This is a genomic window from Rhizorhapis sp. SPR117 (assembly GCF_021742065.1).
In genome coordinates, this window is sequence record NZ_JAKKIE010000021.1 from 1 (window position 1) to 56,744 (window position 56,744).

Below are 56,744 nucleotides of genomic sequence, written 5' to 3' on the forward strand. Positions count from 1 at the left end.
CCTCGGAAAAAAGGGAACTTTCGCCCTTCGGGCTGTTCCCTTTTTTCCGAGGTTACAGGCTACTGGCCGAGTCTAAGGCTAAAGCCAGTATCCGACTGAAGTCGGAGGGGTTCCTCCTCCAAGAGGACTCTAAAGGTCATGGGGCCGTCTAGTCACGGTTACTAACTCCCCGATCACCAGGTCAGAGGGGCCATTTGCGGGGGCGCACCGCAAGCAAGGCTCTTCCGGGATGAAAGGGAGTGGCCATGCGGGTTCCCGTCGAACTCGATCCCGATGTGGATGATGAAGCGCCAGCCGGAGACACCATAACCGTCTATGACGAGCGGCATTTCGTAACTTATCTGCGCCTTCTCGACGCTAAGGCGGAAGGCGCGGATTGGAAGGAAGTCGCGCAAATCGTGCTACACCGCGATCCGGCGGCCGAGGAACTTCGGACCTATCGTTGCTGGCAAAGCCATCTCGAACGCGCGCAATGGCTTTCGCGTGAGGGCTATCGGAAGATTCTGGAACAGGCGGCAGCCAATAGGGCGTGAGGGCAACGCCCGCGCGATCAACGCTTGCCGGGCTTGATCGGATAGTGGAGCAGCAGGCGGTAGCCGCCGCGCATCATCCTGATACCGTGCGCCACCAGCCGGCGGGATTTGTTCTTGCTCGGATCGCTCTCGAAGTCCTCCTTAGTGCCGCGAAAGCCGAGCAGGACTTCGGCGATGGTGCGATAGCTTTCACCGCGCAGTCGGGCGTCGAGCGCGCGCAGGGACAGGATATGCCATTGCCGGAGTTGGGCGGGGACCGCCCGGAAATCTGGACCGGGTGCGCGACCATTGATGGATCGCCAGAAGCGGCGCGCGGCGTGAGCGCGCAGCTCCAGAAAAGCATCCATCAGCAGCGTGACGGCATAAAACGCGGCGGCGTCTGGCATCGTCTCGGGTAGCCAGAATTGATGCGCGACGCCATCCACCTGCCATATGCCGTGCCAGCCATCGGCGGCGCGTCGCAGGTCGAGGCCATCGAGATGGGCAAGCGTCAGTATCGGTTCGGTATCACTGTCGTTGTTGGCAACCGGCGACAGCATCACGGCTTGCGGTTGAAGGCTCGGACTCCAGATTGGTGGCGGCCGATCATGCGGCGTGTCGGGATCGCACGGGAAATCGCAACCCCCAGCGATCCGCGAACGCTTTTAGGTCGCGGCCGGTCGGTCGTCCGGTCAGGGCGATGGTGCGGAAGTCCTGACGATAATCGTCATTCCGGCGCAAGTATTCCCAAGCGAAACCGGCGGTCGGAATGTGTTTCGCGTACCTATATGCCGCCGGCAAGCGCCAGTCGATGCTAAGCATGGCGTCACCTCCCAAATCCGGGGCGTGCGAGGCAACGCCCGGATCAGAGAGATTCAAATATTTCTGGAAATATAGAAGCCGCTCAAAGCAGATACCTTGAGCGGATAACCCGATCATTATTAGTTGTTTTCTTCTTAACATCAGCTCCGTGATTCTACGATACGCCCGCCCGCAAGAGTGCGGGCAAGGCGATGTGGCTTTCACCTGTTGGAAAACACATGCACCTCGCCGTGCGCCGTCTCGATGGTGAACAGGTCGCCGCCCATCTCGGCGTCGCAGGCCATCGCATCCCAATCGACATAGCTGCGCAGGGCCTCGGGGATCGTGACGCTCTCGGTGGTCAGTTCCTCCATGTAGTCGGCAAGGCTGGCGAACTGACCATGATAGCAGTCCTGCAAGGTGGTTTCGGCTTGGTCCATGTCGCCACCGAATTGCTCCAGCAGGCCCGCACCTAGTGCGCCGTGCTCAGCGATGAAAGCGCCCATCCGCGCCACGTTGTCGATGCCGGCATATTCGCTGATGGTGACGCCCTCGAAACCCTCATAGTCATGGACGGCGTATTCCTCCGCGTTCTCGATGGGGGACCGCGCGAGCATCGCCGCTATCTCGTCCCTGATCGCGTCGGCGTCCTGATCCGCCTCGATCCAAACACCATGCAGATAGCCGTTATTGTAGGCGGCAAGGCAGGCGATATAGATGCGGGGATTGCTATCGGATACGTTGGTCATGTCTCTGATCCTTGGGTCTGAAGGTCAGCGAAGCGGAACGCCGCGCCTGACCTTCTGGCCGTCGCCGAGACTGGGGTAGCAAACAGCAAGGGCGGTCGGGGTGGAGGGGGATCACCCGGCCTGCACAAGCCCCTTGGGGCGCGGAAGGCTGGGGATACCGCCCCGGACGGTTCCACTTACCTTGCTGGCGCGAGGGCAACGCCCTTAGCAATACATACTCTATCAGCCGCCGGAAAATCGCTGTTCTCGCGAGTCAAAGTGATGCAGTATGTTGCATTTAGAATCACATCTCGCTAAAGTGAACAATAGGGGAACATTAGCAGGTCTGCCATGAGTGATCGATCAAAAAAACTCGGCCCCCGTGTCACCGTCAGCGTCACGTCCGGAGACTATGACATGCTGAACACGCTCGCCGAAAAGGACGACGTATCCGTGTCCTGGGTCGTGCGGCGTGCCATCCATGAATATTTGCGGCGACACGAGCAGCCCGCACGGGCTGTGCGGCGGCCGGCTCTGGACAAGCGGGCAGCGGCACCGGAGCGGACATGAAACAAATGAGAATGCCGGGGGAAAACGAACAGATGCTTCACACCGCGACCAGGCCGCTCAAGGCAGCGCCGGCGATGCCCGCCAAATCTCTGGATGCCCTCTACCGCCAGCCGCTGGCGGCAAAGCGCACCGGTGCCCTGTACGGGGCCTTTCCGTACCCGACAAAGATTTCCCCGGAGGCGATTGCCCTATATATCGCCGCCCATACCAAACCTGGCGACACCGTGTTTGACGGGTTCGGAGGCAGCGGGATGACCGGCCTCGCCGCGCTGCTTTGTGAACGGCCAACCGAGGAATTGCGCGCCGAAGCGATCCGCCTTGGTCTTGACGTGCAGTGGGGTGCCCGCAATGCCGTTCTCTACGAGCTGGGCGCGCTCGGCTCGTTTGTCGGCCGGACCCTGACCAATCCGCCCGATCCTGCCGCGTTCAGGAAGGCCGCCGAAGATGTCCTGGCGGCCGGGGAGAGCGAAGACGGCTGGATGTATGAGGCGCGCGATCCCTCCGGCGCGAAAGGCTCCCTTCGTCACCTGATCTGGAGCGATAAGCTGCGCTGCCCCGGTTGCCGCAGCTCTGTCACCTTGTGGGATGCTTGCGTTTCGCTCGATCCGGCGGAGATTTCCTCCACCTTCTCCTGCCCGAAATGCCGCCATGAAGCGCCGCTGGATCATGCGCAGCGGGTGACGGTGCAGGAACAGGATGATGTGCTGGGCGAGCAGCGCGCATTGCGCGGACGCGCGATGGCCCGCGTCTATGGTTCGACCGGGAAAAAACGCTGGTCGCGCCCGGCAACGGCCGCCGACCTGACGCTTATCAAGAAGATTGAGGCGGAGCCGATCCCGTCATGCGTCCCGCAGACGTTGATCCCCTGGGGCGATCTCTACCGAAAAGGCTACCATCAGGGCATTACGCACGTTCACCACTTCTACACGCGGCGCAATCTCATCGTCTTCGCCCGCATGTGGGAGCGTGTGGAATCCTATCGCGGCGCGCTCCGCGAAGGGCTGCGCTTCTGGCTGCTCAGCTATAACGCGGCGCACGGCACGATCATGACACGCGTCGTGGCGAAGTCCGGCCAGAAAGACCTAGTCGTCACCAGCGCACAGCCCGGCGTGCTCTATGTCAGCGGCCTTCCCGTCGAAAAGAATTTTTTTGCAGGATTGCGGCGCAAGCTGACAACGATTGCGCAGGCGTTTGAGACAATCCACGGCGGCAGCGGCAAGGTCGAAGTCGTCCACGGCTCCAGCTGCGCTGTCGCGCTGCCGTCCGGCAGTATCGACTACGTGTTCACGGACCCGCCCTTCGGAGCCAACATACCCTATGCCGAACTCAGTTTTATAAACGAGGCTTGGCTCAAGACCTTCACCGACCGCACGGATGAAGCCATCGTTAGCCCGGACCAAGGCAAGGCCATTGACGAGTACCGGGATCTGCTAACCCGGTCGTTCAGCGAGGCCCGCCGGATATTGAAGCCGTCCGGCAAAGCCACGATGGTGTTTCATTCCGCATCTGCCGAAGTCTGGAACGCCTTGCAGCGCGCCTACCAGGATGCGGGTTTTGACGTGGAGTATGCGGGGGTTCTCGACAAGAAGCAGGGCAGCTTCAAACAGGTAACAACGGAAGGAGCCGTGCGCGGCGATCCCGTGCTCCTGTTGGGGCCCCGTCGCAATGCCGAGGCCCGGATCGAAAGCAAGACCGGAGCGGACGAATGTATATGGACGGTCGCAACGGCCCTTCACCGCGCGGCGACCGCCGCGCATGACCCGGCCGAAGCGACGGCGCAGAGGCTTTACTCCCGCCTCGTGACGCATTTCCTCAGCCATCATCAGCAAGTCCCGCTCGACGCGGACGTCTTCTATCGCTGGTATGCAGAACAGCCGCTGCCCGGAGTTCTATGCAGTGCCGGCGACTGACGCAGTTGGCGCGATCAGGTCCTCGGCGCGGTCCTTTGAGGAAAGCCTGCCGTCGGCTCAACGCAAACGGTTGGGGCAGTTCTTTACCGGGTTGCCGCTGGGGGCGCTTCTCGCGCACCTAGCGCTCGACTCCGGCGCGCGCACGGTGATCGATCCGATGGCCGGGCACGGCGACCTGCTTGATGCGGCCGCATTGACGGCGCAGGCGCGGGGAGCTCGGCTCAGCCGACTGGACGGCATAGAGCTTGATTCCGAAACAGCCGCCTTCTGCGGTCGCAGGATGGCGGCTTTGCAGGCGGACGAAGCTGCGGAGAGCAGCCATATTCTCACGGGAAGTGCTTTTGACCCTGCCGCCATCGCGGCGCTGGATACGCCCTGCTACGATCTCGTCATCACCAATCCTCCCTATGTGAGATACCAATCGCAAAACGGGAACGGTGCCGGTGTCGGTGACGTGCGCCGAGGCCTGTCCGCGATTGTTGATGCGCGCATGATCGGTGGCGAGCGCGCGCTCTGGCAGGCGCTGGTTGACGGCTATTCGGGCCTTGCCGATCTTTCCGTACCGGCCTGGCTCCTGTCCGCCCTGTTGACACGGCCGGGCGGCCGCCTGGCCCTTGTCGTTCCCGCCACCTGGCGTTCGCGCGACTATGCCGATGTCGTCCGCTACCTGCTGCTGCGCGCGTTTCGCCTTGAATATATCGTTGCCGATACCCAGCCAGGCTGGTTTTCCGATGCGCTGGTGCGCACGCATCTTGTCATCGCGCGGCGGCTTTCATGGGACGAGGCGCAAGCGCCTGTGTCAGCCCGGTCGCCCCTGCCGACCGCAACCTGGCTGCAAGTTGCACCGGCGGCTGCGGACGGAGAGTCGCTTGTGGGCGGTGCCTTTCCCGGTTCGGAACCGGAGCGGGACTTTGCGGCATGGGCCGGCGCGGTGAACGGGGACGTGCCGGGCATTGAGCGCCGCCCCTTTGCGCTGGATGAGGAATGGCGCACGCTGGAGCAGCGCCTTGAACGCAAGGGCTGGTTTCAGAAGGCCGAAAACAGGGGCGATGCGCTGCCGCTATTTTCCGCCGGGGGCGTAAGGCCTGCGGTGATGCCAGAAGGACTGCGCGACATGCTGCCGCCCGGCGCGGCACCGGCGCACCTCCAGACACTTGAACAGGCGGGTATCCGGGTCAGCCAGGGGCTGCGTTCGGGCTGTAACCGCTTCTTCTATGTGACCATGGCCGGTGACGAAGAGGGCCAAACCGTCACCGTCGAAGCGTCGGACAGCTTTCAGAACATGCAAGTCCGCGTTCCTGTGGCGGCGCTGCGCCCCGTTCTTCACCGTCAGGCGGATATGCAAGCCTTTGCGAATGGGCGCGTTCCGGCCACGCGCGCGCTTGATTTGTCTGATTGGGTTCTGCCGGAAGATCAGAGGCTCGTCGCAAAAGCGGTGGAGGCTTATCGTAAGAGGCGCGTGTCTACGCCCGGCGTCATGCCGCCCGAGCTCGCTTCGTTCGTACGTCTGGCAGCCCGGACTGCGCCGGACCCGAAAGAGCCGGCACGGTTCATTCCCGATCTCACGGCCGTGCGTACCAATGTCCGCCAGCCCGCCAACGGCCGCGACGTGCCGCGCTTCTGGTACATGCTGCCGGCCTTCACCGCGCGCCATCTGCCCGCGATTTTTACGCCGCGCATCAATCACGGCACACCGGCCGTTGCGCTGAACACGCAGCCGCCGGTCCTGATTGATGCCAACTTCTCAACGCTGTGGGCGGAGCAAAGGCAGTGGACAGCACATGCGCTCTATGCCCTGTTCCACAGCAGTTGGTGCAGGGCGGCAATGGAAGCCGCCGGCACGCCGCTTGGCGGCGGCGCGCTCAAACTCGAAGCGACGCACATCCGTCAGGTGCCGATTCCCGTTTTATCGCACCGCGACTGCGAGAGACTTGCCGCGCTCGGACAGCAGCTGGCTACGGGCGTGCCGTCAGCCCGGCACCAGATCGATATGTTCATCCTGGCCGCTTCGTTGCCTGGTATGAATGAAAACGACCTCAAGAAAGTAGCGCGCCATATCGACTCTCGCCTTGAGGCTGCGTGCGCCGCCCGTCAAAGGACAGTCCATGACAGCTGATATTGCCCGCATTCGTGAAACTATCGCGCGCAGCCGCATGCTGCGGGATGCCGGTCATGTCGAGGCGGTGCTGCGCAGCGAGTTCCAGGGGCGATTGCGGCTTATGTTCCCGGACACCGCGCACGAGACTTGGATCAACAACTACACCGAAGGAACGGAAGCCCATACCAAGGTGGGCACGGGATCAGGCAAGGCCGCATCCCGGTTCATCGACAATCTGGTGGGTTCGACTACGATTGAGTACGAATCCGACCTGCGCAACACCGCCAAGCGCGATACCGGCTACGCGCAGGTGCAGGAGCAGGCGGCGGGACTTGTCCGTGCGGGCACGCCGGTTTCAACGGTCCGGGGCGTATTGTCAGATACGGTCGAATGGTACGCCTATGATGCCGTACTTGCAGCGGGGGTCGATCCATCGTCCTGCACCGCTGCCGACATCGCGCTCGTTGTTATCGACGAACTCAAGCTGCCCGATGACAGCGTACTGTCCGCTGAGCAGCTCGGCGGCTTTATCAAAAAGCATCTGGCGCGCGAACAGTCGCGGCCATTGCGGTCCGAATTCCTCGCCTCCGACCTTGGCATGGACTCTGCCGCATATAAGAGCAGCGCGGGGCCTTTGTCGCTGCTGGTGGACGAGGAACGCAAGGCCGATCCGTCGGCGGACCTTGCCACCGATCTCTGGTCGCAGTTCGTCGATCATCTGGAGGGGCCGGCAGGAACTTTCCGCACCGCCGCGTATGTCGATGAAGCTTACGTGACCCTTCTCGCGCGGCTTCTGAGCGCGAACGTGCTGACAGGCAAGGCGGTGCTGAGCACGGACGACGAACTGAAGGCAATCTTGAACGGCGAATTCTTCCGCAACAATTTCCAGTTGGAGAACGTGGTTGAGCAGGATTATTTCGGCTGGCTTCTCAGCCCGTCATACATTGACCGGCTTGTTGCAGTGGCCCGCGACCTCCAGCGCGATCTCTATGCTTACGATTTCAGATGGTATCCCGAAGAGGATTTGTTCGGCCGCTTTATGGCGCAGCTCGCGCGCCGCAGCCAGCGCAAGCTGCTCGCCAGGAATGGACCCCGCACTGGCTCGCCCGTCTGCTTGCCGACCGTTGCATCGACGGCCTCCCGAACGGGGAAAGCCCCCGGATCGTCGATATGTGCTGCGGATCCGGTACGATGCTCGCGGAAATCATAAAGGCCACACGGATCCGGTTCGGCTTTTCCACCATCGAACAGCTTGAAGACGTAGCAACCGGCTTCGACATCGACCCGCTGGCCGTCAGTCTCGCCAAGACAACTTGGGTCGTCAGCCTCTCGGCTGAGATCAAGGCGGCGACAAAGCCCATCGTCATCCCGGTCTATCATGCGGACTCGCTGTTCGCCGTCACGCCGGTTTCCGCGTCAGTTCCGCTGGTCGGCGAAAGCGATACCATTCCGGTATCGCTTGACGGCACGACCGTACATTTACCGACAGCGTTGGTGCAGCCAACGTACCGGGAGTTTTTCGACCGGATCGTGGACTGGGCCTATGACGAGGCGCGTGATGCGCAGCGGCGCGGAACCGTCGCGGATTTTACAAAGGCGGACGCAGACAGTTTTCTCGACGGCACGATCGCGGCGTTCGGGATCACGTTGTCGCCGGAGCTTTACAAACAGCTTTCCGATGCGCTGTTCCCGCTGGCGCATCGCATGGCTGAACTGGCTGTTGCCGAGCGCAACGGCATCTGGGCGTTCATCCTGCGCAATACCTACAGGCCGGGCCTTCTTACCGGCCACTTCAACGGGCTTGTGTCCAATCCGCCATGGCTTGCCATGAGCGGGCTGGCCGACAATCCGTACCGGGACTTGCTGAAAGGCCGGGCGAAACTCTACGGCATCCAGCCCGCAGGACAGTCCTTTCTCCATCTTGAGCTGGGCACGATGCACCTGCTTCATGCCATCGACCGTTATTTGGGACCGGATGCCTGCGTCGCCTGCCTTGTACCCGGCACGGTGCTGAACGGCACCCACCACGAAAGGCTTAGGCAGCATGATTTCCTGACAAGCGACCGTCCGGTGCCGTTCGACATCGCCGAAATCTGGCAGGTCGCGCCCGGAACATTCAAATATCCCGGCGCGGCGCTGGTCGGTCACAAAAGAGCGAATACGACCGGGCTTCCACAAAGCACGTTTAGCGGCTTTGTGGCGACCGACGCGGGATTGGATGCCGCAGGTTTTTCGGTTCGCACTATCGGTTCGACGCGCAGCGCCTGGGTGCTCGAAACGGGCGGCGGTTCAGCCGTGGCCGGCGGTGGCGGCGATCTGCCGCAGCAGGGGGCCGACCTTATGCCGCGCACGGCCGTCTGCGTGGACATCGTCCAGAACGCGAGCGGGGAGTTTCGCGTCGATACGCCGACCCGCGCTTCCGCATGGGGGTTTACGATCAAGTCAGCCAAGGAAATGGCGACGGACCGCTTCCCCGGCCATGTCGCACCGCGTTTTATTTTCCGCATGGCCCAGTCGGAAAACCTGCTGCCGTTCGTGCTCGGTGTCCATCGCGCGCCGCTGGCTCTGCCGGCGCTGCGCGCTGCGGGCGGACCTTGGAGCATTCTCGACGAGGCCGAAATCCGCCGGCAGGGTTTCACCCAGACCGCGCGGCGCTTCGCCGCGATCAACCAGAAGCTCAAAACGGTGGGGAAAGGTAAATCGCTCCAGCAGCGCATCGATGAACGGGGCAAGCTCTCCAAGCAAGTCTTTGGGACGACGGGGTACCTCATTCTGGCCGGTGCCGGCGGCAAGATCATATGCGCGGCGTGCGTTCCGGTCGCGCAGGCTCAGGACCTTGTCGTTGATCAAACCCTCTACTGGAAGGTCGTGGCGGACGCAGACGAGGCTTGGTATCAGGTCGGCATGCTCAACAGCATGGCCCTTACCAACGCCACCCTCGCGTTCAACCCGAAGGGAGATTTCGGCGAACGGCATCTCCACACGCTGCCATACAGAATGATGCCCGCATACGATGCCGGAAACGGCGATCATCAGAAGATCGCGGCCCTTGCCAAGGATATTGCCATACTAGCAGATGGCCACTGCACGACGGACCCTTATCTGGCCGATCCCGTCAAGGCACTGACGGCGCGCCGCCGCAAATTGCGCACGCTGCTTGAAGCATCGCCGCTTCTGGCGCAGCTTGAAACACTGGCGCAGTCGGCGCTGGCCGGTGCATCCACCGCGCCATCCGGCGGGAGCGGCAGCGCGATGCAGGCCCCGCCATGCTGATCGTCCAGAACGCCGCAGAACCGGCGCGCCTGCGCAATGCTCTCGTTGATATGGTCGCGGCGGGAGCCATCGATATCCGCGCAGCGTCCGCATATGTCACGCTCGGCGGCGCGAATATATTGCTGTCTGCCGTCGCAAATGCCATTGGGCCGGCCGCGTTCGCGGCGATGCCCAAAACCCTTGTGACATCTTTTGATTTCGGCCTTACCGAACCTCAAGCCTTACAGCATTGGCGCGGGCTGGCGAACGCCACCGTTCTGATGTCCGGCGCGCAGAGGCTGGCGCAGGGCTCGCTCATGCCGCAGCGCGCCTTTCATCCCAAGCTCTACGTATTTGGCACCGATCCCCAGACATGCAGCATGCTGGTCGGCTCGGCGAACCTGACCAGCCGCGGGTTTAGCGTCAATACAGAGGCGGCATGGGCACAGCAGGGTATTGCGCGCGCCGATGCCGATGAAGCCTTCGACAAGGCCCGCTTCGAAACGACTGCTCTCACCGACGACTTGCTGGCGGCCTATACCGCCCTGCGCCAGGCCCAGCCGCCGCCGCCCGAAATCGAGCAGGAAGTGCAGCCTGTCGCAGCACCGGCACCGGTGGCGGGTGCCGCGCTGCCCTTGTTCCGCGTCGCAATTGAAACAGGCGCGATCAATCCCGCCGACTATGCCGCCATGTGGGTCCATGGCGAGGCCCTACAGGGCGGATCGAGCAACCAGCTGGAGCTGCCGCGCGGCGGACACCGGTTCTTCGGCTTCGTGTTCGACCAATACGACTATCCGCATAACCTGACGATCGGTGAGCCCGTCCTTCGCAGCGGGGCGCGCGTGTGGAACGACCGGCGACTGACCTGGCATGGCAATAACAAGATGGAGCGGATGAACCTGCCGACTGCCGCACAGGGCGGGTTCGATTATGCCGACACAGCGGTCATGTTCCGCCGCCTGACCAACGGTTCCTTCGAGCTGATCGTGACTCCTTGGGAATCCGACTTGGCCCGTTCATGGCGGCAGGCGTCGGCGCAGCGTCAGACGCTTTTTCGCCTCGGTACGGTGGCGACCAACAGGGTCGTCGGACTGCTGTGAAGCATCTGATTTCGCTGACACATGCTGCTGCCCGGATCGTGGTGCCTCCGCTTCGCGGACCGGGCTCTACGCCGCCGGATGAAACGGCTCTAGGGAGCCAGCCAAGCCGTCTCCACCCATGCGGGGTCACGATCCCTGGCAAAAAGCATTCAGGGCGAGCGAGCTTGGTCACGGCAAGGCGTTCTGCCGGACCCGGATCGATTCCGCCCAATCCGCAAGGGTCTTGATGTCGGCAAGGATGTCATCGGGCGGCGGCACTACGCCGTCTCGTGCGCGCGACGGGTCGTGCGCGTCCACAAGGTCGCTGCACTTCTTGAAGTTCTTGCGGAACGTTTCGACATCCGCGTCTTCAATGACCGTCACCCGTTTGAGGTTCTTGGTGTCGATATAGTCCCGGTGGCGGTGGATGACCCCGGCAAAGGCAACATCTTCCAGCCCGCGCTCCCACGTCGCCCGCAGCCGGTCATAGATTTTCACCGCCGCGTCCCGGTATCCTTCTTCATCGTTCGCGTCATAAAGTTTGCGCGCCTCTCGCGCCGCCTTTTCCAGCTTGTCGATCCGGTCGCGAATACCGGCGTGCTGCCAAGGCAGGCCGTCCGTGACCATGCCCGTCCCGGCAGGCCCGCGCGACAGGCTGACAAGCTTCATGGGCACACCTTCGCGGACCGCTTTGTCGTTAAGGTCGTTCACGAACACCATGTCATGGGTGAAGACGATAATCTGGCGCGTTGCGGATTCTTCGACGAGCCGCTCCGCCACCTTTTCGCGCCAGCGATGATCGAGCGATGTCACCGGGTCGTCAAACACTAGCGCAGATTTATGATGGGCCGTCGCCAGTTCGGTGAGGAACGCAGCGAGTGCCACACAGGTTTGCTCGCCCTCGCTCAGGACCATATGGACTTTGGCTTTTGGGTTGGCGAAGAGGCGCACCTGGTAGTTAGGGGAGCCGTACTGCCCGCCCGAGCGCACAATTTCCACCCGCACTTTCTCCGCTGCGAGGCGAACGATCTCGGACTGGAACTGGTCACGCATTTTCGGGGTGATGACGTTGTCGGCGATATCGTTGCCGAGCTTGGTGATGGCGTTGGTTGCCGTGTCCGCTATGCAGGCGCGGACAGTGCGCAGGTCATCAAGGCGCTTGACCTCTTTCTTTGCGATTTCAAGCAAGTCCGAAACCGCCGCCCGGTCCCTCAATGAGTCGCGTTCGAGGATCAGCCGGTCGCGGCCCTCAGCGTCGGCGGCTTCGTCAAGTTCCGCAGCGTAGGCTTCCAGCGTGGCCGCCAACGCCTCCAACTCCGCTTTTGGGGATGGCGAGAACGGCGGCAAGACCAGCGCATCGGCCGTCGAAAGGGCGCGAAGGCATTTCAGGCGACGCAAATCCGCGCTGGCGACAAAGCGCAAAACCTTACGGGCAAGGCCGGGGTTCTGAAGTGCGATGCGCTGCCGTGCCTGCGCAATCACGCGCACGTCCGGCTGCCGTGCGGTGAACGCGGCAAGGGCCTCAGAATAGTCCTGCTCGGCGTGCGCCGTTTGTGATTCCGCGTCAGCACGAACGAATGCCTCGAAGCTCCCCAGCCGATCCCTGGCATCCGCGTCTAGCACCTGATGACACAGGACGCAGGACTCGTCACCTGTAGGAGGGAAATGCACACCGGGATAGGCGGTTTGTTCCGAATAGCGGCGGGCGGCCTCCCACAGCGCCCGCCATGTTTCCCCGCCGACACCGGGAATGGCAAGGCCGTCAAAGGTCTCGCGCGCGGCAAGATCGGCTGCCGCGCGCTTGCCCCGTGCTGCGTCCGCCAGCGTTTTCATCCCGGCCAACTTTTCATCCGCGTATGCGGCGGCAATCCTGTCCAGGGTAGCTATCAGCTGCCGAACATTGCCAGCAAAAAGCCTCTGTTCGGCAGCAGCGTCCGCCGGGTTTTTCAGCAGGTCTTCGTCAAGGCGTGCCAGACGTGCCCGCTCGTCGGCGGTCATCTCACCAAGCTTCTCAAGCGAGGTCAGGTCCCTATCGTGACTCAATGCCGACATGATCGCGCCTACCGGCGTGGCCGGGTTCCAAGTCGCCTTCTCGAAGACCGGGTCGCGGACCGCATTGAGCTGGGTTTCTTCAGCACCCAGTTTATGCTTGAGCGCCTGGCAGACACCGGCGAGGTCGTCGGGAATATCGAGGCCGAAGGGCCTGAACGCTACTTCGTTCTTTTCCTGAACATGCACGGAGCCGCAATCCCGGTCGAAGACGCTGACAGCGGACAGCACCGCATCCGGTTTGCCGTCGTCGGTCCAACTGACAGGCGGCGCGGCTACACCGTCCTTGAGAATCGAAAAGATGCCTGTCGCCTTGCTGGCGGGGGCCGAGTTATACGCATCGGGCATGATCTCGCCCGCCTTACGCGCGCGGCAGGTTCGCTTGAGCACGCGTCCGTAGCCGGATTTGCCGGACCCGTTAGGCCCGTAAACGATTGTGATCCCTGCCGGTTCAAATGACAGGAACTGGCCGGGGGCAAGCTGGTTCACACCAGTAATATCTCCCACACTGGCTAACGCTATCGACTCGCCTCCGACGGGAGCAGCCGGCAAATGCACTGCTTCCAACACCACCGGTTCCACCGCAATGCCTTCAGTCCCGTGCTCTTTTTTACAAAGGGCCAGGATGTCATTGACCGCATCGTTATCTGGCGTTCCGCCGGTCACGATTCGACGTAGCGCATCCCGCTGCCAAAGTGGACGGTCAGCCGACCAATCAAGTATAGTTTCGAGGACTGTCCTATTTACTTTTTTATTCATTCTTCCATCCCCGCCCCGGCGAATTGTTTGTCTTCTTTAGCCGATAATACCGGAAACCAGCCAACATTGATTCAATAGACGACCGAATCCGTCCGTCCGCAAGATAGGACGCGGCGCTGGGAGCGTCCGCCAGCCGCTAGGCAAATTCCATCCTGCGTGAAACCGGACGTCGAGTAGAAAACCCCTAGCGCAAAGCGCCAAGTCGCTCTCATCAGGCATTTTGGAGGGCTATAGCGTAAGTGTAGTTCTCTGTTTCTTCGGCTTCGGCCCGCCAGCCCCCTGTTCGCCATGATTCGCCGTTGTACGAAAACCCGCGGAAATCCTGAGCTTTTGGAGATGGGGTGTTCGTCGCTGTACGCCCCAATTCGCCTCAAGCGCGGTCAGCTGTTAGGGTTAGTGTTAGGGTTACCTGAGCAGGTTGCGTGAGAGTTTGATGACGGTGACGAGGCCGCAGTTTCGATAATGGTGTCACCGGGACTGTCCGGGTAACTTTTTCAATTCGCGACGAAACTGCGATCTGAAAACTCATACCGCAGCAGCGGACGCAGTGAGCCACTCCTCCATGGCGGAGGTTCGGGACAGGCGCATTGTCTTTCGGGAGATCAGGTGACGTTCGATGTTGAAGATATTGCAGATGGCACCGTGGGTGGAAACGAAGCGCTGAGCCTGACCCTGGGATTTGAACCGCTGCATCTTTCGTTCTCGTCGCCGGACCGGCAGATGGGAATTTTCAACCCTGTTGTTGTCTCGTAACCGGCCTGGTTTGTGACACTTGAGACAGCCCAGCTCTCGCAGCGCCGCCTTGTACGAAGCGAGGCCATCGGTCACGATTTCATCCGGTACGCGGCCCTGGTTCTTAAGCAGTGCCCTGAGCAATTTCAGCGCTGCCGCCTTGTTCCGGCGTGTCTGGACGAGAACGTCGAGAACCTTCCTTGTCGATAGCACACCACATGAAGTGCAGACGACGGATGATCCGGGGGATCATCCCAAAGTCGAGCCGTTTGTCATTGATGCGCACGACCATCTCGTCAAGATGCCAGACCGAGTCAGCGCGTCCGCGCCTGCGACGAATGTTGGCGGCGATGGGCGGGCCGAACTTGTTGGCCCAGCAGCGAACGGTCTCGTAGGTGACGTCAATGCCACGTTCGGCGAGCATCTCCTCGACGTCGCGCAGGCTCGTCGTGAACCGGTAATAGAGCCACACGGCCAGCCGGATCGTATCGGGCGGAAACCGGTGGCGCTTGTAGGAAATGGGCTTCATGAAAATCTCTCTACTCGACTTGTTGGCCGCTGACAGAGACAAGTTCGCATTGGACTGACAGCACCTGCCGGCGCTCCCATGTCGAATCTGTCCCATAGTGCATCCTTCCATTGATGGCTGAACAATGCACCATCAAACTCCGGGACCAAACAGCTAGTCCCGCGATGCCTCGGCAGATGCCTTTGCGCGAAGAATGTTCTTCAGCACCTTGCCCGCAGCTGAAAGCGGCAATTCCTCGGTGAATTCCATGCTTCGCGGGATTTTGTAGCCAGCCAAAGTGCCACGGCAGTGTTCGACGATGCTTTCCGCGGGCGGCGAAGCACCGCGCCTGGGCACGATGACGGCGTGAACGCGCTCGCCCCAAACAATATCCTTCACGGCGATGACGGCGACGGCCGCGACATCGCCGTGCGTGGCGATGGCGTTCTCCACTTCGGTCGAATAGACGTTCTCGCCGCCCGTCACGATCATGTCCTTCGAGCGATCGACGATAGTCACGTAACCATCAGCGTCCATCATCCCGATGTCGCCCGTGTACATCCAGCCATCCCTGATGACCTTGGCCGTTTCCTCGGGCAATCCCCAATATCCGAGCATCACGTTCGGGCCTCGGGCGGCGATTTCGCCAACTTCGCCCACCGGTAATTCGCGATCGTCTGGACCCACAACCCGCACTTCGCAAGTAGGCGTTGCACGACCGGCGGAGCGAAGCCGGGCGGCGGTACGGTTCTGCGGCAGATGATCGGCCGGCGGCAGGATCGTCGCCACGGGAGAAAGCTCCGTCATGCCGTAGCCTTGCACGAACCCGGCATCGGGGAAGGCGGCCATGGCTTCATCAAGCAGGCGTTCGTCGATCGGCGCCGCTCCGTATCGCAGGCGCTTCAGGCATGAAACGTCATGCGAGGCGAAATCGGGATGGTGGATCACCATGCTGATCATGGTGGGAACCAGGAACAGCTCGGTGATCTGCCACCGTTCGATTGCCTGGATCACTGAAACAGGTTCGAAGGAAGGGAGGAAGTAGCTGGCCGCGCCGCCCGAAACGCCGGTAAAGAGATTCATCAGCGCGCCGATGTGGAACAGGGGGGCCACGTGAAGCACGCGCGCAGCCGCCGGTTCGTCGGTCGCCAGAGCCATGCCGAATACGGACGCGGCAAGATTGTTGTGACTGAGCATTACGCCCTTGGCCCGGCCGGTGGTTCCGCCGGTGTACATGATCGCGGCCAAATCATCGCCGCGGCGCAAACTGTCGGACAGCGGATCGGCACCTGCCAGCCAATCGTGATAGGCGATCGCGTGCGCACCCGGACTGCTGCGCTTCACAATCGTTCTTTTTACGCAAGGGGCGGCTGGCAGGATCACTTCCACAAGGTCGGCGAATTCTTCGCTTACGATCAGGAACCTGGTTTCGCAGTCGACCAGGGAGTGAGCGATCTCGGCGGGCGTCCAGCGCCAGTTCACGGGATTTATCACCCCGCCCGCCCAGAAGGTGCCCAGGACATAGACCATGTAATCGACTTCGTTGCGCGCAAGCATGGCCACGCGATCGCCCTGCACAAGTCCATCACGGACCAGGGCGCCGGCAAAGCGCGCTACCCGGTTGGCAAGCTCTGCCCACGTCAACTCGGTGATCGCGTCCCTTGCGGCACAAGTGCCGGGGGACTGGCGCCTGTGGCGATGCAGCGCCTGGGTCATGTACATGATGCAGACTTTCTCAAAATTACGCGGAGGATCGGCCCCGACCCAGGCTTTGCCATACCACGTTGGCGATGCCCAAAGCAGGATGTTCTACCCACACGTCTCTCCCATGTCTTCAGTCTTGGTGGCTTGGAGGTGTATGAGCATAGGCAATGGTGGCAAGGCAAGAGGCTTCGACTTGAAGCAGTCTAACCCACTATGACGGGCGAGTTTCCTGTTTGAACGCTGCTGAACGGATGTTGGCTATCGCGGAGGCGCATTGGTCCTCGGAACGACAGCTTATTCGGCGATCGCCGCTTTCGTGCTTGCTGCTGATCACGCAGATCCGCTTGCGGTCTTCGCATGAAAAGCGAGTTCGGCGTCGAACGCGGCAATGATCCGTTGCGCGGCGGCCGATCGGGTTCGCCCCGCGCGCTGGACCACACCTACCTGCGAGTGTCCTCCGGGAGTCAGAACCACCGGGAGCGCGACGATCCGCCCTTCGTCCAGTTCCGGCTGCATCGACAGGTTCATGCCCAGCATCACCGCGTCGGTCGCGAGAGTCACCTGTTTCAGTGTTGCGCAATCCTCGCAAGTGATCGCCGGTACCGGCGCGTCGAGCAATACCTCGCCGCCGGAGACGAGGGCGGGCGAGGCCAGAGGATAGGCGCGCAGATCCGCGGCGGAGATCGCCGCCCGGCCAGCCAAAGGATGGTCCGCGCGGATGAAGTAGCCGGCGGCGATAGCGTGGAGTTCGGTCGCTTCCAGATCCGCCACGGTGCGGGCATGGAGGATGTCCGCCACGAAGAAATCGATACGGTTGTCGAGCAACAGTTCAGCAAGCACATGTACGGACTCGATCTCGACCCGGACCTCGAGCATGGGCGCTTTGCCGAGCACCCTCGCAAGCACCGGCCCCAGGATCGGCACGAGCATCGGGCCGATGCCGAAGGCGACGCGTCCGGCGTCGCCGCGGGCCAACAGTCCGACCTCACTGCGCAAGCTCGATTCGAGCCGGAGCATGGCACGCGCATGTTCGAGCACGCGCTCACCGTCCACCGTCGGGCGAACGCCGCCAGCGTGTCGGTCGAACAGTCGCAGCGAGAGCGCCGTCTCGAGACTCTGGACACTGCGGGTCAAGGCCGGCTGGGTCAGGTTCAGCCGCCGAGCCGCTCGGGTGAAGTTGCCCTCCTCGGCCAGGACATGGACATGGCGAAGCTTACGAAGATCCATTCCGCATCCATAACTCTAATGCATCGATTTTGTCAAAACTTTGCATTAGACATATGATGACGCTCGCTCGATACTTAGAGAAAGATCGAGAAGGATGTCATGACATTGCAAACCTGGGTGCTCGCGGCCGTCGCCGCACTGTTTGTCACCGAACTGGTGCAAGGTCGCCACCGGGGCGTCCATCGCCTACAGGATGGCTTCCTGGTCGCCTCGGCGCTCATCAGTTCGTTCGCGCTCCGGCCCGTTCTGGCGATGCTCACCGCTTTCGTAATCGGCCTGCTCCTGCCGCAGTGGAAGGGCACGCTGAGCGGGGCGCCAATCCTGGCGAGTTTCCTTGTGCTGCTCGTGAGTGCCGAGTTCGCGCAATACTGGGTTCATCGTTGGGCGCACGATTCCATCGGCCACAAGCTGCTTTACGGCATGCACCGCACGCACCACTCCGCGCCTTACGTGAACGTGACCCTGCTCTTTCGCTCGAATGTCTTCTGGGGCTTTGTTCACCCCTATAACTGGCTTGCGGCGCTGGCGATCTATCTTGGCCAGATCGAGGCCGCTGGCCTGTTCTTCCTGATGATGCTGCTGTGGAACGGTATCACACACAGCGACTGGCGCTGGGACGACGCGATCATCGCACACGTTCCAGGCGGCGCGCGGCTGGTCGAGGTATTTGAATTGTGCTTCGTGACGCCGCGGATCCACCACGTTCATCACGGCTACGGGCGGGATGGGAAGGCCTATCGCAACTTCAACACGATGCTCACGGTGTTCGACCGGATATTCGGAACCCTGCACATTCCAGCAGGCCGCCCCTGGCGCTATGGCGTCCCCGGCGGCGAGCACCACTGGGTGCGGCAGATACTATTCCCGCTGGTACCACTTGGTAAGGCGGTCCGGCGCGACCGGCTGGGACGCAGGCTGGTGGAACCAATGCCCCCGGAAACCCCACGCCGTTAGCGTCCTGAACCAGAAGTTCGCTCAGGCATATTTCTGAGGCAGAAGCGCTCGATAGAAGCGAGGATATCGTCGGCGGATTTGGTCCAGCGGAAGGGCTTGGGATTGGCGATGCTGGCCAAGCACCCGACAGACCCGTCGTTCGGATATTGCCATATCCCCGTTCAGGCGCCGAGCATCCGAAGGCCGCCATCCACAGCAAGCAGCTGACCGGTCATGAACCCGGACCCTTCGCTCGCCAGAAAAGCGATGAGCGGCGTGCAGTCGGTTTCCGCATCACCAAGGTTGCCTTTGATCGGGATTTTCTCGGCCAGCCCCGCGTCAAACCATTCGAGCTGCTCCTTGGTCATCCCGTCGCGGATGTTTTGGTACACCGACGTCCACATCGCAGGCGCGATGCAATTGACGGTGATATTGTATTGGCCCCAGCTCTTGGCAGCTGATCGTGTCCACCCGTGCAAGGCCGCCTTCGCCGAAGCATAGACGGGCGAGATGAGATTGCCTTCCACGCCTTCAACCGACCCGCAGTTGATGATGCGGCCGCCGGTAGCCTTCATCAGTTCGAAGGCCGCCTGGTTGGAGAAGATCGCCGACTTCAGATTGGCGCCGATGAGGTAATCGATCTGGGCCTCGTCAACCTCTTCCGCAGGGCCAGCCTGCCATTTGCCGGCAATGTTGACCAATGCGTCAAGCCCGCCGAGCTCCTGTGAAAGATCGGAAAAGCAGCGGACCACCTGATCCTTGTCGCTCAAGTCACACTGCCGCCAGATGGCGACCGCGCGCAGGTCTTCGCTGGGTTCGCCGCGATTGTAGACGGCGGCCAGCCTGGCGCCACGGGCAGATAGTCCCTTGAGCACGCCCGAGCCAATTCCCCCCGCTGCGCCAGTAACGATAATCCGGCGGCCTTCCACGGGATCGTTCATAATCTTCTCCTCACCTCTATGTCCCGCGGCACTTATATGCCTGTCCGTCCTCACAACATTTGGTACAACTCGCGGCGTAAATTAGCGGAGTGCAGGCCTCGTCTGGGGTTTGATATTAGGCGCCTCGAACGCTCAGCTTGCACTTTGCGCGCCAAGTTGATCAGGCACGCGGCCTAAATTCATCCCCAGCGCGCGGCTTTTCGGCTTCGCGCCACGCGTCTCGGTTCGCCAGAATGGTCGAGACGGCCTTGTCGTAAAAGGCGCGGTTCTTCGAATAGTTCTTGAAATCGACGTCAAGGGTATGCTGGAACTCCAGAAGCTCGACGCCTTCCGGCCCCGCGCGATAGGTGTACGGAACGTTGGCGGGAATGAACACGCTATCGCCGGGGCCCAAAGTCTCGGTCCCCAGCCGAAGCGTTCCCGAGATAATGTAGTAGAGGCCGTCGCCACTATGGCTGTGGAGCGGAAGGGGATAATCCTTCTTGATCCATGCATGAACTAGCCCGAACCCCGGCAAATTTACCAACATCGTCATCTCGGCCCCGTCCATCACTCCTGCCTCGATCATCCGCTGGAGGCCGTCTGCCTGGACTTCGGTCGGATCGGTCGTAAGCACTCCTTCCGTGCCGAACCGATAAGCATCCGCTTTCCTGAAAATTTGAAATCCTGCTTCCTGGGGCATGTCGCTCTCCGAGTTTTAACGCGTTTGCATCGGGGCAAATTCTCTCGTTAGAAAAAATGCTAGCTGGTCGAGCGACACAATGCCAGCGCTAAACCGCCATCGGCGAAGATTTGGCGCAACCAGGGAAAGCGCTGGCGCACCGCCTTGAGGACATCGACGGCACCGTCGCGATCCTCACATGGGGATGTCTAGCAGGCTGTTGAAGAAGCCCATTTTTGGGCGATGAAGGCGAATTGGTCGCCGTGTTGCTATTCGATTTCACGGTGTAGGTTCTTCGCCACGGTCGACCAGCGAGTGGGCCGGCGTGTTCGACGACGCCAGGATGACCACCGCCCTGCTGGATCGGCTCACCCACCACTGTCATATCTTTGAAACCGGAAACGACAGCTTCCGGTTCAGGGCCAGCTCCGCAGCTCCCAAAACGAGAAAGGACAAATCCACGACTTGACCCAATGACCGCAATGCGGGACACAGCTTCCACCCGGATCACTTCTCGATGAAAATCCCGGGTCAACTCTCAACGAAAATCAACAAAGCGACCGTCAAACGCTATCACTACGATAGCCACGCTCAGCTGATGGCTCACCTCCACCCCTTGTCCCGCGCCGCCCGTTCGGCGTTTGCATCAAAGGGCGTCCCGGCGATCATGTCCTGCACATTGGCGGCAAGGCGAGGATCGCCCGAAGAGGCCTGCCTGTAAGCGCTCCCTGTTGCGGCGCCGGGCAAAAGTTGCTCCAGCCGCCATCTTCCGTCGGCGCGGCAAGCAAGGCCCGACATGGCCGACCCCTCAAAGGTCCGGCAGATGCTGCCGGTTTTGCTGCGAAAGGTAAGGCCGACGCGGATTTCTCCACTTGCTCCCTGAACGCCAGCCCCCTGCGCAGAAGCGAGCTGGGTATCGAGTGTTTTTTTCAGTGATCCATCGGCCACCATTGCGCCATCGCTCACTGAAATCGGGCCGCCACTGCTATCCATGGTTTGCCCGACTGCAAGACCAAGCACCAGAGTTGCCGCAATTGCCGCTACATTCCCCCATGCGGGAAGCCAGCGACGCGGTTGTGCTTGCGCCCGTTCAGCGCGAATGGCGGCCAGATCGACAACCTTGGGGGCTTCGCTTTTATCGGGATTCTTCAACAACATCGTTAGATGTTCGGGCACAGCTTGCTCCGCTATCGGCGCGAAATGATTCGACAATGTTTCACGCAAGCGCTGGTGTGCAGCCAGCTTGCGCGCCAGTTCAGGATCAGCCGCCACGGCCCGCATCACGACCTTGCGCGTCTTGGGATCAAGCTCTCCATCGGCAAAAGCGACCAGCATTTCGTCGGTGATATTCATGCCGCTTCTCCCAGTTCCACCAACAGGGCGCTCCGTCCGCGCACCAGCCGGGACGTCAGCGTGCCCATGGGAATATCCAGTATTTCGGCGGCGTCCTTGTAGGCCAGCCCTTCAATCATGACGAGCGCGATCACCTCTCGCTGCTCATCGGGCAGACGGTCGAGCGCGCGTTCGACCATGGACAGTTCAGCCGCGGCTTCCATCCGGTGGTCGCCCGGATCGCCGACATTCTCGCCTGCCTCCTCCACCACAAAAGTTTTTGCGCGCCTTTGCCTAGCCCGCACTTCGTCGATCCACATATTCCGCATGATCCTGTACATCCAGCTATCGAGTCTTGTGCCTTCCTCCCACAAATGCCGCGATTTGAGCGCCCGCTCCAATGCCGCCTGACACAGGTCGTCGCCATCGGCGGCGTTGCGCGACAGGCTTGCCGCAAACCGGCGCAAGCGCGGCAACAGAGCCAGCAATTCGCTTTCAAAGGCCATCAGGACTCCATTTTTCCGTTCCTGAGGATGAAACGATCCAGCACAGCCGTTTAATCCCACAGACAGGATCTTTCTGGCATCCTATGAAGTGCAGGAAAAAAGAAAAGGACCATCACCATGCGCGGTACGCTTTACATGACCGCAGTCTTGCCGCTGCTGATGTTGTCGGCGTCGGGGTCCGCACAATTGAATTTGCCGGGCGGCATTGCCATACCCGATGTGACAGGGCCGGTGGGGCGGGCAACAGAAGGGCTGGGTCTGCCCGACATATCCCGACTGTCACCCGCACAAGTAGCACGCACATTGCTTGACGCGCGGCTGGACAGGCTGTCCGGCCTCATCCGGCGCAATCCCGAACATCTTGAATGGGACGATCACCGCTACCCGGCGGAACGTGGCGTGGTGGTAGCAACCGGGCTGTCGGACAAGGATCTGAAGCAATTGCAGGCGGAGGGATTTAAGGCAGCGCCTGAGGATGTGGACGGACTGGACATGGGCTTTGTCCGCTTGCAAGCACCTGCTGGACAAAGCCTTGCAAAAAGCATCAGGCGTGCCCGCGCCATTGCGCCCGGGGCACAGATCGGCAGCAACCCCATTTATTTCCAGAGCGGTAATGCATTGGCTGGCGGCGGCGCTTTAGCCGCTGGCAAGGGCAGTGCAGGCCGCGCGATTGGCCTGATCGACGGCGGGGTCGGCAAACATCCCTCGCTCACCGGCCCTATTGACCAGCGCGGTTTTGCAAAAGGCGCGCCCGCGCCAAGCGGCCATGCCACTGCGGTTGCATCGCTGATTGCGGGCAATGGCACCGTCAAGGGCGCTGCGCCTGCGGCTCCCTTGTTGGTCGCGGATATTTACGGGCGTGATCCGGCTGGCGGCAATGCCATCGCCATTGCGCGGGCATTGGGGTGGATGGCAGCCAATGGCGTGCGCATCGTGACCATCAGCCTTGTCGGACCGGATAATCCACTGCTGTCTGGAGCGGTCGCTGCTGCTCGCCGCAAAGGCATGATCGTGGTGGCCGCTGTCGGCAATGATGGTCCTGCCGCGCCGCCTGCCTTTCCAGCGTCCTATAAAGGCGTGATCGCAGTCACCGGAGTCGATGCGAGGGACCGCGCATTGATTGAGGCCGGTCGCGCGCTCCATCTCGATTATGCCGCGCCGGGCGCGGACATGATTGCAGCCAGTATCAATGGAGAGTCAGCGCGGGTGCGCGGCACGTCCTTTGCCGCACCCTTTGTCGCTGGCAGGCTCTACCGCCATCTGCAGCGTGGCAATATGAGCGCGGCCATGCAGGCACTGGCTGGTGAGGCGCAGGATCTGGGCAAAAAAGGGCCTGATAAACTTTATGGCCGCGGCCTTGTTTGCGGAACGTGCCGCAACGAACCCTGAAAAAAATTCGGGTGCCGGGATTAAATCCCTCCGCCCTCTCGTTCCCTTCCCATGAGCCGGATTTCCAACCGCTCTTTGATGAAGGAGATGAGAGATGAAAAAGACATTGATCAGCACAGCAGCCATTGCTGTCGCCATGTTGGCAGCCCCTGCTTCCGCACAGCTTCTGGGCGGCAGCGGTGGTGGAATGCTCGGCGGCGGATTGGGCGGTACGCTTGGCGGCACATTGGGCGGCGGCGGTCTGGGTCCGATCGGAGGCAGCACCGTTGGCAGCGTAACAGGTAGCGGCAGGGGCGCTCTGGATGTCGACAAAAGCATCGACACCCGTTCGGGTCGCGCTTCGACCAAGGCCAACGGCTCGGGCAGCGCTTCGGGCTCGGCTGGCAGCGCAACCGATGTCGTGGGTCAGACGCTGGGTGGTTCGGCCAGCGGCAATGCATCAGGTTCCGCCAGTGGTGAAGGGTCTGCCCAGTTGATCGGCACCGATGCCGTCGGCAGCACCGTCAGCGGCGTTCGCGATCAGGCGGCAGGCGTTGCCGGAACGGCACGCGGTACAGCAAGCGGCGCGGCGCAGGGCGCCATATCCAGCGCGTCCGGCGCAGCCAATGGCGCTGGCAGTGCTTCGGGCAATGCGTCTGGCAACGGAAACGCTTTGGCCTTTGGCAATCTGGGTCAGTTGGCAGCCTCTGGATCGGGCGCGGCGAGCGGAAACGGCATGTTCGCGGTCCAACCCGGCATGACGATCGCGGATGCACGCGGCAAAGCTATCGGTACGGTTCAATCGGTCCGCGCCAATGGTCAGGGCGTCGTTCAGTCGGTCATTGTCGAAAGTGGTGATCGCGTTGCCGAACTGCCCGCCGCCAATTTCACCGGCTCTGGCAATGCGCTGGTTTCCGCCATGGGCAAGGGAGAGGTCAAAAAGGAGGCCAAGTCCCAGGAAAAATCCGCTGAAACCAGCAAATAATCCCCATCGTTTCTGAACCGGGGTAGATCAGAAAAGCCCCTCCCTTGCCAGGGAGGGGCTTACTTCGTTATCCATTATCCGTCGGTCAAATCGTCCCACATTTCCTTCAGTTTACTGAAGAAGCCTGTCGACTGTGGGCATTCAGCCCCGGTTTCGGTTTCGCGGAACTGTTCCAGTAAATCCTTCTGCTGCGCGGTAAGGCTTGTCGGCGTTTCGACATCGATCTGGATCACCATATCACCATGGCCACGCCCATTGAGCACCGGCATGCCCGCCCCGCGCTGGCGCAATTGCTTGCCGGACTGAATGCCGGGGGGGATGCGGATTTCATGTTCATGCCGATCAAGCCCCGGCACAGTGATGCATCCGCCAAGTGCCGCTGTCGTAAAACTGATCGGCGCGCGGCAGAACAGCGTCGTGCCTTCGCGTTCGAAAATGCGGTGCCGCTTCACATGCAGGAAAATATAGAGGTCGCCCGCAGGTGCGCCGCGCGCCCCCGCTTCCCCCTCGCCGGTTAGACGAATGCGTGTGCCTTCATCCACACCGGCAGGAATATTGACGGTAAGCTGTTTTTCCTTGTCCACACGGCCTTCGCCGCGACAGGCGCGACAGGGTGTATCAATTACCCGGCCAGCACCGTGACAAGAGGGGCATGTGCGTTCGACAACGAAAAAGCCCTGTTGCGCACGTACCTTGCCATGACCATTGCACCCCTTGCATGTATGCACGCCCGTACCCGGTGCGGCACCCGATCCCTCGCAGTCGTCGCAAGATGCCGACACTTCCACCGAAATTTCCGTGGATTTGCCGCGATAGGCCTCTTCCAGGCTGATCTCCATATCGTACCGCAGGTCAGCACCGCGGCGGTTCTGCTGAGCTCCGCCGCCGCCAAAGCCGCTGGCCCCGAATATGGTTTCGAAAATATCGCCAAGATCGGAAAAGCCGCCCGCGCCCTGCCCGCCGCCATTGCCGCCAAAGCCGCCATTCCTGAACGCTTCATGCCCAAATCGGTCATAGGCGGCGCGCTTTTGGGGGTCTTTCAGACAGTCATAGGCTTCGTTGATCGCCTTGAATTTGGCTTCCATATCCAGGCAGCCGCTATTCTTGTCGGGATGATATTGCACCGCCAAGCGGCGATAGGCCGATTTCAGGGTCTTCTCATCCGCCGTCCGCTCAACGCCAAGCAATTCATAAAAGTCGATATCGATACTCATGCCGCCCCTGGCTTTATACCGTTACCCCGGCATAAGCCGGGGCAACGCCATTCCATATTACGCTTTGTTGTCTTCATCCACTTCGGAGAATTCGGCGTCAACCACGTCTTCGTCGGTCTTCGCCGTATCCGCAGCGTCAGGGGAAGCTGCTGCAGTCTGTTCTTTTTCATAAATAGCCTGACCCAGCTTCATGGCGACCTGCGCCAGTGCTTCGGACTTGCTCTTCATATCCTCGACATTATCGCTTTCCACCGCAGCCTTGGCCGCAGCGATTGCGGTTTCAATCTCGCTCTTCAATGCCTCATCCACCTTGTCGGCATGATCGGCAAGCTGGCGTTCCGTCGTATGGATCAAGCTATCCGCGCTGTTCTTGGCCTCGGCGGCCGCGCGGCGCGCCTTGTCCTCTTCGGCAAAGCGTTCGGCATCCTTCACCATCTGGTCGATGTCGCCTTCCGACAGACCGCCCGATGCCTGAATCTTGATCTGCTGCTCCTTGCCAGTGCCCTTGTCCTTGGCATGGACATTGACGATGCCGTTGGCGTCGATGTCGAACGTCACTTCGATCTGCGGCACGCCGCGCGGGGCGGGTGGGATGCCGACCAAGTCGAACTGACCGAGCATCTTGTTGTCCGCCGCCATTTCGCGCTCGCCCTGGAACACGCGGATGGTCACCGCCTGCTGATTGTCATCAGCGGTCGAATAGACCTGGCTTTTCTTGCTGGGGATCGTCGTGTTGCGATCGATCATGCGGGTGAACACGCCACCCAGCGTTTCGATGCCCAGCGACAGCGGCGTCACGTCGAGCAGAAGCACGTCCTTGACGTCGCCCTGCAGGACCCCAGCCTGTATGGCGGCGCCCATCGCAACCACTTCGTCCGGGTTCACGCCGGTGTGAGGTTCCTTGCCGAAAAATTCCTTCACCACTTCGCGCACGCGCGGCATACGGGTCATACCGCCCACCAGCACGATTTCATGAATGTCCGACGCCTTGTGCCCGGCATCGGCCAGCGCCTTCTTGCATGGCTCCAGCGTCCGCTTGATCAGATCGGCCACCAGACGCTCCAGATCGGAACGGCTGATCGCCTTTACCAGATGCTTGGGACCATTCTGGTCGGCGGTGATGAAGGGCAGGTTGACTTCGGTCGTCTGTGCAGAGGACAGCTCGATCTTCGCCTTTTCAGCCGCTTCCTTCAGGCGTTGCAACGCCAGCTTGTCCTTGGTGAGGTCAATGCCCTCATCCTTTTTGAACCCTTCGGCCAGATATTCGACGATCTTGGCATCGAAATCCTCACCACCAAGAAAGGTGTCGCCATTGGTCGATTTCACTTCGAACACGCCATCGCCGATTTCCAGAATGGAAATGTCGAACGTACCGCCGCCAAGGTCATAGACGGCGATTGTCTTGCCATCCTGCTTCTCAAGCCCGTAAGCGAGCGCCGCAGCCGTCGGTTCGTTGATGATGCGCAGCACTTCAAGACCGGCAATCTTGCCCGCGTCCTTGGTTGCCTGACGCTGGGCGTCATTGAAATAGGCCGGAACAGTGATAACCGCCTGCGTGACGGTTTCACCCAGATAGCTCTCGGCGGTTTCTTTCATCTTTTGCAGGATGAAGGCGGAAATCTGCGACGGCGAATAATCCTCGCCACCCGCCTGGACCCAGGCGTCGCCATTCGGACCCTTGGTAATGTCATAGGGGACCAGTTCCATGTCCTTCTTCGTCATCGGATCGTCGAACCGGCGACCGATCAGGCGCTTCACGGCAAAAATCGTGTTGTCGCCATTGGTAACGGCCTGACGCTTCGCTGGCTGGCCGACCAGGCGTTCGCCATCCTTGGTGAAAGCAACGATCGACGGCGTCGTGCGCGCGCCTTCCGCATTTTCGATGACCTTCGGTTTGCCGCCATCCATGACGGCGACACAACTGTTCGTCGTGCCCAGATCGATCCCGATAACTTTACCCATGTTGTCCTCTTTAACCCCAAAATTACCAGCAGTTGACCGAACCCCTCCCAACTGAAATCTACCGAAAGAGTGTTCGTTTCGAAATCGGATATAGGAGCGCTTTTCCTTGGCACAAGGATTTTGGACGATTAGGATGCCATTGATCAAAAATGATACGTTTTGGAGTGTCCATGCTTCCCGCTTCCACAAAATGTCTGTCCGCCGCACTTCTGCTGGGCCTGACCCTGCTTCTGGCCGCCTGCGCGCCTGCAAAGGTCCTGTATGTCGATCAGGCATGGGTGCGCCTCTCGGCCAATGACGATACGCCCTCGGCCGGCTATTTCACAGTCCATGGCGGTGAAGAGGATGTCCGGCTGCTTTCGGTCATATCGCCTGTCGTTCTTCGCGTAGACATGCACGAAAGCATGCAAAAGGGCGGTATGATGTCGATGCAGCCAATAAACAGCGTCGAAATCCCTGCACGCACAGACGTCACCTTCGCACCGGGGGGCAAGCATCTCATGATCTGGGGCATCAATGCCGCGATGAAACAGCAGGGCAAATTGCCGCTGACCTTCATTTTTTCCAATGGCGACCGCATCATCTATGACGCGGTGATTCGCAAGCCGGGGGATGGCGCGCCCGCGTCCAAGGATGAGCATGACGGGCATTGAGCCCTCAACTTCCCGCCCCCTCACCCATTCCGAGCGCACGCTGGCCGCGTCCATATTCGGTGGTGCGATCGATTACGAACGGGTTGTGATCCACAACCGCAAATGGTTCTGGTTCCAGCCTCGCCACGTTACCATGGCGCCCGACGGCCATATCTGGTTCCATCCGAAAGGCCGTTTGTTCTGCGATGACTTCTGCGCCTCACCAGTGTCGCTGCAGGGTCTGTTCATCCATGAAATGACGCATGTCTGGCAACATCAGAACGGGATCAGGCTGATCATCAGGCGACATCCTCTCTGCCGTTACGATTACAGCCTGAAACCCGGCTGGACATTGCAGCGCTATGGCTTGGAACAACAGGCAGAAATTGTGCGGCACATCTTTCTGCTCCGCCGGGGAGTCCCGGTTCCAGGCACGCCTCCCCTGACACATTATGACGGAATTCTTCCATTTTCCGAGGCATAGATTGTCAATCGGCTGGTCGCTTTCCCGTCCCGCCAGCATTCCCCCGCTTGTTTTAATATGCTATGATCACGCATTAAAATAATATGTGAGAGGAATAAATGAATTGCCCCCTCAAGCAGCTCAGCCATTATGGCCTGACGCCAGAGCGCGGTTTTCTGGCGGCTTTCGAAATGGACGATATCGCCCTACCGGACCAGTTCGATCCCATCGTTCATGCAGCCGGAAAGCTGTCCGGGCTGCTCACGACGGGCCGGATACGACATTGGCTGGATGCACTGCCGCTGCTGGACCTGCGCCAGTTCATTGCCGATGCGGATGAAGCGCAGATTCGCGTCGCCATGGTGCGCTACGCTTTTCTGATCCAGGCCTATGTCTGGGGCGAAAAGCAACCGCCAGAGCGCCTGCCCGCCAATCTGGCGATCCCGGTCGTCGCGCTTGCCGACGCGTTGGGGCAATATCCCCTGCTTCCTTATTCAGGCTATGTGCTCGACAACTGGGCGCGGGTGGACAAAGACGGACCGATCGCACTCGACAATATCCGTATGGTGCAGAATTTTCTGGGCGGACAGGATGAAAACTGGTTCGTCCTGATCCACGTCGCCATTGAGGCACAAGCCGGGCGCGCACTTGAACAAGCCGTGCAGCTTGCCGAAGCCGCCAGTGCCGGCGACAGCGACCGCGTAACCGCGTTACTCATCGAAATGAACACGGTCTGGGACCAGGTCAACGCCCTGTTCGACCGGATGCCGGAACGATGCGATCCGGCCATCTATTTTCAACGGGTGCGTCCCTATATCCATGGCTGGAAAAACAACGCCGCACTGGGCGAAGGTCTGATCTATGAAGGTGTTGCACGCTTTGGCGGCAAGCCGCAGGCCTTTTGCGGTCAGACTGGATCGCAAAGTTCCATCGTCCCTGCCATGGATGCGCTTTTTGGCATCACTCACGAAAATGACGCGCTGCGTGAATTCCTGAAGGAATTGCACGGCTATCGCCCGCCGCTGCACCGCCGCTTCATTGAGGATATGGCGCAATCTAGTACATTGCGCGCCTTTTGCATCGCCCATGGCGGGGCGCAGATCAGGACGGCATTCAACGCCTGCGTCGAACAGATAGCCCGCTTTCGTACGCGCCACCTGGAATATGCGGCCAGCTATATCAACAAGCAGGCCGCATCAGCCAGCGGGAACGACACCGATGTCGGCACCGGCGGCACTCCATTCATGCGCTATTTGAAAAAGCACCGCGACGAGAACCGGGCGCAGACGATTTGAGCTAATCCGGTTTTTTCGCGACAGCCACCAGCGCGGGGCGGAGCAGGCGATCCTTGATCATATATCCGGCCTGCATTTCCTGCACGATGGTGCCGGGTTCGGCATCGCTGGCCATTTCGATCATTGCCTGGTGCCGGTTGGGATCGAGCACCTGTCCCATCGCCTCGATCTTTTCGATACCGTTTTTGCGGAACGCGCTTTCCAGTTCCTTGCCGGTCGCTTGCAAGCCAGCAATAACGCCCTTCCATTTTTCATCTTCATGCAGTTCGGCAGGGATTGCGGCCAGCGCACGGCCAAGATTGTCGGATACTGACAGGATGTCGCGGGCAAATGCCGTGGATGCATAGGCGCGCGCGTCCTGAATTTCTTTTTCAAGGCGACGGCGCACATTCTGGGTATCGGCCTGCGCATACAGAATATCCTGCCGCGCGCGTTCCAGATCCGCCTCCAGTTCGCCCAGCCGATCGATTTCCGACCCTTCGGGCGCACCCTCTGCATTGGCATCGCGGGAATCTTCAGCGATCTCGGTATCCTGTTCCATCTTCTTGTCTTCAGTCATCTCATCAATCTCGATAAAGTCTGTGCAGTGAAATCCACCATGGGTACAACCCGCGCATAGTTCAAGCGCGTCGGGCCAATAACGCCCACCACGCCGACAACACGCCCGTCGGTGCTACGGTAAGGGGCTGCTATCACGGATGAACCGGAAAGCGAGAAAAGTTTATTTTCCGATCCAATGAAAATTTTCGTGGCGCTGCCCTTGCGCGCATTGTCGAGCAGGCGAAAAATCTCCTCCTTGCCCTCCAGTTCATCAAGAAGCTGCCGCACGCGCTCCAGATCTTCACCTGTGCTTTCATCGATCAGGTTCGCCTGTCCGCGCACGATCAGCACCGGCCTATGCTCGCTATCGGCCGACCAGACGGCAAGCCCGCGTTCGACCAGTTCCCGGCTGGCGCTGTCCAGCGCAGCGCGTTCCGCCTCTATATCCTGTTGAAGCACCGCTTGCGCCTGTGCCAGCGTCATGCCTGCAAACTGCCGGCTGACATAATTCGCCGCTTCGTTAAGGGTGGAGGCACCGATGCCGGGGGGCAAATCCACCACGCGATTTTCGACGCTGCCATCATCCCCGACCAGCACAGCCAGCGCCTGCCGCTCTGACAGCGACACAAAGCCAAATTGGCGCAACACCGGCTCGCGCTTTGGCACCAGCACGATTCCGGCACAGGCCGAAAGGCCCGACAGAACTGCCGTTGCCGCGCTCAATGCCTCTTCTATCGGCCCGCCTTCGGACAATTGCGATTCGATCGCGCGTCTTTCCTCCGCCGACGGTTCAGCTGCCTGCATCATACCATCGACAAACAGACGCAATCCGCTTTCCGTCGGCATCCGGCCTGCCGACGTGTGCGGCGCAGCCAGCAGGCCCAACTCTTCCAGATCCTGCATGACATTGCGGATTGACGCGGGCGAAAGGTTCAGACCGACCAGTTTGCTGATCGTGCGTGAACCCACCGGCACGCCGGTGCCCAGATAGCTTTCGACCACAACGCGAAAAATATCGCGGGCGCGGTCGTTCAATTCGCTGATGGGTGCGATCGTCATGACATCTATCTAGGCAATGGTCGGCACAGGCTCAATAACTCACTTCATCCGCCGCGAGATCCAGATCAACGCCAGCCCCACGAGGGCCAGAATCGCGCCGCGCCATATCCATGGCCGCACGTCGATCATGAAACTATCGGCGGGCCACCGGATGATGCCGAACCCCTGACCGACCCATAGCAGTCCCATCAACAGCATCAGGACACCAAGAATGCGGACCATCAATGAAAACACTTTCATGTCATGCCTCCCATATTCCTGTGCACTTGGTACACCCTTTCCACGCCAGGGGGCATATATTTCCCATCCCACTGGCAAGCACGCGGGACAAGCGCTAAAGCCCCTTCGCAAACAGCCACAGGAGACAATCACATGCGCCCATCCGGCCGCGCCCCCGATGAAATGCGGGTTATTACCATGGAACCCGGTTTCACCATTCATGCGGAAGGAAGCTGCCTTGTCAGCTTTGGTAACACCCGGGTGTTGTGCACGGCGTCGGTGGAGGAGAAAATCCCTCCCTTCCTGCGGGGCAAGGGCGAAGGCTGGGTCACTGGCGAATATGGCATGCTTCCCCGCGCCACCCACACGCGTGGCAACCGGGAAGCCGCCAAAGGAAAGCAATCGGGACGCACACAGGAAATCCAGCGCCTGATCGGCCGCTCGCTGCGGGCAGTGGTTGACATGAAGAAACTGGGCGAGAGGCAGATCGTCCTCGATTGCGACGTCATACAGGCAGACGGCGGCACGCGCACGGCCTCCATCAGCGGCGCATGGGTTGCGCTGCGGCTTGCGGTCGATTCGCTGCTGGCTAAGGAATTGATCTCGCAAGATCCGATCATTCAGAAGGTCGCGGCGATCAGTTGCGGCATTTACAATGGCACGCCTGTTCTTGACCTTGATTATGACGAGGACAGCAACGCCGGAGCCGACGCCAATTTCGTCCTGACCGGCGATGGCAAGATTGCCGAAGCGCAAGCAACGGCAGAGGGCGAATGCTATGACGAAGAAGGCCTGTTGCGCCTCCTCCGCCTCGCCCGCATCGGCTGCAATCAGATTTTCACGGCACAGGACGTTGCAACAGGCAGGGCGACGGGGCGGTGATGGAAAAGCAGGCGATCCGCAAGCTGCAACCCGGCAAGCTGGTCATCGCCAGCCACAATGCCGGCAAGGTGCGTGAGATCAGGGCGCTGCTTGACCCCTATGGCATCCAGCCGGTTTCGGCGGCAACGCTGGGCCTGCCCGAACCCGATGAAACCGGCACAACCTTCATCGCCAATGCAGAGTTGAAGGCGTTACAGGCCGCCGATTTGTCGGGCCTTCCCGCACTGGCCGACGACAGCGGCCTGTGTGTTGAGGCGCTGGACAACGAACCGGGCATCTTTTCTGCGCGGTGGGCCGGTCCAAGCAAGGATTTCGGCCTTGCCATGCGGCTGGTCTGGGACAATCTGGCCGCCAAGGGGCCAGAGGCCGGCCATGACGCGCACTTCATCTGCGCTCTCGCGCTGGCATGGCCCGATGGACATGTCGAGGTGTTCGAAGGGCGCGTCGATGGGCTGATCACCTGGCCTCCGCGCGGTGACAAGGGTTTTGGCTATGACCCTATATTTCAGCCAACGGGCCATGCCATCAGCTTTGGTGAAATGGACCCCGAACGCAAACATGCGATGAGCCACAGGGCCGATGCCTTCGCCAAGCTGGTCGCAGCGGTGTTTTAGGACGCAAAGAAACTCTACGTCCTTCCAGACTTGCGCCTATATCGTCCCAATCCCTATTTCCCGATATCAACCGAATCGCATCAGGAACAATCGGAAGCCTTATGACCGCAACCCATTCCACCCGTCTGCTGATCCTGGGTTCAGGGCCCGCTGGCCTGAGCGCCGCAATTTATGGTGCGCGCGCAGGTTTGGCGCCGATCGTCGTTCAGGGCCTGCAGCCCGGCGGCCAGTTGACGATCACGACCGACGTCGAAAACTATCCCGGCTTTCGCGACGTCATTCAGGGTCCCTGGTTGATGGAGGAAATGCAGGCACAGGCCGAACATGTCGGCACGCAGATGATGTACGACCAGATTGTCGAGGTGGACCTGTCCAAACGGCCATTCCGACTGACCGGCGACGGCGGAACCGAATATTTTGCCGATGCGCTGGTAATTGCAACGGGCGCGCAGGCCAAATGGCTGGGCCTTGAAAGCGAGATATTGTTGCAAGGCAAAGGCGTGTCGGCCTGCGCCACATGCGATGGTTTTTTCTACCGTGGCAAGAAGGTGGTGGTCATCGGCGGCGGCAACACCGCGGTTGAAGAGGCGCTGTACCTCACCAACCACAGCCATGACGTGACGCTGATCCATCGCCGCGATTCGTTTCGCGCGGAAAAGATTCTGCAAGACCGCCTGTTCGCCCATCCCAATATCAAGGTGCTGTGGAACAAGGCCGTCGACCGTTTCGTCGGCGGCGGAGACCCCGAAGGACTGGTCGGCGTTGACCTGACCGACACAGTGACCGGCGAGAAATCGCATATCCCCACGGATGGTGCATTCGTCGCAATCGGCCACAAACCCGCCACCGAATTGTTCGAAGGCCTGTTGCCGATGGATGAGGGCTATCTGCTGATTGAAAAGGGCACGTCACGGACCAGCATTCCGGGCGTTTTTGCGGCTGGCGACGTTACGGATAAAATCTATCGTCAGGCCGTCACCGCCGCCGGCATGGGTTGCATGGCCGCACTGGACGCCGAACGGTTTCTGGCAGAAGCGGACTTCGAAATGGCGGCGGCAGAATAGAGCCGCGCCTATCCCATCGCGACATGATGCAGCATGTTGCGAACCGCCCGGTACAATGCCTCGGCATCTTCGGTTCGGGCAAAGCTGTGTGAAGCCGTAGGGATTTTCACCAGCCGCACCCGCCCCGTATCGCGCACATCGTCAAAGGCGGGCCGGTTCCATGCATCCTGAAAAGCCATGGCCGTATTGTCATGTTCAGCCAGAATGAAGCTGATAGGACGTGGCGTATCATACAGGGCGCGAGCCAGTTGGCGGGCAAGGCCACTTTCCTTACCGCCACCGCGCGCGGCCACAAGCCCATGGCAAAGCTTGCCGAGATCGACCCGCCCCGTAAACAAGCCCCAAATTTTGCGGGGACTGCGCAAGCGGGACCAGTAACGCTGACGAATGGCAGCCGATGGGGGCAAGTCGCCAGCATTTTCGATCACCCATGGATTGGCGAGCAACAACGCTGCGATGTCGTCAGGGTCATGGAAAAAGGTAAGCGCGGTCGCCGCGTCGCAATTGCCAAAGGCAACAATCCGTTCCAATTCCGGGCAGGCCTTGCGAAAGGCCGCCGCCGCCGCCGCAATGTCCGGTCCCGATGAAAGGAACCCGCCATTTTCGCCTTCGCTATCGCCAATACCGCGCCGGTCGAAACGAAACACTGAAAAGCCATCGCGGGCCAGCCGCGCCGCCAGTTTGGCCATGCCCCGGTGAGCGCCCGAACGCACTTCATTGCCGCCCGATACGATCAAAAGGCCTGTGTTCATCCGCCCATCATCGATACTGGCGGAAAGTTGCTGCCCCTGGCAGGAGAAATGGATATGGCGCCTCAACGATGCACCCATGCGGCAATATCGCCGGCAATCTGTTGCGCCAGCCACTGGTCCTCGTCCGGCTCGCTCTGCCGCCAAAGCGGTTTGCCGCTGATATAGGCGTCGGCCTGTGCCGCATTGCCGTCAAGTTGCACCGTCCGCACCTGTTCGTGTACGGTCAGCTTTGCATTTTCGAGATCATTGATGAAGACGGGCGACAAGCAGGTCCCCGCGAATTCAGTGCTTTCCTGTCGCGCATTCGCCAGTAACAGCTCCGTACTGCCCGAAAGACCCGCCTCCCTGTCGGCGGCAAGGCGGGTGCGGATCAATTGCCGCAACAGGCCTGGCCCATCTTCAGGCGCCAATCGCCAATGACGGGGACAGGGAAAGGCATCGTCCAGCATGGCGCCGGACCGGAACGCGCAAATCATGTCGATCGCCACGCCGGACTGCGCCGCCAACCGTTCCAGCGCCGCGTGCCAGAGCGAAAGACTGATTGTCTCATCGGTCACAAGGCTTTCATTCTGCCCCGGAAGATCGGGCAGGATCGTCCCGATCCGGGCTTCGTCCAATGTTCGCATGGCGGTGAGCATCAGCCAGCGAGTCCGGTTCATTTCCTCAAAAAAAGGCGGGATGATCAAAATCTGGCGTGGATGTCCCCGCCCCAGATGCACATATTGTTCGCTATTGCCGGAAAAACTATACTGGCAGATCACCCCAGCGCCTTGTCTCGTGCAAAACGGATCAGATTTCCCAGCGTCTCGAAAATCTCTCCATCGACATCGTCATCCTCGATGATGATGCCCAGCCGGTCCTCCAGTTCGGTCAACACACCCGCGACCGCCATCGAATCGAGTTCCGGCAGCGCGCCGAACAAGGGCGTCGTGTCATCGAACAAGGCCAGCCGTTCCTGCGATATGCCGAGCAAATCATGCAGAACGCTCCGCACGGTCTGTTCGACAATTTCAGCGCCCTCGTGCATCACTCCCCCAAAGCTGATCCGGCAAACCAGAGGTTCCCCTATTATGTCTTCCGGGAGCGGACAAGGCCGGAAATGAAGGCCTTGAGCGCAGGGAACCAGCTGGATGGCCTGCGCAGGTTGTACAGATCAATCCGATAGAGGGGGCGCTCATCCTCCATCCAGTCGCGTTTATAGGCGTCATCGCCGGTGCCAAAGTCAATCCGTTCCACCTTGTCCACGTCAATCACATGACGAAACATGGCATAACTTAGCAGGGTTCCGGGAGAACCCGCGCCCGCATCTTCACGATGCGCGAGCTTGTGGATCAGGGCTGCCCCATTTTCAACGGTCCAGAACTGTGCCGCAACGGCCACACCCTCGCTCCGGGCAATCCCGATGCGCAAATGCCCCGCCTGCCCTTCATGTTCGGCAATTGCGCGCAGAAAGGACAAGCTGCCCTCTTCGGGTTTCCAGCTATTTTCGTAAACCGCCTCATATTCTTCCCATATTTCAGGAGAAAAGCGGTCATGAATTTCCAGTTCAAGCGGGAATTTGGCCAATTTGCGATCAACGGTGCTGCGCACCGCACCGGGTCGGGCGCTCCAGTAACTGTCGAAGTCGCGCCCTTCCAGATCGAGAAAATGATTGCGGTCGACAGGCTGCGCAAAAGCGGCCCAACCTGCGGCCCGAAAGGCGCTCAGGAGCGAATCAACTGCTCCATCCTCATCGACCACCGGATAAAGCACGATATGTGCGGCACGTCCGCGCAACCGCCGCGCCATGGCTTTCAATAGCGCACGACGTATTTTTTCATCATGATTGCCGGAAAAAACAGGACGGAAGGAAAAATTATACCAGTTGGCGAGCGCATGATATTCGCCCGTTCGTCGATGATAAAGGAACAGCCAGCCCTCCGCCCCTTCGGCCCGCGCGCGCAGGAACAGGGGCGGATAGCCGGAAAGGCAGTGTTTATAAAGATTTTCCAGCCAGTCCACCCGGTCGAACAGGTGCGGCTGACTCTCTCGGCTCAGGCCCTCTCGGGAAACTTTCCGGACATTGGTGAAATCATCGTGATATTCCCCCTTGACCCACAAATCGCTATCTCCCTGTCTGATGAACCAAGGATATAACAAAAAGCTGGATATGTGGTTACTGGATTCGCAACCCTGTCCGATCGATCATGTGTGCCGTGCCGGGACAGCCGAGGCACCAGCCCTTCAGGGACGCTTTGGCACTCTGACCTATGCCGATCTTGACGCTGCCGTGGGTCGGCTGGCGGCATGGCTTGGTGCGCAGATCCACGAACCGGGCGGGCGCGTTGCCAGTTGGATGGGCAAGACGCGGCTTGCCTGCCTGATGCCGCTGGCCTGTGCGCGGGCGGGAATGGTACACGTGCCGGTCAACCCTTTGCTCAAACATGCGCAGGTGGCGCATATCCTGGCCGACAGTGGCGCGGCGATATTGATCGGCACCGGCGCGCGGCTTGATACGCTGGACCCGGACAATATTCCCCAAGGGTGCGCTCTTGTCCGGGAGGATGTGCTGGAAGCTGCCATGGCCTCCGCAAATGACAGCCTGCCGCCATCCGCCGCCGACCCAGATACCCTTGCGGCTATTTTATACACCAGCGGTTCTACGGGACAGCCAAAAGGCGTGATGCTGAGCCATGCCAACCTGTGGCTTGGCGCGGTTGCGGTTGCGCAATATCTGCGCCTGACACCCGACGACCGGACGCTGTGCGTGCTGCCATTCAGCTTCGATTACGGACAGAATCAGCTGTTTTCCACCTGGGCAGCGGGAGCGTGCGCCATGCCGCTCGATTATCTGACGCCACGCGATGTCATAAAAGCGGTGGACAGGTATGACATCACCACGCTTGCAGGCGTTCCGCCGTTATGGGTGCAACTGGTCGAGCAACAATGGCCGCCTGAAATTGCTGCCAAGCTGCGGCGGCTGACAAACAGCGGCGGCGCGCTGACCCGTCCATTGGTTGAACGGTTGGGCGCCCTGTTCCCGCAGGCGGACCTTTATCCGATGTACGGCCTGACCGAAGCGTTCCGTTCAACCTATCTCGATCCGGCATTGGTCGATACCCATCCCGACAGCATGGGAAAGGCCATTCCTTTTGCCGAAATTCTGGTGGTTCAACCGGACGGTCGTGTGACAGACGATGACGAACCGGGCGAACTGGTCCATTGCGGGCCACTGGTCGCGCAGGGCTATTGGCGCGACCCCGAACGAACCGCCGAACGTTTCCGCCCTGCCCCGGTTGCTTCGACCTATGGCGGCATCGCCGTATGGTCGGGCGACACCGTCCGCCGCGATGCCGAAGGCCTGCTGTATTTCGTCAGCCGCGACGATGCGATGATCAAGAGCGCGGGCAATCGCATCAGCCCGACCGAAATCGAGGAGGTAGCGGTTCAGGCCCCCAACATTGCCGAAGCCATCGCGATCGGCGTGCCCGATGAACGACTTGGCGCTGCGATCTGCCTGCTGCTAAGGCAGCGGGAAACGTCAGACGCCGGGGAAGCGGAACATATGATAAAAACGCATCTGAGAGCGGAATTGCCAAATTTCATGCAGCCTGGATATATCCGCTTCGTCGATCAGTTTCCGCGCAATCCTAATGGCAAGATCGACCGGGTAAAGCTGGCGCGGGAATTCACGCCATGAAGCCCATGGGACCCATTCCACCTTTTTTCGACAGCGAAGACGGCATGTTGCTGATCGGCGGCTGCGGCATCGCCTCGTTGATCGAAGAGGCTGGGGATACGCCGTTATTTGTCTATGACCTTGGCATAATAAAGGCGCAGGTGGCCCGGTTTCGCGCGGCCATGCCAGCGGGCGTAACACTGCATTACGCCATGAAGGCAAACCCTTACGCACCTCTGTTGGAACGGATGGTGAGCCTCACCGACGGTTTCGATATTGCATCGGGTGGTGAACTGGACATGGCCCTTCGCGCCGGAATGCAGCCGAGCCACATCAGCTTTGCAGGCCCCGGAAAGCGCGACAGGGAACTGGAAGCCGCGATCTTCGCAGGCGTCACCATAAATCTGGAATCCGAAGGGGAAGCCGACCGGGCGTTAGCCATCGCGCAACGATTGGGAAAAACACCGCGTCTTGCCATACGCGTCAATCCCGATTTCGACCTGCGTGGATCGGGAATGCGCATGGGCGGAGGCGCCAAACCCTTTGGCGTCGATGCTGGTCGTGCCGGAGCGCTGGCCAGTCATGTTATCGCCGCTGGAGCCGACTGGCGCGGCTTTCATATTTTCGCCGGATCGCAGGCACTTGATGCCGACGCTATCATCGACACACAGCGCGCCACGATTGCCCTTGCCGCGCGGCTAGCCGAAGAGGTCAATGCGACACCGCCGCGCGTCAATCTGGGGGGAGGGTTCGGAATCCCCTATTTCCCCGGCGAGGTTCCGCTCGATATTGAAAAAGTGGGTGCTGCGTTGGCCGAAACGCTCGAAAATCGGCCCGCCATCCTGAAAGACAGTATCTTCGCCATAGAACTTGGTCGCTGGCTGGTCGGCGAAGCGGGTGTTTATCTGACCCGGATCGTGGATCGAAAGGTCAGTCAGGGCGAAACCTATCTGGTTGTCGACGGAGGCCTGCACCACCAACTCGCGGCCAGCGGTAATTTCGGTACGGTGGTCAAGCGCAATTACCCGGTCGCCATCGCCAATCGTTTTGGCGCGAAACCCTCCACTGATCCCGTCACCATCGTCGGCTGTCTGTGCACCCCGCTTGACCGGCTGGCCGACAAGGTGCTGCTGCCCGAAGCGAAGGCTGGCGATGTCGTGGCGATTTTCCTGGCCGGGGCCTATGGCGCAAGCGCAAGCCCATCGGCTTTTCTGGGCCATCACGCGCCGTTGGAAATGCTGGTGGAATAGGCTGCCGCCTAATCCACGAACGACGGCAGATCCTCGAACCCTTTGCGCAAAGCCGCTGACCAGCTTTGAGAAATATTCGCGAAAGCTTCATCATCCGCTTCAATGCGCGTTCGCGTGCCAAAGCCATATTCATCGGTTTTTATGATCGCCAGATCCAGCGGCATTCCGACCGAAAGATTGGACCGCAAAGTCGAATCCATCGATACGCAAGCCGCCTTCACGCACTCCTCGATCGATGTTTCAGGCACGATGATCCGGTCGAGTATCGGCTTGCCATATTTATGTTCGCCAATCTGGAAATAGGGCGTTTCGGCAGTCGCTTCGATGAAATTTCCTGCGCTATAGATCAGATACAGGCGCGGTTTTCCGCCCTTGCGTTGGCCCGTTAACAATAATGTGGCATCGGCCGCCGCACCCTGCATTTCTATGGTGTCGCGATATTTGCCCTGCATGGTGGCCATGGCATCGCCCACGATTTGCGCTGCACGAAACATCGAATCGCAATTCAGGATAGTTTCGATATTGGCATCGGATTCCGACTGCTTGATGGCGCGCGATAGGACGGTCTTCACCCCTTGCGTGATCGACAGGTTACCGGACATCATCATGCCAATTGCCCGTTCGCCGGGCACTTCATAGGTAAAAAGCTTCCGAAAACGCGAGATATTATCCATGCCCGCATTCGTGCGGGTATCCGCAAGCATTACAATTCCGGCATTCACCCGCAATGCCACGCAGTAGGTCATCGCCCTGTAGTCCCCGACTTATTGCTGTTGTTGCTGTTGTTGTTGGGCCTGTTCGGTCTCGTCTTCGCTGGCCTGCGCGATCCGCACGTCGGCGTCAATGGAGATTTCACCCGCCGCTGTCACCGATCCGCGCACAGGCGCTGCGTCATGGGCATCGGTGCCGATAGCAAGCCGAACATAGTTCGGCGTCACGCAAACGCCGTTGGATGGATCAAAACCGACCCAGCCAAGACCACTGACAAAGGCTTCGGCCCAGCCATGGGTTTCATGCAATGCCTCAGCATCTTCATTGGCGAGCAAATAGCCCGTTACATAACGCGCCGGCATCCCGGCAGACCGTGCCGCACTGATAAAGATATGGGCGTGATCCTGACAAACGCCGCTTCCCTGCGCCAAAGCTTCCGCGGCTGTAGACGCTGCACTGGTCGCGCCGGTACTATAGGTGACAGCCTTGTAGACCATATCGGACAGCATATGCAGGCGTGCCAGATCGCCCTCCTGCGATGGCAGGGCGACAAGCGCGCGAATATCGCTGTTGGCTTTTGTAAGCGGCGTATCACGAAGAAAAACAGCGGGGTCGACATGGCGCGGCAAGCCGGTGACCACCCCTGCCCGATCCTGCGTCTCGACAAGGCCTGTCGCAACGATTTTCACCATGTCCATATGTCCATGGTGAACCCAGAGCGCCTCTGCATCGCCATAGCCATTGGGATTCCAATGCTGAACCGTTTCGTCATTCACTTCGACCGACCAGTGCACGACTTTCTGGCTGTCATGTGTGCAAGGCCGCAATTTCAACAACAAGGCAACATGCGATGCGCCCGCTCCATACATGTAAAGCGTCTGGTGCCGTATCAGCAGCCGCCTGTTGCCAGCTTCAGAAGTGGTAGGCTTGCGCAATTTCACCCCCCAGCCGACTGGTCATTTTAAGGCCATTCTGCACTGTTTCATGTAGCCCGATTTTGAATATCTCACCTTTCTCCAATTGATTGAGATTATCCACCATCTCCATTATGGTGTCATGACACGCCGCCCGCTCGCCATGAAAATAGGCCAGGCGGCCTAGCCGATACTGCAATTGGTCAAAGCAGAAAGCTACCGAACGGGGAAAGGTGCGGTTGCAAATCAGGAAGTCCGTGATCTGCCACGGCGTATAAGCGCCGCCATATACATGGTGATAGGCGCGATTGCCGGATAGCGCGTGCAACACCGATGTCCATTGATAATGATCGCGGGTGCCGCCCACCACCTCGGTTTCAGGCAACAGCACATAATATTTGACGTCGAGCAGCCGCAGCGTCATCTCCGCCCGTTCCAGCACCCCGCCGAGGCGCAGAAAATCATGCGCTGCGTTACGAAGCTGCCCGGAGTCAGCGGCCCCGCGAAAAGTCGACGCGCGCGTTTTGACCCAGTCGATCAGACTGGGCAATTCCTGCCGCGCTTCCTTGACATCGTAGGTTTCCAGCTTGCGCCAGCCGTCATTAATGACCTCCCACATTTCCTGTGTCAGCGCGGTGCGCACCGATTTCGCATTGGCGCGCGCACGCGAAATACAGGTCCGAATGGAATTGGGATTGTCCTTATCCAGTACAAGCATCTGGATGACATCGGTTTCCTTGACGAGTCCGTCCTCCGCAAACAGGTCTTCACATCCTGTCACACGAACGACCGATCGCCATTCATCGCGGTGAAGCGATCCCGGCAGGATCGCCATGCGTTGGCCCATGGTCAGCAGCCGCGCCGTGCTTTCCGCCCGTTCCATATATCGGGCCATCCAGTAGATATTGTCTGCGGTGCGGCTCAACATAGCATCAGTCCTGTAGAATCCATGTATCCTTGACTCCGCCGCCCTGACTGGAATTGACCACCAGCGATCCCTCGGTCAGCGCTACACGGGTAAGGCCGCCGGGAACCAGCCGCATCTGTTTTCCCACAAGGCAATAGGGACGGAAATCGGCATGGCGCTCAACAATATCGATTTCACCCAGTGTTGGCACCGTCGATAGTTCCAGCGTTGGTTGTGCGATGAATTCGGACGGATTGGCCTTGATACGTTCTGCGTATTCGGCGACTGCTTCCTTCGTCGCCTGTGGTCCGATCAGCATGCCATAGCCGCCAGACCCATGCACTTCCTTCGCCACCAGTTCGTGCAGATGTTCCAGCACATAGGCGCATTCGTCCGGTTTTGCGCATTGCCATGTGGGGATATTCTCCAGAATTGGCTGTTCGCCCAGATAGAAGCGGATCATGGCCGGTACATAGACGTAGATCGCCTTGTCATCAGCAATACCCGCGCCGGGGGCGGAACAAAGTGTCACGCCACCGTTGCGATAGACGTTGAAAATCCCCGGCACACCCAACATGCTGTCAGGTCGGAATGCGAGCGGGTCCAGATACTCATCATCGATGCGCCGATAAATCACGTCGACAGCCTTTGGACCGCTCGTGGTCTTCATCCATACGCGGCCTTCATCGACGAACAGGTCGGCAGGTTCCACCAGTTCCACGCCCATCAGATCGGCCAGAAAGCTGTGTTCGTAATATGCTGAATTCAATGATCCTGGCGTCAGCACCACCACCACCGGATCGCCCGCGCAGGCAGGCGGCGCCACTTCCTTCAGGCTTTGAAGCAGCTGATCGGGATAATTGTCCACCGGCGCCACCAACCCTTGTCCGAACAGGTCGGGGAACATACGCGCCATGATCTCACGATTTTCGAGCATGTAGCTCACCCCCGACGGCGTGCGGCAATTATCCTCCAACACCTGAAAACTATCGGGTCCTGTGCGCACGATGTCGATACCTACAATATGGCTGTAAACCTTGCCCGGTGGCGAAAAGCCGATCATTTCCGGCTTATAGGCGCTGTTTTTGTAAACCAGATCGCCCGGGATGATACCGGCCTTCACGATTTCGCCTCGATGATAGACATCATGCAAAAAGGCATTCAGCGCCCGGGCCCGCTGCTTGATCCCCTTGTCGAGCGATCGCCATTCCAGTGCGGTGAAGATACGCGGCAAAAGATCGAAGGGGATGAGACGTTCGGGATCGCCGCCCTCGCCATAAACCGCAAAGGTAATGCCGATCCGTCGAAATATTGCTTCGGCTTCCGCCAATCGCCGATTAAGCCCGGTGATACCCGTCTGCTCTACCCAACTCTGCACCTCCGCATAACAATCGCGGATCGCGCCATTCCGATCGAGCATTTCATAAAAGGGCATCCGCTCTCCCTCTGCCTTGCAGGCATTGTGCACCGCAGCATAATGGAGGCGTAAAATCGAGAATTGCAAGAAAAATTGTTGATGCTTCGTGCGGACAAAAAGATTCGTCATCAATCCAATGCCCTACCTCCGCCCGTCAAAGTAAAACGTTGCGGATTGAAGGCAGCACGGCCATGAACTCGCCTTGGTCCGGCCGTTCACATGCCGCGCGGCGCCAGCCTCAGGCAATAAGACTGAACGCCAGACAGAATATTGTGCCGCCACATATCAGCGCACCTCCAAAGGCAAAAAGCAGGGCGCTACGATACTGCCAGCGCGGCGTATGCCGATGATAAAAGCTGTCAAATGGCTCAGACGCGAGAGAGCGCATGCGCGATTTTTCGGTCAGATGCATTACAGTCTCTCCCATCCCCGCGTTCGGCAGTTGGCAATAAGAGAGTTAATGCAGCAGCTTACTTGTAGTCTGGTTACCCGATACTCTTAAAAAACTCCTAAAGCCGTTCACTATACCGCATGCCAGCAGGTCGTGGCTTTCGCACGGTCCAGCGCCGACCGCTTGTCGCGGCGCAATAAAAGCGCACAGTTCAGTCTTCGAATCAGCGGCGCTGTCATTACGGCAACCGCTCTGCCGCGAGAAGACGATGGATTATCCGAAGGCTGAGCCATGAATTGCTTTAGCGCGACCCAGTCCATTTCATACAAGATCGCGGAGATGCCTTAATGGATGCCAGGCTTCAACACCTGCCCAGAACGCTGAACGGAATTCCGAACCCGGTCGACGAAGAAGCCCTTGTTGACCTGCACGGGTTAATACGCGTTATCCGTCGCCGCCTTCCCGTCATCCTTGCCATCAGTGCAATCATGCTGGCTATCGCAGTTGTCGGCTATTTCCTGACGCCGCCGCGTTATCTCGCGCGGACGAGCGTGGCCCTGGAGCGCGGTGCTGAACAGGTCATCAAGGTGGATCAGGTCATCCCGACCGTCGACCCCGACTCCGCTTCAGTCGACACCGAAGTCGAAGTTCTGAAATCACCTGAACTTGCCGGCAAAGTGGTCGACAAGCTGAAACTGACGCAAGAGCCGGAATTCAACCCGGCGATTGAAGAGGGAATATCCATTACGCCCGACGCCGCCCGGCATGCAGCCATTCTCCAGTTGCTGAGCAACCTGGAGGTTGAACGGAACGGATTTTCTTACGCGATCGATGTCGGCTATCAATCCGAATCCCCGCAAATGGCGGCGCGGGTCGTGAACACGCTTGCCGAAACCTATATCGGCAGTCAGGTTCAGGAAAAATCCGGCGCAACACAGCGCGCCAGCAATTTCCTTGAGGAGCAACTGCAACAACTGCGTGGTCAGGTTCAGTCCGCCGAAGCAGCGGTCTCCCAATATCGGGCGCGCCACGGACTGTTCGATGCAAGCCGGGATAGCAGCGTCGCCCAAGAGGAACTGACCGGACTCAACACACAGCTTGCCCAGGCGCGGGCGCAACAGGCTGAGGCAGAGGCTCGCCTGTCAACTGCGCGTTCCCAACTTGCCGGCGGCGGCAGCGGCGAAGAACTGGGTGAAGCGCTCGATTCCCCCGTTGTCAGTCAACTCCGCGCCAAACGGGCGGAACTCAGCGCCAAAGTTGCCTCCCTGCGCCAGCGTTATGGCGCAGGCTATCCCGAACTGAAAAGTGCCGAGGAAGAGTTGCGCGACATTGACGATCAGATCAATGGCGAGGTCAAACGCATCATTTCCAATGTCAGCATTCAGGCCAATGCCGCGCGCCAGCGCACAGCCTCCCTCAACCGTTCGCTCAATCGGACAGAAGGCACGCTGGCGTCGAACAATGCGGCATCGGTTGGACTAGCCGAACTGGAACGCAACGCCGAATCCGCACGTGTACTGTATCAGGCCTTTCTGGACCGGTACAAGCAGACACGGGCGCAACGGGGCCTTGAACGCGGCAATGCCTATATCATTGCACGCGCGGGCATCCCCAATGTACCGGCATCGCCAAAATTGCTCATTTTCCTGGTGCTGGGCGTTGTTGCAGCGATCGCGGCATCAGCGGTTGCCGTCGCCATCCTGCAATTGCTTGAACGTGGCATAGAAACGAGCGATGGCATCGAAAAGAAATTGGGCATCGCATCGTTCGGTTCGATACCCGACACCGCCAGATCGCCAGAATTCGACAAACATGAAGCCGGATTGCCGCCTGTTCAAATGATCCTGGAGAGGCCCCAGTCCTCTTTTGCCGAAGCGTTCCGACGTCTGCGCACCTCGATCCAGTTCGCGCAGTCGGGCAAGGATTCCATCGTCGTAGCGGTGACGTCTGCCCTTCCCGGCGAAGGCAAGACCACATCCGCAATCTGCCTTGCCCGTTCGGCGGCGTTGGCTGGCGCGCGGACTATCCTAGTCGATTGCGATCTTCGACGTCGCATTTCCGGTTCGGAATTCAACCCGCTCAAGTCCATAGGGCTGGGAGCGCTGCTGGAAGGCAAGGGCACGTTGGACGAAGCAGTGTTTCTGGACGAAGCGAGCGGACTGTATATCCTGCCGCGGCGCCCCGAGCATAAAGGCCCCGGACAATTTGCCGACAGCCCCGCCTTTGCCGGATTGCTTGCCGATCTGCGTGGACTGTTCGATTTTGTCGTGCTGGATACCCCGCCCGTCCTGCCAATCGATGACAGCCGGATCATCTCGTCAAAGGCGGACTGTGTCGTGATGCTGGTGCGTTGGCGCAAAACGCCGGCCAAGGCGGTGGAGCTTGCCCTGCGCAACCTTGACGAAGTGGGTTCGCATGTTGTCGGCGCCAGCTTGTCCATGGTTGATGTAAGGGCGCAGGCCCGCTCCGGCTTCGGCGATGCAGGCTATTATTACAACGCTTACAAAAACTATTATACCTGACATCATGATGGTGCGGTGATGGAGACCGGCCAAATCGCAACACCCGCTTTTGGGCTGGCGGTGCTTGTTCCTGCGACGGTGCTGCTGTTCGTCATTGCCCTGGTGGCAGGTTCGAAGATCAAGAGCCTGCCGGGCCGATTCCTCTTTGCCGCGCTTTGGGCGAGGATGATCTTCGGGGCCTATCACGTCTATATGTTCAAGCCGCTTGCGGCAGGACTTTCCGGCAATGCGCTGGCATCTATCGCTATTGTCGGTATTGGGCTGCTTGTCATTCACCTGCGCCATTTACTGTTGGCCGTGCTGCTGCCTGTCTATCTGCTCTTGGCGCTTGTCATACTGAGCGGCGGGTTGAATGGTGATGTAGCAGGGCCAATGGGCGTTACGGTCAAGTACGCCTATTTTATCATCATTTTGATCGCGGCGTTCGAAGCGCTTCGGCAGGATAGTGAAGAAAAGCTGATGCCGCTCCTCATCTGGGCATTTGCGCCACTGCTGCTCTTCCAGTGGCTTTCGCTGGCGCTGCACCTGCCCAAAGGATCGGAAGCCGGTGATGGCCTGGTGTGGATCGGTGGCTATAATCATGAAGCAGCCTTTTCGGTCGCACTGACAGCCGCTTTCATCATCGGGTGCCTTGCCCATCGGTTGCATCCCGCTTTGCGTTTCGGCTTCCTCGCCGCAACCCTGATCGGCATTTTTCTTGCCGGATATCGCACGGCCATTTTCGCCGTGGCGCCGGTCGCGCTGGCGGCCTTTTGGATGGCGATCACGCAATATGTGAAGCGGGATCAGCGCCGGGCCGTCGTGACGATGGCGCTTGTCATCGGACTGGTGGGCGCGGCTGCCGTGGCCGTTGCTTATCAGACGCGCTTTGTAGATCTGGGCACTTTCCTTGCCGATCCCGGCGCGCTGATCAAGCCGGTCCGCGAATTCACGCAGATCGAGCGGAATATCCTGTCGGGACGACCGCTGATCTGGAGCGAATATCTCTATGCCTATGCCGCCGGTCAGCCGTTCCAGCATCTGTTCGGCTTTGGCCCGGAATCCTGGGCAACAGCATTCGACGTCTATCCGCATAATACGCTGATCGGCACGCTATACGAACTTGGTATCCTGGGGTTGATCGCCATGCTGATGCTCTGGACCGTGATGGCGGGCCTGACGCTGAAGGCGCGGCGGCATGAGCGTTTGACGATTGGCGCTGCCCATCTGACTTTCATCATCCTGAATTTCTCGACCATGCCTTTCTGGCAGGTGGAAGGATTGGCGCTCTATGGCGTGCTGTGCGGCTATACGCTATTCAGCGCGCGGGCATCGGTGCTTGAACGGCGCATAGCGCGCCCGTCACGGCGACGGAGTAGTCACCCTGAAGCAAGAAGAAGCGTTCGGGCGATCTGAAACGCTTCTTCACGCGTTTGCGCCTGACGAAACCCCCGATAACCAGCAGTCCATTGCCGTGCAAACCCGCTGAGCTTGCCATAATTATTGTCGAGAGCGACATGCGGAACGTCGAGCAGAAGAGACAGAATGTGCGCATGCAGCCGGTCCGTGACGACAACGCGCCCCTGAGACAGCATCGCCAGCCCTCGCTGCAACCGCCAGTTCGCCAAAAGACGAAAACGCCGCAGACGTTTGGCAGATTGGGACACGGCAAATAGCGAGTCGATTTTGGCGCGTGCGCGCAGGATATTTCTTTCCCCGGCACCTTCCTGGATCCAGTCGTCTCCCATCACACCAGCGGGCAAAGGCGCATCGTCCCGCATGACTTTTTCATCATCGGTCCGCATCAAGGCGAAAATATCGGTTCGAGCAGGCGAACGGCGCAGACGGCCAAGATAGAGCGCGGCATCGGGACATAGCTGCACCGTGCAATCGAAATGCCGCTGCGCAAATTCGAAGGAACGCACATCGCGAACCAATAGCGTGAAAGCACCATGTGCGCTGATCGCCTGCGCCATGTCATCGATGCGCACTTCATCCGTGAAATGAATGGATTGCGGCAATTGCACGATTGGACGGCCTGGAAAACTGCGCAGCAATTGCAGGCGCAAGGCTTCATGGCGCGGCCAGAGGGTCCCGAAATTGCCTCCGCCGTTGATAAGGATCGGCCCATCGGGCGCGGCATGGCGCAGGCCGTCTGTCGAAAAATCCCTGTATGCCGCATGATAAACCGGCGTCCGCCCCATTTCGTCGAGCCAGGCCATCTGCCCTAACCAGATCGCGGAATCGCCCACGTTGGAATAATCCGGGAAATCGACCAGCGCCAATGGCCCATCGGGTATCACTTCGGCAAAGCAGTCGGAAAGACGCCGACGGAGCGATTGCACCAATGTATCGGCGGACAGGCTGTCATCCACAATCGGCATGGCCATTACCGCAGCTCCCGCAAAGTCTTGAACAGGAAAGCACGCCAGAAAGGCGAAATGATGAGCAGCACCACGCCATAGATCAGCGCACCCCCGCCGATGACCATGATCAGACGAAGCCAGGCATGACCACCTGCAACGCCTGGCATCATCATTGCACCATGCAACGCCGCTCCCATCACCACCGAGGCCGCAAATGGCTGCCAGATGGCCGACCATGTTCGGTTGAAGCCGATTCCCGATATGCGGTGCAGCATTATGATTTGCATGGGCAGGGTCAGATAGGCGCGCAAGACATAGGCCCATGCGACGGCAAACACTCCATAGGGTGCGGCCAGAAGGGTGAAGACGGCGGTCAGGCTCAACTGCGTAAGCGACAAAACAAGCAGGCTGCGGCTCGCGCCCAATGCCCCCAATGCTGGCGATGCGAACTGGTTCAGTGTGAAGGCGGGAGCCATGAACGCGAATATCTGAGCCAGGGCGCCCGCCTGCTCCCACTTATCGCCAAATATCGTGGGCACCGCCAAAGGTGCAACTGCGCCAAAGCCGATCAGTGCGGGAAAGGAAATCGCCGCCGCTTTCGAAATCATCCACTGATAGGCGCGGCATAATTCGACCCGATCATCCTTCACCCGCGCCAGTGTTTGCATCGCGACCGTGGCAAAGGGTCGGATTGCCCCCCCGGCAATGATGTCCACAGTGCGCCAGGCGGTTCGATAGATGCCAACCGCAACGATCCCGATCACGTTGCCGATCACCAGTTCCTGCAAACGAGAGGTAAAAATATAGACAAGCTGCGTCGCGGTCAGGCTGCCGTTGATGCCCAGATTCCGTTTCAATATGGCCCAGCGCCATGCCCAGCCCGGTGTCCAGGCATAGGCGGCGCGGGACAGGATGACGCTGATGATCTCCGTCACGATCCGCTGGATGACCAACGCCCAAAGGCCGAACCCTGCAAAGGCCGCCGCGACCGCCGCCCCACCGCCAATGATACCGCTCGCAACGGACCGCAAGGCAGTGGTTTTGTGCCCAAAATTGCGCAGGCGCAGCGCCATGTGCGTCTGGCCCAGCGCGGAAATTGGCAACACGATGCTGAGGACTTGCAGCGGCAAAGCGATCTGGGGCGCGTTCATGAAAGCGGCGAAGGGATGCGCCAACGCCAATATGACGGCGCAGGCGATCAGGCTGAAACCCATATGGCTGCGATAGACTGTGTCAGTGAATTCCTTGCTCAGCGCTGGTTCGCGCGCGACAGTCTGGATCAACCCCGCCGCGCTCATCGTGCGGAAAACCTCAGCAAAGATCGCCATGACCGCAAAAGCGCCGATGTCGGCGCGGGTCAGCAGCCTCGCGAGAAGAACGAAGACGACAAAGGAAAAAAACTGGTCGGACATGAAGCGGACAACCGACCAGCCGACGGAATGCTTGCTCTGCCGCCGCAAATGGGTGTCGAACCGTGCGCTGGACGCAGATGCATAGGGATCAGTCGCCACGCAGCATGCTCAGTTTTTTCATGCGTATCCTTTGACGATCGACCCAGCGGACAAGCCGCTGGCGCGGGGCGTGAAAGGCTTTGCCCCGTTGTGAGTTGTAACGCACCTGACCAATGCCGGATTCGACGAACTCCTCTATGACCGGTGCAGGAAACAGCGCCAGATTACGGATGCCGTGCTCCCATGACCGGTCCATCTGATCGTCAATGGGCCGCTTGATCGTCGCACATGCATGCAGAAATGCACGGGCGCCCTCCAACGTGATGACATAGGCTTGCGTGCCGTAGGGGTGCCCGACAAGTTCCACGAGGGTGCGGGAATGCTGCAAAAAATTGCGCGCGATAACCCGGTTGAATGTCGGCAGTTTGGCGTAAAGCCGCAAATAAGGGATGTCCTGCGCCGCAAGATCGGTGGCCGCAAGCCGCGCCAGAAAGGCCCAGTCAACGATCGTGTCGTCTTCCAGCACGATGCACTGCGCTATGCCTTGGTCCGCCATCTGCTGCCAGATGCTGAAGTGGCTGACATAGCAACCGATCTCGCCTTTGGTCATCGGCCGGCCCTTGTTGCGTTCGACCGCATTCGCATCAAGAACAAGGCCATCGATCAAATCCGTACGGGCATCAAAAAACCCCCATGGTATTTGTGCGCCCCGCGCCCGCGCCGAAAAAGCAGCGCGCCGGTCAAGGGCATTGGTCATCGAAACGACAACCACAGGACAGGAAAAAGCAATGTCAGCCATGATCGCGCGGTGAAGCGATTCCCCTTTGCGGCATCAGCCAAATTTGTATGCGCCATTGCGAGCGGCCACTGATGAGTGACGGCAAGCAAATCGGATTTTGCGCTGCAACGCAACCCGATCGAGACAGCCGAGCGGACCGAATGCGCCGTGAAGAGCCAAATTGGCGATAGTTTCCATGCCATGCGGACGTTGCGCCACAACTCGACCAGCTTCCCCACCGGCTCGTCTTCGCAACTGCCGCAAACACTTGACCGCCTTTCCAGAGTGCGCGAACCTTGGCGTAACGAAAAGCCACGTCGCCCTGAACATCGCAGGTATTTTGATGCACACACCTTTGGTCAGCGTAATCATACCCGTGTGGAACGCTCGCGGCTTGATTCGTCGTTGCCTTGATGCGCTTCAATCGCAGACCATTCCATCGAACGAATTTGAAATCATCGTGGTCGACAATGGTTCGACCGACGGAACGGTGGAGGCCGCCCTGTCGGTGCCAGGTGTAACCGTGCTTGTCGAACATCGCCCCGGTTCCTATGCCGCACGCAATCGGGGCCTTGCCCATGCGCGGGGCATTTATGTGGCCTTTACGGATGCCGACTGCCTGCCCGCGCCCGACTGGCTCGACATGGCCATCGCGGCAGCGGGGCAGCATCCCGATGCGGGTGTTCTGGCCGGTCGGATCAACCTGTTCGAGGAAGGCGGCGGCGAAGGTCCGGCCTTTACCGATTACGAGCGGCTTTTCAGCTTTCCCCAGTCCTTTGCATCGCGCGGCAATTGCGCCACAGCCAACTGGATGAGCCGCCGTGCCATCTTCGATGAACTGGGCGGCTTTAACGAAGATCTGAAATCGGGCGGCGACCGCGAAATGGCGCTGCGCATCCGTGCCGCGGGCCTGCCCCTCATTTACGTCCCGGAAATGACGGTTCACCATCCGGTCCGCGCCTCTCGCGAAAGCCTGGTCCGCAAGCGCAAGCGCCTGAGTGGCGGACGCTGGGACCGAACAACGCATCCCCCGCGGTTTGCACGGGTGCTTGGAGTCACGCTCTATGACACCGTCCGCCGCTTGCGACGCGCGGCTTTGACGCCGGAACTTTCGATCAGGCGCAAAGTGGCTGTCATGCGCTTGACCGTGGAACTTTCGCTTGTCGCAATGCTTGAATATTGGCGGCTGTTTCGGGGTCATGGGACCGCGAGAGATTGATGTAGCTGAGGATTCATATGGCGACACCGCGATTTTCCGTCATCATGCCACTACACAACAAGGCGTCCCATGTGGCCGCCGCGGTCGAGAGCGTTCTTGCCCAAAGTCTGTCGCCGCATGAACTCATCGTGATTGATGATTGTTCCACCGATGGCAGCAGGGACATCGTTGCGTCCATGAACGATCCACGCATAAGATTGCTGGATCGCAATGTGCCGGGGCCGGGCGGATATGCCGCACGTAATCTGGGCATCAAGCAAGCGAGCGGCGATTGGATCGCGTTCCTCGATGCCGACGACCTATGGTACGAAAATCATCTGGCGGTTCTGGCCACAGCCATATCGCAAGCGCCCAATGCAGATGCTGCCGCCACGCGTTTCGATCATGTTTTCGACACGCATCGTCAGCCGCAACGGATCGCACGCAGCCTCCATCTGGATGGCGTGCTCAATTTTCGTCAATTTCTCGAAGCTTGGCTGGAAGTGCGGGAATGTCCGCTGTGGACGGGTGCCGCCGCCTTCCGCCGCAATCTGCTCATCGCCGCAGGCCTGTTTCCGGACGGGCGTGCCGTTCGCGGCGGCGACAAGGACCTCTGGCTGCGGGCCATGCGCTCAACCCGGCTGGTCTACGCGCCAATTACCACCGCCATATTCAGCCGCGATTCCCAGAACAAGGTCAGCAAGTCGACCCATACCCTGCAACCGCCCTGCCTGGTCGAAACCGCGCGCCATATGATCGCTGATGCAACGCCGGTGGAACGGCGGCTGCTGCGTCGGCTGATTAATCAGGAAATCGCCTATTATGCCCGCTATTCCATGAAGTCGGATGAACAAATCCGTATTCCATTGAGCGACATTGCCATGCCGGAAGGGGTTGGCACGATCGCGATTGTAGCGATGGCGCGATGGGTGCCAGCCAGTGTGCGGAAATCCGGCTATCGCCTGACGCGGCACATGCGCATGCGGCGGCTTGCCATCCGTTGATCGTCAGAGGATTTGTCCTGCACGTCACCGACCGGACGACAGCCCCGGAAAAGCCCCGGCGCACCGTTCCATCAACTCTTGCGGCACCAATCGGTTGATATAACCATCCGATCCAGCGGTCGAAATGAGTTTTGCCGGGATGCCGCCGACTACGCCGTTGTCGGGCACGTCTTTGGTTACCACGGCATTTGCGCCAATGGCGCAGTCATTACCCAGGCGGACATACCCAATCACCTTTGCCCCTGCCCCTATGAAGGCGCGATCGCCGACCACTGGCAAGCCGGCTCGCTTCCCGCGATTGACCTGACCCAGCAATATTCCATGGGTCAAATTGACATTGGCGCCCAAAATGCAATCGCCGCCGACATAGATGCCGCCAAACCGGTTGATGAACAGACCGGGACCTATCACCGTATATTCGGGAATGGCGATGCCATATTTATAACGGCATCGCAGCAGCAGCCATTTGGACAATGGATAAAGGCCAAAAGCCAGAAACCGCCAGGTTTTAAGATACCCACAACTGCGCATCAGAACGGTATATTTATATCCCGGCGTGAACAGGAAATGGCGCCAGAAGGATTTGGCATCAATACGCCCGGCATAACGATACAGGTCCGCCTGAAGCAAGGCGACTAGGATGCTCAGGCTACGCGGGCAGCCGCGCCGGTGCGGTTTGCCAAAGGCCTCGGGCAATGGGGTCATCTGGTTCAAAACTGGCACTCCCCGATATGCAGCGCATCTTTACCAGCAATGGCGGCGTGTAAGCCCGCTAGTGGGGCACCGTCAGGAAAGCCGCTTGCTTGCTGCAGCAAGGTGCGCTTCGGCGCGGCTGGCCACGGCTTTTGGCCGGGATGTGGTCGCATTCTCTATAATCTCCCAATAGCGGTCCGTGGTGCGCTCAACGCTGAATTTGCGGGACAGTTCGATCGCCGCCGCCCCGCGCGCCTCGCGCATCGCCGGATCGTGAATGGCGCACAGTGCAGTGGCAAATGCGGAGGGGTTATTGGGCGGCACGACTGCCCCGGCCGGACCATGGACGATGCCATGTATCGTTTCCCGCCGACGGTTCAGCAGAATTTCAGCTGGGCCGGAGGCGCAATTGGTCGCCACGACCGGCAGCCCACATGCCAGCGCTTCGACAAGTCCATTGGGAAATCCTTCCGCATTGGATGACAGCGCGAACAGCGATGCACGTTTCAATACGGCAAAAGGATTATCGATAAAGCCCGGCAAACAGACCCGGTCGGCCAAGCCCAATTGCCGCACCTGCGCCTCCAATGCCTCACGCATCGGCCCTTCGCCCAGGATAACCAATGATCCAGGCAAATCAGAGCGTGCGAAGGCATCGATCAGCATGTTGAAATTCTTGTTGGGCACCAGCCGCCCCGCCGCCACAATATATTCACCCGTGATCGCAAGCCCCGGTAGTTCAGCCCCCATCCTTGCGATCAGTTCATGATCCACGGGATTGGATATGACGGATATATTCGTGCTGCGAACCGAAAAATTCTGTGTCAGATCCTGCGCGACACCGTTTGAAACAGCGATGACATGACGCGCCCGTGGATAGGTCGCGCGCACCAGTGCCTTGCCTGAAAACGCCCTTATCCCCTCGCCCAGATGCGCAGAGCTGTTGACGCGCTCGCTGATTATGCAGGCCGCATCACGGCCCGATGTCGCCAGCACGTTGGCGACATTGGCACGCGTGAGGAAACTGAGCGTCACGTCGGGACGCAAGCGCGATACCAATCTGCGGAGCGCCAATATGCTGGGCAACAAGCCGCCCCTGCAATCGAACTGGATCGTTTCAAGCCAGTCCGGCGTGGTATAGGCAACAGCTTCACGATCGAGCAGCGCCAGCGACATATCATATCGATCACGCCAATGATCCGAAGCGCATAGCAGGGTCGTCATGACCCGCTCGGCTCCGCCGCCCGCAAGCGAGTTGATAACGAAGAGCGCCTTTTTTCTGCTCTGTGCTGCCATCTATTAGTCGACCAGGCGTGTGCCAATGCGTTCCTTGCGCATTGCGATGGCCGGCGCCGGCTCAAACGAACGATAGAGCGCTGCCGTGCTGCTGGCCGACTTGTCCCAATCGAAACGTGCCTTCACCATTTGCGCTTCGGCAGCTTCGGACTGGTGCGTTCCTTCCAGCATATGTCGCAGGCGTTCTATGTCTCCGACCGGAAAATACCGGGTAGTGCTCAGCCCAAGATCACGATTGGCGGCGATATCGCTCAATATCATTGGCGCCGCACAGGACGCCGCCTCCAGCGCGGCGATCGGCAGCCCTTCATGATAAGAGGGCATGACGAACAGCCCGCAATTTTCATAGAGGCACTTCAGCACTGGTCGGGGTTGAAAATTCAGAAAGATCACCCGATCGCTGGCGCGCATCCGAAGCGCGCGAACATAATCGGTCTCGTGGTCGGCATTGCCCGCAATCGCCAGCTTGCGTCCCTCTGGCTGATCGCTCGCCTCAAAGGCGTTTATCAGGTCATCAAAGCCTTTTTCCGGAACCAGCCGTCCCACCGCCAATATGAAATTTTCGGGCTGGAGCCCAAGCCCGTCAAGTGTGGCTTTGGGATCGCAGCCATCGGACGGCAAATGGGGTGCGCCGTTGGGGATATATGTGACCTTATGCGCCTGCGACGGAAAAATGCGCTTCAGATTTCCCGCAAGAGAAGGCGATACCGCAATGACATGATGCGCCCAAATGAGCGCCGACCGCTCCCCCAGACGCAGAGCAAGGCGCGCAAAGGCACCCCATTTGGCACGTTCATAATCGGCCCCATGATGCGTCACAATGACGTTGAGACCCAATATTCGGGCAAAAGGCGCCAG

At 59.8% G+C, this 56,744-nt stretch carries 52 protein-coding genes and 3 pseudogenes (1 of these 55 running past the window's edge); 24 read left to right on the forward strand and 31 right to left on the reverse strand.

Annotated features, from left to right (window positions below):
• Positions 1–245 precede the first annotated feature (245 nt).
• Positions 246–533: a DNA -binding domain-containing protein gene (locus L3X40_RS09765; protein ID WP_237365458.1), complete on the forward strand. Its 288-nt coding sequence runs from the start codon at positions 246–248 to the stop codon at positions 531–533.
• Positions 534–550: 17 nt separating this feature from the next.
• On the opposite strand, the gene L3X40_RS09770 is transcribed toward L3X40_RS09765, so the two are convergent.
• From L3X40_RS09770 to L3X40_RS09780, 3 genes are all read right to left on the reverse strand, one after another.
• Complete coding sequence (locus L3X40_RS09770; protein ID WP_237365459.1) at positions 551–1,072, reverse strand: DUF2285 domain-containing protein; 522 nt, start codon at positions 1,070–1,072, stop codon at positions 551–553.
• A 46-nt stretch (positions 1,073–1,118) separates the two neighbouring features.
• Entirely contained in the window at positions 1,119–1,451 is a 333-nt protein-coding gene (locus L3X40_RS09775) for a transcriptional regulator domain-containing protein (protein ID WP_237365460.1), read from the reverse strand.
• An 83-nt stretch (positions 1,452–1,534) separates the two neighbouring features.
• Positions 1,535–2,062: an antirestriction protein ArdA gene (locus L3X40_RS09780; protein WP_237365461.1), complete on the reverse strand. Its 528-nt coding sequence runs from the start codon at positions 2,060–2,062 to the stop codon at positions 1,535–1,537.
• Positions 2,063–2,392: 330 nt separating this feature from the next.
• Here L3X40_RS09780 and L3X40_RS09785 point away from each other — a divergent pair, with 330 nt between their 5' ends.
• From L3X40_RS09785 to L3X40_RS09810, 6 genes are read left to right on the forward strand one after another with little or no spacing between them, the layout of a single operon-like run.
• On the forward strand, positions 2,393–2,611 hold the full coding sequence (locus L3X40_RS09785; RefSeq protein WP_237365462.1) for a ribbon-helix-helix protein, CopG family: 219 nt from the start codon (positions 2,393–2,395) through the stop codon (positions 2,609–2,611).
• Positions 2,608–4,521 carry a DNA methyltransferase gene (locus L3X40_RS09790; RefSeq protein ID WP_237365463.1) on the forward strand — a complete coding sequence of 638 codons (1,914 nt, stop codon included), beginning with the start codon at positions 2,608–2,610 and terminating at the stop codon, positions 4,519–4,521. The genes L3X40_RS09785 and L3X40_RS09790 overlap by 4 nt, the downstream gene beginning before the upstream one ends.
• Positions 4,508–6,637, forward strand: coding sequence for an N-6 DNA methylase (locus tag L3X40_RS09795; protein WP_237365464.1), 2,130 nt, complete (start codon positions 4,508–4,510; stop codon positions 6,635–6,637). Before L3X40_RS09790 ends, L3X40_RS09795 begins: the two co-directional genes overlap by 14 nt.
• A complete protein-coding gene (locus L3X40_RS09800) occupies positions 6,627–7,829 on the forward strand; it encodes a hypothetical protein (RefSeq protein ID WP_237365465.1) in 1,203 nt (400 codons plus the stop codon). The genes L3X40_RS09795 and L3X40_RS09800 overlap by 11 nt, the downstream gene beginning before the upstream one ends.
• Entirely contained in the window at positions 7,811–9,892 is a 2,082-nt protein-coding gene (locus tag L3X40_RS09805; RefSeq protein WP_237365466.1) for a hypothetical protein, read from the forward strand. Before L3X40_RS09800 ends, L3X40_RS09805 begins: the two co-directional genes overlap by 19 nt.
• Positions 9,886–10,971, forward strand: a complete 1,086-nt coding sequence (locus L3X40_RS09810; protein WP_237365467.1) for a phospholipase D family protein — start codon at positions 9,886–9,888, stop codon at positions 10,969–10,971. Before L3X40_RS09805 ends, L3X40_RS09810 begins: the two co-directional genes overlap by 7 nt.
• A 168-nt stretch (positions 10,972–11,139) precedes the next feature.
• On the opposite strand, the gene L3X40_RS09815 is transcribed toward L3X40_RS09810, so the two are convergent.
• From L3X40_RS09815 to L3X40_RS09830, 4 genes and pseudogenes are all read right to left on the reverse strand, one after another.
• A complete protein-coding gene (locus tag L3X40_RS09815; RefSeq protein WP_237365468.1) occupies positions 11,140–13,758 on the reverse strand; it encodes an AAA family ATPase in 2,619 nt (872 codons plus the stop codon).
• A 525-nt stretch (positions 13,759–14,283) separates the two neighbouring features.
• A pseudogene (locus L3X40_RS09820) lies at positions 14,284–15,019 on the reverse strand (IS6 family transposase).
• Positions 15,020–15,172: 153 nt separating this feature from the next.
• The gene (locus tag L3X40_RS09825; protein WP_237365469.1) at positions 15,173–16,714 is read right to left on the reverse strand and encodes a long-chain-fatty-acid--CoA ligase; all 1,542 of its coding nucleotides are present in this window, start codon (positions 16,712–16,714) and stop codon (positions 15,173–15,175) included.
• 318 nt (positions 16,715–17,032) lie between these two features.
• Positions 17,033–17,929, reverse strand: coding sequence for a LysR family transcriptional regulator (locus L3X40_RS09830; RefSeq protein ID WP_237365470.1), 897 nt, complete (start codon positions 17,927–17,929; stop codon positions 17,033–17,035).
• Between the two features lie 99 nt (positions 17,930–18,028).
• Here L3X40_RS09830 and L3X40_RS09835 point away from each other — a divergent pair, with 99 nt between their 5' ends.
• Complete coding sequence (locus tag L3X40_RS09835; RefSeq protein ID WP_237365471.1) at positions 18,029–18,883, forward strand: sterol desaturase family protein; 855 nt, start codon at positions 18,029–18,031, stop codon at positions 18,881–18,883.
• Positions 18,884–19,044: 161 nt separating this feature from the next.
• On the opposite strand, the gene L3X40_RS09840 is transcribed toward L3X40_RS09835, so the two are convergent.
• From L3X40_RS09840 to L3X40_RS09850, 3 genes and pseudogenes are all read right to left on the reverse strand, one after another.
• Positions 19,045–19,803, reverse strand: a complete 759-nt coding sequence (locus L3X40_RS09840; protein ID WP_237365472.1) for an SDR family NAD(P)-dependent oxidoreductase — start codon at positions 19,801–19,803, stop codon at positions 19,045–19,047.
• Positions 19,804–19,963: 160 nt separating this feature from the next.
• On the reverse strand, positions 19,964–20,485 hold the full coding sequence (locus tag L3X40_RS09845; RefSeq protein WP_237365473.1) for a cupin domain-containing protein: 522 nt from the start codon (positions 20,483–20,485) through the stop codon (positions 19,964–19,966).
• An 86-nt stretch (positions 20,486–20,571) separates the two neighbouring features.
• Positions 20,572–20,661 (reverse strand): annotated as a pseudogene (locus L3X40_RS09850) (IS5/IS1182 family transposase); the annotation flags it as partial.
• 107 nt (positions 20,662–20,768) lie between these two features.
• Between L3X40_RS09850 and L3X40_RS09855 the strand changes: the two are divergent.
• A pseudogene (locus L3X40_RS09855) lies at positions 20,769–20,933 on the forward strand (ATP-binding protein); the annotation flags it as partial.
• A 134-nt stretch (positions 20,934–21,067) separates the two neighbouring features.
• Here L3X40_RS09855 and L3X40_RS09860 read toward each other — a convergent pair.
• Both L3X40_RS09860 and L3X40_RS09865 read right to left on the reverse strand, forming a co-directional pair.
• Positions 21,068–21,817 (reverse strand): anti-sigma factor family protein, encoded by a 750-nt coding sequence (locus L3X40_RS09860; protein WP_237365474.1) that lies wholly within the window; start codon positions 21,815–21,817, stop codon positions 21,068–21,070.
• Positions 21,814–22,302, reverse strand: coding sequence for an RNA polymerase sigma factor (locus L3X40_RS09865; RefSeq protein WP_237365475.1), 489 nt, complete (start codon positions 22,300–22,302; stop codon positions 21,814–21,816). The genes L3X40_RS09860 and L3X40_RS09865 overlap by 4 nt, the downstream gene beginning before the upstream one ends.
• A 117-nt stretch (positions 22,303–22,419) precedes the next feature.
• Between L3X40_RS09865 and L3X40_RS09870 the strand changes: the two genes are divergently transcribed.
• Complete coding sequence (locus tag L3X40_RS09870) at positions 22,420–23,691, forward strand: S8 family serine peptidase (protein WP_237365476.1); 1,272 nt, start codon at positions 22,420–22,422, stop codon at positions 23,689–23,691.
• A gap of 94 nt (positions 23,692–23,785) precedes the next feature.
• Entirely contained in the window at positions 23,786–24,655 is an 870-nt protein-coding gene (locus L3X40_RS09875; RefSeq protein ID WP_237365477.1) for a hypothetical protein, read from the forward strand.
• A 74-nt stretch (positions 24,656–24,729) separates the two neighbouring features.
• Here the strand turns inward: L3X40_RS09875 and dnaJ are convergent, their stop codons facing one another.
• The gene (gene dnaJ, locus L3X40_RS09880; protein ID WP_237365478.1) at positions 24,730–25,869 is read right to left on the reverse strand and encodes a molecular chaperone DnaJ; all 1,140 of its coding nucleotides are present in this window, start codon (positions 25,867–25,869) and stop codon (positions 24,730–24,732) included.
• A gap of 57 nt (positions 25,870–25,926) precedes the next feature.
• On the reverse strand, positions 25,927–27,831 hold the full coding sequence (gene dnaK, locus L3X40_RS09885; protein ID WP_237365479.1) for a molecular chaperone DnaK: 1,905 nt from the start codon (positions 27,829–27,831) through the stop codon (positions 25,927–25,929).
• Positions 27,832–28,001: 170 nt separating this feature from the next.
• Between dnaK and L3X40_RS09890 the strand changes: the two genes are divergently transcribed.
• From L3X40_RS09890 to L3X40_RS09900, 3 genes are all read left to right on the forward strand, one after another.
• A complete protein-coding gene (locus L3X40_RS09890; protein WP_237365480.1) occupies positions 28,002–28,484 on the forward strand; it encodes a copper chaperone PCu(A)C in 483 nt (160 codons plus the stop codon).
• Entirely contained in the window at positions 28,471–28,947 is a 477-nt protein-coding gene (locus L3X40_RS09895; protein WP_237365481.1) for a vgr related protein, read from the forward strand. Before L3X40_RS09890 ends, L3X40_RS09895 begins: the two co-directional genes overlap by 14 nt.
• A 98-nt stretch (positions 28,948–29,045) precedes the next feature.
• Positions 29,046–30,221, forward strand: coding sequence for an indoleamine 2,3-dioxygenase (locus L3X40_RS09900; protein ID WP_237365482.1), 1,176 nt, complete (start codon positions 29,046–29,048; stop codon positions 30,219–30,221).
• 1 nt (position 30,222) lies between these two features.
• Here L3X40_RS09900 and grpE read toward each other — a convergent pair whose 3' ends face one another.
• From grpE to L3X40_RS09915, 3 genes are read right to left on the reverse strand one after another with little or no spacing between them, the layout of a single operon-like run.
• The gene (gene grpE, locus L3X40_RS09905) at positions 30,223–30,780 is read right to left on the reverse strand and encodes a nucleotide exchange factor GrpE (RefSeq protein ID WP_237365483.1); all 558 of its coding nucleotides are present in this window, start codon (positions 30,778–30,780) and stop codon (positions 30,223–30,225) included.
• Entirely contained in the window at positions 30,777–31,820 is a 1,044-nt protein-coding gene (gene hrcA, locus L3X40_RS09910) for a heat-inducible transcriptional repressor HrcA (RefSeq protein ID WP_237365484.1), read from the reverse strand. The genes grpE and hrcA overlap by 4 nt, the downstream gene beginning before the upstream one ends.
• A gap of 39 nt (positions 31,821–31,859) precedes the next feature.
• Positions 31,860–32,060 carry a hypothetical protein gene (locus L3X40_RS09915; RefSeq protein ID WP_237365485.1) on the reverse strand — a complete coding sequence of 67 codons (201 nt, stop codon included), beginning with the start codon at positions 32,058–32,060 and terminating at the stop codon, positions 31,860–31,862.
• A gap of 132 nt (positions 32,061–32,192) precedes the next feature.
• Between L3X40_RS09915 and rph the strand changes: the two genes are divergently transcribed.
• The 3 genes from rph to trxB all read left to right on the forward strand — a co-directional run bounded on the left by rph (position 32,193) and on the right by trxB (position 34,599).
• On the forward strand, positions 32,193–32,921 hold the full coding sequence (gene rph / locus L3X40_RS09920) for a ribonuclease PH (protein ID WP_237365486.1): 729 nt from the start codon (positions 32,193–32,195) through the stop codon (positions 32,919–32,921).
• On the forward strand, positions 32,921–33,535 hold the full coding sequence (gene rdgB / locus L3X40_RS09925) for an RdgB/HAM1 family non-canonical purine NTP pyrophosphatase (protein WP_237365487.1): 615 nt from the start codon (positions 32,921–32,923) through the stop codon (positions 33,533–33,535). The genes rph and rdgB overlap by 1 nt, the downstream gene beginning before the upstream one ends.
• A gap of 101 nt (positions 33,536–33,636) precedes the next feature.
• Positions 33,637–34,599 (forward strand): thioredoxin-disulfide reductase, encoded by a 963-nt coding sequence (gene trxB, locus L3X40_RS09930; protein ID WP_237365488.1) that lies wholly within the window; start codon positions 33,637–33,639, stop codon positions 34,597–34,599.
• Between the two features lie 8 nt (positions 34,600–34,607).
• On the opposite strand, the gene L3X40_RS09935 is transcribed toward trxB, so the two are convergent.
• The 4 genes from L3X40_RS09935 to L3X40_RS09950 are packed head-to-tail and all read right to left on the reverse strand — an operon-like array spanning position 34,608 to position 37,451.
• Entirely contained in the window at positions 34,608–35,429 is an 822-nt protein-coding gene (locus tag L3X40_RS09935; RefSeq protein WP_237365489.1) for a hydrolase 1, exosortase A system-associated, read from the reverse strand.
• On the reverse strand, positions 35,414–36,112 hold the full coding sequence (locus L3X40_RS09940; RefSeq protein ID WP_237365490.1) for a hypothetical protein: 699 nt from the start codon (positions 36,110–36,112) through the stop codon (positions 35,414–35,416). Before L3X40_RS09940 ends, L3X40_RS09935 begins: the two co-directional genes overlap by 16 nt.
• Complete coding sequence (locus tag L3X40_RS09945) at positions 36,109–36,378, reverse strand: acyl carrier protein (RefSeq protein ID WP_237365491.1); 270 nt, start codon at positions 36,376–36,378, stop codon at positions 36,109–36,111. Before L3X40_RS09945 ends, L3X40_RS09940 begins: the two co-directional genes overlap by 4 nt.
• Before the next feature lie 41 nt (positions 36,379–36,419).
• Positions 36,420–37,451: a GNAT family N-acetyltransferase gene (locus L3X40_RS09950; protein ID WP_237365492.1), complete on the reverse strand. Its 1,032-nt coding sequence runs from the start codon at positions 37,449–37,451 to the stop codon at positions 36,420–36,422.
• A gap of 49 nt (positions 37,452–37,500) precedes the next feature.
• Here L3X40_RS09950 and L3X40_RS09955 point away from each other — a divergent pair, with 49 nt between their 5' ends.
• Positions 37,501–39,030 carry an acyl-CoA ligase (AMP-forming), exosortase A system-associated gene (locus L3X40_RS09955; RefSeq protein WP_237365493.1) on the forward strand — a complete coding sequence of 510 codons (1,530 nt, stop codon included), beginning with the start codon at positions 37,501–37,503 and terminating at the stop codon, positions 39,028–39,030.
• On the forward strand, positions 39,027–40,259 hold the full coding sequence (locus L3X40_RS09960) for a pyridoxal-dependent decarboxylase, exosortase A system-associated (protein ID WP_237365494.1): 1,233 nt from the start codon (positions 39,027–39,029) through the stop codon (positions 40,257–40,259). Before L3X40_RS09955 ends, L3X40_RS09960 begins: the two co-directional genes overlap by 4 nt.
• Positions 40,260–40,267: 8 nt before the next feature.
• Here the strand turns inward: L3X40_RS09960 and L3X40_RS09965 are convergent, their stop codons facing one another.
• From L3X40_RS09965 to L3X40_RS09980, 4 genes are read right to left on the reverse strand one after another with little or no spacing between them, the layout of a single operon-like run.
• On the reverse strand, positions 40,268–41,005 hold the full coding sequence (locus tag L3X40_RS09965) for a peptidase (protein ID WP_272907939.1): 738 nt from the start codon (positions 41,003–41,005) through the stop codon (positions 40,268–40,270).
• 18 nt (positions 41,006–41,023) lie between these two features.
• Positions 41,024–41,905: a transglutaminase family protein gene (locus L3X40_RS09970; RefSeq protein WP_272907940.1), complete on the reverse strand. Its 882-nt coding sequence runs from the start codon at positions 41,903–41,905 to the stop codon at positions 41,024–41,026.
• Complete coding sequence (locus tag L3X40_RS09975) at positions 41,883–42,812, reverse strand: alpha-E domain-containing protein (RefSeq protein ID WP_237365496.1); 930 nt, start codon at positions 42,810–42,812, stop codon at positions 41,883–41,885. Before L3X40_RS09975 ends, L3X40_RS09970 begins: the two co-directional genes overlap by 23 nt.
• Positions 42,813–42,816: 4 nt before the next feature.
• On the reverse strand, positions 42,817–44,226 hold the full coding sequence (locus tag L3X40_RS09980) for a circularly permuted type 2 ATP-grasp protein (RefSeq protein WP_237365520.1): 1,410 nt from the start codon (positions 44,224–44,226) through the stop codon (positions 42,817–42,819).
• A gap of 720 nt (positions 44,227–44,946) precedes the next feature.
• Between L3X40_RS09980 and L3X40_RS09985 the strand changes: the two genes are divergently transcribed.
• Both L3X40_RS09985 and L3X40_RS09990 read left to right on the forward strand, forming a co-directional pair.
• Positions 44,947–47,121: a GumC family protein gene (locus tag L3X40_RS09985; protein WP_237365497.1), complete on the forward strand. Its 2,175-nt coding sequence runs from the start codon at positions 44,947–44,949 to the stop codon at positions 47,119–47,121.
• A gap of 18 nt (positions 47,122–47,139) precedes the next feature.
• A complete protein-coding gene (locus tag L3X40_RS09990) occupies positions 47,140–48,516 on the forward strand; it encodes an O-antigen ligase family protein (protein ID WP_237365498.1) in 1,377 nt (458 codons plus the stop codon).
• Here the strand turns inward: L3X40_RS09990 and L3X40_RS09995 are convergent.
• Genes L3X40_RS09995 through L3X40_RS10005 form a run of 3 tightly spaced genes read right to left on the reverse strand, consistent with a single transcriptional unit; the run spans position 48,480 to position 51,716 of the window.
• Positions 48,480–49,490, reverse strand: coding sequence for a polysaccharide pyruvyl transferase family protein (locus tag L3X40_RS09995; RefSeq protein ID WP_237365499.1), 1,011 nt, complete (start codon positions 49,488–49,490; stop codon positions 48,480–48,482). The genes L3X40_RS09990 and L3X40_RS09995 overlap by 37 nt on opposite strands.
• Positions 49,490–50,977, reverse strand: coding sequence for a lipopolysaccharide biosynthesis protein (locus L3X40_RS10000; protein ID WP_237365500.1), 1,488 nt, complete (start codon positions 50,975–50,977; stop codon positions 49,490–49,492). Before L3X40_RS10000 ends, L3X40_RS09995 begins: the two co-directional genes overlap by 1 nt.
• Positions 50,967–51,716, reverse strand: coding sequence for a glycosyltransferase family 25 protein (locus L3X40_RS10005; RefSeq protein WP_237365501.1), 750 nt, complete (start codon positions 51,714–51,716; stop codon positions 50,967–50,969). Before L3X40_RS10005 ends, L3X40_RS10000 begins: the two co-directional genes overlap by 11 nt.
• 75 nt (positions 51,717–51,791) lie before the next feature.
• Between L3X40_RS10005 and L3X40_RS10010 the strand changes: the two genes are divergently transcribed.
• From L3X40_RS10010 to L3X40_RS10020, 3 genes are read left to right on the forward strand one after another with little or no spacing between them, the layout of a single operon-like run.
• Complete coding sequence (locus tag L3X40_RS10010; RefSeq protein WP_237365502.1) at positions 51,792–52,109, forward strand: hypothetical protein; 318 nt, start codon at positions 51,792–51,794, stop codon at positions 52,107–52,109.
• A complete protein-coding gene (locus tag L3X40_RS10015) occupies positions 52,090–52,914 on the forward strand; it encodes a glycosyltransferase (protein ID WP_237365503.1) in 825 nt (274 codons plus the stop codon). Before L3X40_RS10010 ends, L3X40_RS10015 begins: the two co-directional genes overlap by 20 nt.
• A 17-nt stretch (positions 52,915–52,931) precedes the next feature.
• Entirely contained in the window at positions 52,932–53,897 is a 966-nt protein-coding gene (locus L3X40_RS10020; protein WP_237365504.1) for a glycosyltransferase family 2 protein, read from the forward strand.
• 24 nt (positions 53,898–53,921) lie between these two features.
• Here the strand turns inward: L3X40_RS10020 and L3X40_RS10025 are convergent, their stop codons facing one another.
• The 3 genes from L3X40_RS10025 to L3X40_RS10035 form a co-directional block, all read right to left on the reverse strand.
• The gene (locus tag L3X40_RS10025; RefSeq protein ID WP_237365521.1) at positions 53,922–54,602 is read right to left on the reverse strand and encodes a serine O-acetyltransferase; all 681 of its coding nucleotides are present in this window, start codon (positions 54,600–54,602) and stop codon (positions 53,922–53,924) included.
• An 81-nt stretch (positions 54,603–54,683) separates the two neighbouring features.
• A complete protein-coding gene (locus tag L3X40_RS10030; RefSeq protein WP_237365505.1) occupies positions 54,684–55,886 on the reverse strand; it encodes a glycosyltransferase in 1,203 nt (400 codons plus the stop codon).
• 3 nt (positions 55,887–55,889) lie between these two features.
• A protein-coding gene (locus L3X40_RS10035; RefSeq protein ID WP_237365506.1) for a glycosyltransferase family 4 protein crosses the window boundary here: on the reverse strand, positions 55,890–56,744 show its 3' portion. It continues 300 nt past the right edge of the window; the window shows 855 of its 1,155 coding nt (coding positions 301–1,155); its start codon lies off the right edge, out of view; the stop codon is at positions 55,890–55,892.

What these genes read in the sequence shown, in the direction of transcription:
- L3X40_RS09765 (WP_237365458.1), top strand. Translation starts at nt 246, where the DNA reads ATGCGGGTTCCCGTCGAACTCGATCCCGATGTGGATGATGAAGCGCCA.
- L3X40_RS09770 (WP_237365459.1), bottom strand. Translation starts at nt 1,072, where the DNA reads ATGCTGTCGCCGGTTGCCAACAACGACAGTGATACCGAACCGATACTG.
- L3X40_RS09775 (WP_237365460.1), bottom strand. Translation starts at nt 1,451, where the DNA reads ATGATCGGGTTATCCGCTCAAGGTATCTGCTTTGAGCGGCTTCTATAT.
- L3X40_RS09780 (WP_237365461.1), bottom strand. Translation starts at nt 2,062, where the DNA reads ATGACCAACGTATCCGATAGCAATCCCCGCATCTATATCGCCTGCCTT.
- L3X40_RS09785 (WP_237365462.1), top strand. Translation starts at nt 2,393, where the DNA reads ATGAGTGATCGATCAAAAAAACTCGGCCCCCGTGTCACCGTCAGCGTC.
- L3X40_RS09790 (WP_237365463.1), top strand. Translation starts at nt 2,608, where the DNA reads ATGAAACAAATGAGAATGCCGGGGGAAAACGAACAGATGCTTCACACC.
- L3X40_RS09800 (WP_237365465.1), top strand. Translation starts at nt 6,627, where the DNA reads ATGACAGCTGATATTGCCCGCATTCGTGAAACTATCGCGCGCAGCCGC.
- L3X40_RS09805 (WP_237365466.1), top strand. Translation starts at nt 7,811, where the DNA reads ATGCTCGCGGAAATCATAAAGGCCACACGGATCCGGTTCGGCTTTTCC.
- L3X40_RS09810 (WP_237365467.1), top strand. Translation starts at nt 9,886, where the DNA reads ATGCTGATCGTCCAGAACGCCGCAGAACCGGCGCGCCTGCGCAATGCT.
- L3X40_RS09815 (WP_237365468.1), bottom strand. Translation starts at nt 13,758, where the DNA reads ATGAATAAAAAAGTAAATAGGACAGTCCTCGAAACTATACTTGATTGG.
- L3X40_RS09825 (WP_237365469.1), bottom strand. Translation starts at nt 16,714, where the DNA reads ATGACCCAGGCGCTGCATCGCCACAGGCGCCAGTCCCCCGGCACTTGT.
- L3X40_RS09830 (WP_237365470.1), bottom strand. Translation starts at nt 17,929, where the DNA reads ATGGATCTTCGTAAGCTTCGCCATGTCCATGTCCTGGCCGAGGAGGGC.
- L3X40_RS09835 (WP_237365471.1), top strand. Translation starts at nt 18,029, where the DNA reads ATGACATTGCAAACCTGGGTGCTCGCGGCCGTCGCCGCACTGTTTGTC.
- L3X40_RS09840 (WP_237365472.1), bottom strand. Translation starts at nt 19,803, where the DNA reads ATGAACGATCCCGTGGAAGGCCGCCGGATTATCGTTACTGGCGCAGCG.
- L3X40_RS09845 (WP_237365473.1), bottom strand. Translation starts at nt 20,485, where the DNA reads ATGCCCCAGGAAGCAGGATTTCAAATTTTCAGGAAAGCGGATGCTTAT.
- L3X40_RS09860 (WP_237365474.1), bottom strand. Translation starts at nt 21,817, where the DNA reads ATGAATATCACCGACGAAATGCTGGTCGCTTTTGCCGATGGAGAGCTT.
- L3X40_RS09865 (WP_237365475.1), bottom strand. Translation starts at nt 22,302, where the DNA reads ATGGCCTTTGAAAGCGAATTGCTGGCTCTGTTGCCGCGCTTGCGCCGG.
- L3X40_RS09870 (WP_237365476.1), top strand. Translation starts at nt 22,420, where the DNA reads ATGCGCGGTACGCTTTACATGACCGCAGTCTTGCCGCTGCTGATGTTG.
- L3X40_RS09875 (WP_237365477.1), top strand. Translation starts at nt 23,786, where the DNA reads ATGAAAAAGACATTGATCAGCACAGCAGCCATTGCTGTCGCCATGTTG.
- dnaJ (WP_237365478.1), bottom strand. Translation starts at nt 25,869, where the DNA reads ATGAGTATCGATATCGACTTTTATGAATTGCTTGGCGTTGAGCGGACG.
- dnaK (WP_237365479.1), bottom strand. Translation starts at nt 27,831, where the DNA reads ATGGGTAAAGTTATCGGGATCGATCTGGGCACGACGAACAGTTGTGTC.
- L3X40_RS09890 (WP_237365480.1), top strand. Translation starts at nt 28,002, where the DNA reads ATGCTTCCCGCTTCCACAAAATGTCTGTCCGCCGCACTTCTGCTGGGC.
- L3X40_RS09895 (WP_237365481.1), top strand. Translation starts at nt 28,471, where the DNA reads ATGACGGGCATTGAGCCCTCAACTTCCCGCCCCCTCACCCATTCCGAG.
- L3X40_RS09900 (WP_237365482.1), top strand. Translation starts at nt 29,046, where the DNA reads ATGAATTGCCCCCTCAAGCAGCTCAGCCATTATGGCCTGACGCCAGAG.
- grpE (WP_237365483.1), bottom strand. Translation starts at nt 30,780, where the DNA reads ATGACTGAAGACAAGAAGATGGAACAGGATACCGAGATCGCTGAAGAT.
- hrcA (WP_237365484.1), bottom strand. Translation starts at nt 31,820, where the DNA reads ATGACGATCGCACCCATCAGCGAATTGAACGACCGCGCCCGCGATATT.
- L3X40_RS09915 (WP_237365485.1), bottom strand. Translation starts at nt 32,060, where the DNA reads ATGAAAGTGTTTTCATTGATGGTCCGCATTCTTGGTGTCCTGATGCTG.
- rph (WP_237365486.1), top strand. Translation starts at nt 32,193, where the DNA reads ATGCGCCCATCCGGCCGCGCCCCCGATGAAATGCGGGTTATTACCATG.
- rdgB (WP_237365487.1), top strand. Translation starts at nt 32,921, where the DNA reads ATGGAAAAGCAGGCGATCCGCAAGCTGCAACCCGGCAAGCTGGTCATC.
- trxB (WP_237365488.1), top strand. Translation starts at nt 33,637, where the DNA reads ATGACCGCAACCCATTCCACCCGTCTGCTGATCCTGGGTTCAGGGCCC.
- L3X40_RS09935 (WP_237365489.1), bottom strand. Translation starts at nt 35,429, where the DNA reads ATGGGTGCATCGTTGAGGCGCCATATCCATTTCTCCTGCCAGGGGCAG.
- L3X40_RS09945 (WP_237365491.1), bottom strand. Translation starts at nt 36,378, where the DNA reads ATGCACGAGGGCGCTGAAATTGTCGAACAGACCGTGCGGAGCGTTCTG.
- L3X40_RS09955 (WP_237365493.1), top strand. Translation starts at nt 37,501, where the DNA reads ATGTGGTTACTGGATTCGCAACCCTGTCCGATCGATCATGTGTGCCGT.
- L3X40_RS09960 (WP_237365494.1), top strand. Translation starts at nt 39,027, where the DNA reads ATGAAGCCCATGGGACCCATTCCACCTTTTTTCGACAGCGAAGACGGC.
- L3X40_RS09965 (WP_272907939.1), bottom strand. Translation starts at nt 41,005, where the DNA reads ATGACCTACTGCGTGGCATTGCGGGTGAATGCCGGAATTGTAATGCTT.
- L3X40_RS09975 (WP_237365496.1), bottom strand. Translation starts at nt 42,812, where the DNA reads ATGTTGAGCCGCACCGCAGACAATATCTACTGGATGGCCCGATATATG.
- L3X40_RS09980 (WP_237365520.1), bottom strand. Translation starts at nt 44,226, where the DNA reads ATGCCCTTTTATGAAATGCTCGATCGGAATGGCGCGATCCGCGATTGT.
- L3X40_RS09985 (WP_237365497.1), top strand. Translation starts at nt 44,947, where the DNA reads ATGGATGCCAGGCTTCAACACCTGCCCAGAACGCTGAACGGAATTCCG.
- L3X40_RS09990 (WP_237365498.1), top strand. Translation starts at nt 47,140, where the DNA reads ATGGAGACCGGCCAAATCGCAACACCCGCTTTTGGGCTGGCGGTGCTT.
- L3X40_RS09995 (WP_237365499.1), bottom strand. Translation starts at nt 49,490, where the DNA reads ATGGCCATGCCGATTGTGGATGACAGCCTGTCCGCCGATACATTGGTG.
- L3X40_RS10005 (WP_237365501.1), bottom strand. Translation starts at nt 51,716, where the DNA reads ATGGCTGACATTGCTTTTTCCTGTCCTGTGGTTGTCGTTTCGATGACC.
- L3X40_RS10020 (WP_237365504.1), top strand. Translation starts at nt 52,932, where the DNA reads ATGGCGACACCGCGATTTTCCGTCATCATGCCACTACACAACAAGGCG.
- L3X40_RS10025 (WP_237365521.1), bottom strand. Translation starts at nt 54,602, where the DNA reads ATGACCCCATTGCCCGAGGCCTTTGGCAAACCGCACCGGCGCGGCTGC.
- L3X40_RS10030 (WP_237365505.1), bottom strand. Translation starts at nt 55,886, where the DNA reads ATGGCAGCACAGAGCAGAAAAAAGGCGCTCTTCGTTATCAACTCGCTT.